The following is a 49,902-nucleotide window of genomic DNA, read 5'->3' as shown; positions in this document are numbered from 1 at the left end:
AGAAAAAACCCTGAGCCAAAAAAGCTTCTCCCCCCCCCCCCCTCCTCCGGCTTTTTCCCCCCAAAACCTGTTTTTTTCCTTGTCCTTTTCCCCCCCCCCCCCTCCCCCACCCCCCCCCCCCCCCCCCCCCCGGGCCGGGCCCCGATGGAGGAGCGGGGTTGGTGTACGCGCCACGGACCGCCGTACGCTCGACCGCATGACTTTGCGCCTGAGCACTGTGATCCTGCCGGTACGCCCGTGGCACGAGGGAGGCCGTGACCAGTGGGAGCGGGCCGAGCGCCTCGGGTTCCACACCGCCTACACCTACGACCACCTGACCTGGCGGACCTTCCGCGACGGTCCCTGGTTCGGCGCGGTCCCCACCCTGACCGCCGCTGCCGCCGTCACCGAGCGAATCCGCCTCGGCACCCTGGTCACGTCGCCGAACTTCCGCCACCCGGTGACCCTGGCCAAGGACCTGATGTCCCTGGACGACATCTCGGGCGGGCGTATCACGCTCGGGATCGGCGCGGGCGGCAACGGCTTCGACGCGAGCGCGCTGGGCCAGGAGGAGTGGAGCCCTCGCGAGCGTGCGGACCGGTTCGCCGAGTTCGTACCGCTGCTGGACCGGCTGCTGACCGAGAAGTCCCTCACCCACCACGGCACGTTCTATTCCGCCCAGGACGCCCGCAGCATCCCCGGCTGCGTCCAGCGTCCGCGCCTGCCCTTCGCCGTCGCGGCGACCGGCCCGCGCGGTGTGAAGCTCGCCGCGAGCCACGGCCAGGCCTGGGTCACCGCCGGTGACCCGAAGGTCTTCGAGGGGACGCCCGAGCAGTCGCTTGAGGCCCTGCGCGCCCAGCACGGGCGCCTGGAGAAGGCCCTGGCGGAGATCGGCCGGGAGTCCGGCTCCATCGAGAAGGTGCTCCTGACCGGCTTCACCCCGGAGCGAGGCTCCATGCTGGAGTCCGTGGACGCGTTCGTCGACTTCGCGGGCCTTCACCGCGAGCTGGGCTTCACCGAGATCGTCATCCACGCGCCGATCCCGGACTCCGACTTCGCCGCCGACGAGGCCGTTTTCGAGCGGATCGCCACCGAGGCCCTCGCCCAGCTGGAGGGCTGAGGATCCGCCGCCGCCCGGGCCGGGTCCCCTGTCACAGGACGGGGACCCGGCCCGGGCGGCCGGTGCTCAGGCCGTCAGATCGGCGATGATCCGCCGCGCCTGCGGGGCCGCCCACTCCGGGGCCATGCCCTCGGGCAGCGACTCGACCTCCTCCAGCAGGGCCGAGATCCTGGCGGCACCCACCTCGGGCCGGCCCAGTTCGTGGTAGGTCCAGGCGGCGTTGTTCAGGCACTGGAAGCGGTCCCGGAGGTTCTCCAGCCCGAGCTTGGCGTACAGCTCCGCCGCGTCCTCCCACAACCGGATCTCCTCCAGCCGCAGGGCCTCGACGGCGGCCGGGCTCAGGGCATCCGCGGCCGGCGTCTCCTCTTCCGCGTCCGGCGCCAGGGCGCTCACCAGCCGGTCCAGCACCTGCGCCAGCTGGTGCCAGGTCTGCGCCAGCTCCGAGAGCAGTTCCGGGTCCTGGGCGGCCGGGGCGGCCAGGGCGCCCTCCAGTACTCCGGCGGCTTCCTCCATCAGGGCCCGGGCGGCTGCCACGGTCTCCTCGGTGACCTCCTCGCGCATGCCCAGCCAGGCCAGCGAGCGCAGGATCCGGACCTCGGCGACCACCGCGTCCCCGGTCAGCCGGCGCAGTTCCAGAGCGCGCCGGTACGCGGCGACGGCTTCCCCGGTCAGACCCGCGTCGGAGAGGCTGTCGGCGGCCGCCTGCGCGAGGCCCGCCTGCGGCCGGGGGTCCTCCCAGTCCTTGACCAGGTCGGCGGCCAGCAGGAACTGCTCCGCGGCACCCCGGGACTCGCGCAGGTCCCGCAGCAGGTTCCCCAGGAACTCCCGCGCCGAGACCGCCTGTCCCTCACCGTGCTCCAGCAGGTCCGGCAGCGCCGACTGCAGCACCTCCGCCGCGTCGGCGGTCCGGCCCTCCCGGGCGTAGGCCTGGGCCAGCACCCTGCGGGCCTGGGCGCCGCCGTCGGCGGCCAGCCCCGCCTGGTCGAACCAGTGCGCCGCCGTAAGGGCGTGCCCGGCGGCCTCCGCGGCCTCGTCCCGCCCGCGCAACAGGACGTCCGCGAGGGTGAGGCGGACGATCCCCTGCTGCTCGGGGTCGGCCACCTCGGCGGAGTGCGCCAGGCCGGACCGTGCCGCCTCCTCGGCCTCCTCGGGCCGTCCCAGGGACAGCAGCACCCCGGCCCGCAGGACGAGGGGGTCCGCCGCCTGCCACGGCCGGCCCGCCTCGACGGACCGTGCGGCCGAGGAGGCGAGCAGTTCCAGGGCCCGGTCGGTGTCGCCCTGCGAGAGGGCCAGCCGGCCGAGCATCTCCTCGGCCTCGGCGGCGAGGTCCGGGACGGTCGGCCCGTAGGCGGAGACGAAGGAGGCGAGTCCGGCCATCAGCAGCTCGTGGCCGTGGTCGTGGTCCTCCTCGTGGTGGTGGCCGTGCTCCTCCTCCTGCTGGTGGCCCTGCTGCTCGTGGTGGCGCTCCCGCGCCGCCTCGGCCGAGCGCAGGTACGGCTCCATGCGCAGCGCGGACAGCTCCGCGAGGGCGATCCGGCGGTCCCGCAGCGGTTCCGCCGCGTCCAGCGCCTCGGCCGCCCGCAGGCCCGCCGCCAGCAGCTCCCTGACCTCCTCCGGCGCGGCCCCGGCCTGGGCGGCGGCGCTCGCCAGCCGCAGCTCGGCCAGCGCGGCGCGCTCGGCCCGGCCCAGCGCGAGGTAGCCGTCGCGAACGGCCGCCAGCAGCCGGACCGCGTCCGGTGCTCCGGCCCGCGCGGCCGTCAGGGCCCGGTGGTCGGCCAGTTCGGCGCGCAGCAGCGGGTGCGTTTCGGATTCCGGCAGCGCGGAGACCCGTACGCCCACCTCGGTCCACAGCCGGTCGGTGTCCGGGTGGCCCCCGTCGCGCGCCGTACGGGCCTGCTCCACGAGCTGCGCGAACTCGACGCCGCTCACGGGCACGGGCACGGGCACCGGTGCCGCCGGGGCGGCCCCTGCCGGCCGGGGCAGCGCGGCGCTGCGTACGCCCAGCGGCAGCGAGTCGGCCAGCGGGGCCTGCCCGAGCCGTCGCAGCAGCCGGTCGGAGACGCGGGTGGTGCCGTTGCGCACGTCGAACCGCCGGGCGATGGCCACGGCCTCCGCGCGCAGGATGCCGTGCAGCTCCTCGACGGTGTGCGCGGAGCCTTCGTACGACACCGTCGGGTCGGCGCCGTGGCCGAGTTCGACGAGCCGGCGCAGCAGAACGGCGACCCCGGCGTAGAAGTCCATCTGCGTCCTGACGTCCACGAGCGGCCGCAGGTGGGCGGCGTGTTCGGCCAGGATCTCCACACCACGCGCCTCGTTGCCGGTGAGGGCGCAGAACTCGATGTGCTGGCCGATCGCGCGCAGCAGGCTCTCCTTGCCCCGCGTCATGCGGTAGCCGCGCAGGTGGTGCGAGCGGGCCTCGTCGGTGCGGCCGAGGCGCAGCAGGGGGGTCAGCGACCGGGCGAGCACCCGGTGCGGTTCCTCCATGCAGGTCTGCTCGCCCTTCAGCACGGGCTCCCACACCTCGATGGCCTTGGCGTGCTCGCCCTTGGTCGCCCAGAACACGCCCTGCGAGTTGGTCTCGCAGGCGTGGCAGTCACTCATGGAGTCGCGGTCGGCGGCGCGCCACTGGGCCATGGCCCGCTCGGCGCGTTCGTCGTCGCCGATGGCGTCGGCGAGGAAGTACTCGGACTGCCGCACCGCCCGCTCGCTGTACCCGGCGATCCGGTAGCGCTTCTCCATGTCGTCGAGGTAGCCCGTGACGGAGGAGATCGGGACGTCGGGGGAGCTGATGATCTGCCCCGAGACCCACTTGAAGCGCCAGAAGAGGGAGTGGGCGTCGCTCGCGTCGAACGCCGACGGGTCGCGGTCGTACTCCTGGAGCAGCCGGGCGAAGGGGACCACCATGCGGCTCCGCTCGGCGCTGTACTCGTAGGCGTCGATCTGGTTGATCAGCGCCATGCGGTACACCTCGGCGTCGCCGCAGACCTCGGCGGCGGCGGCCAGGGCCTCGGCCTGGGCGTTGCGCGCGGCGCCGTGCGGCAGGCTGCGGTTGTCGTAGAGGGCGCGCCGGATCTCCTCGGCCGTCAGGGTGCTCACTTGTCGTCCTCCTGGGACTGGGCGGTCGGGGTGCCGGCGGAGTGGGTGGCCCATTCCAGGAGCCCGATGAAGGCCCGGTTGAGCAGGGCCGAATCGGCCGGGCGCAGCGGTCGCTGGGACATCAGCAGCGCCTGTCCGTAGAGCGATTCGACGGCGGTGCCGGCGAGCGTCGGGTCCGCAAGCCCCGCGATGCGCCGGATCAGCGGGTTGTTGTGGTTGAGGACGAGGCGGGCGCGCGGGCCGGAGCCGCGCAGGGAGCCGAGGATGCCGCTCCACAGGGAGTCGGCGGACTCGAGTGCGGCGGTGCGGTCGCGCTCTTGGCGGGCCTGGCGGTCGTCGAGGTAGAGCGCGGGGACGGCGACGGGCTGGAAGGCACGCAGCACCACGTCGCAGCTCTGGGGCTCCAGGCGGGTGCGGGCGGTGGACAGGAAGGGGGCGAGGGACAGCTCGACGGACGTGGGGACCGGGTCGAGGCGCTCGGTGACGGCCCCCGCGTCCAGTTCGGTGACCTTCAGGTCGGGGCGTACGGAGGGCAGCAGCGCCAGCAGGTCGGCGTCGTAGGTGTAGCCGGCGTTGACGACGCCGAGTCCGTGGGCCGCCGCGATGGGGGCGATCTGGCGGAACTCCTCGACGGTGCGCGTGAAGTGGATCTCGGCGTGGGCGGCCGTGAACTCCTCCAGGTTCATCGATCCGTCGCTGGTCTCGAAGGGCAGCCACGGCAGCATCAGGCCGAGGAGTTCGGCGTCGTGCCGGGCGAGGGACTTCACCCCGAGGTGGTGGACGCTCAGGAAGGCGGCCAGGCGGTCCGGTTCTGTCGCGGCGAGCTCGGCCAGCCAGGCCCGGATACGGGCGCCGAGGGCTTCGCGTACGGCGGCGAGGGTCTCGTCGTCGTAGAGGTTCTCGCGGGAGGCCGTGGGCCGCAGGGTGTCGGTGTCGAGGACGGCGCGGACGAAGAAGGCCCAGTCGGGCAGCAGGTTGTCGGCCTGGTCGGTCAGCAGCATGCCCTTGAGGTGGACTCGGTGTCCGGCCCGGTGGGCGGGGCTGGTCGGTTCGGGGAGTACGTACGCGACCCCGCGCACCCCGGCCACCGGCAGGTCGAGGTCGATGCTGTCGAGCGGGGTGAACCCGAAGAGCTGCGCGCAGTGCCCGGCGAGCGCGACGCGTCGGGCCGCCGGGGTGGGGAAGGCACGGTCCCACACGGCGGGGCGGTCGGTGACGGGCCGGGGGGCGCCGCCGAGGCCGTCGTCGAAGGTGACGGGGTGGGGGAGCAGCGAGCCGTAGTCGCGGGCGAGGCGCTCGACCCGGGCGGGCTCGGTCCACTCCTCGGCGCCCGGGCGGGCCTCCAGGTGGACGGTGGTGCCGGGCTCGGGACGGGCCTCGTGGGGCAGTTCGCGCACGGTGTAGGAGCCGTCGTCCGTGGCCAGCCACTCGACGGGCGCGGCCTGGGGGTCGCGGGCGGAGCGAGTGACGACCCGGATCTGGCGGGCGACGACGAAGCAGGCGAGGAGGCCGATGCCGAACTGGCCCAGGAACTGCTGGCGGGTGGTCTCCAGACCCTGGAGTCCGTCGGCGGAGGTGTCGTCACCGCCGCGCTTGGAGCTGCGGCCGATGGTGGCCAGGAGGGAATGGGCCTCGGCGGCGGTCAGGCCGATACCGGAGTCCTCGATGGTGACGCGGCCGGCGGAGGCGGAGAGGTGGATGCGGACTTCCGCGCCGGGCTCGTGCGCGTGACGCGCGGTCACGGCGTCCACGGCGTTCTGGAGGAGTTCGCGCACGTACACGCGGGGGCTGGAATAGAGGTGGTGGGAGAGCAGGTCGACCAGACCGCGCAGGTCGACCTGGAAGTTGTTGACCTCGCCCTCGGCCGGGGAACCGGTGGGGAATTCGGACGGGGAAGGGGACACGGATGTCATGAGGCATCAGCTCGCTTGCTCGCGTGGTCGGTCGGCGATCGCGAGGTACCCCCCTCACTGATGCCGGAACGAGGAACAGAGTAGGTGGATGATCCGACAATCACTCCGTGAATTCCGCCTCGTCCGGCGGGCCGCGGCCCGCTACTGGAAGCAGAGGAATTCCGGCGGTACGGCGTCCGCCAGCCATACGCCGTTGGCGCTGACCCGGAACACGTGCCCGGCGGCGTGCATCGCGACGGCGTCCACGGCGAGGACCACCGGCCGGCCCCGGCGCGCGCCCACCCGGGTCGCCGTCTCGCGGTCGGGCGACAGGTGCACGTGGTGACGGGCCATGGGGCGCAGGCCCTCGGCGCGGATCGATTCCAGAGCGGCGGCGACGGTGCCGTGGTAGAGGTACGCGGGCGGTACGGCCGCCGGCAGGCCCAGGTCCACCGCGACGGTGTGCCCCTGGCTGGCCCGGATGCGGGTGCCGTCGACGGCGAAGCGCTGCTTGTCGTTGGCCGCGACCACGTGGTCGAGCTCGGCCCGGCTGAAGGGGAATCCGTGGTCGGCCGCGGCCCGCAGGAGGTCGTCGATCTCCACCCAGCCCTGGGGGTCGAGCACCAGTCCGATCCGATCCGGCTGGTGCCGCAGGTGTTTCGAGACGTATTTGGACACCTTCACGGTGCGTCGGTCATCCATGTGCCCAGCTTGACGGCTCGCGGGCGTCGCGGGCAGTGATTTTCCACCGCTCGGACGGGGTGACCTCCCTCTATCGCTTTTCCAAGATACGGAATACATTTTCCGCATCACGACTTATCCAGAGGGAGAAACTATGACAAATAAGGCCTCACTGCTTCGGCGTGTGGCTGCCGAGCTCATCGGTACCGCAGGCCTGCTCGTGGTGGTGATCGGCTCGGGCATTCAGGCGGCGAACCTCAGTCGCGACACAGGGGTCGCCCTCGTCGCCAATTCGCTCGCCTCGGCGATCGGCCTCGGCCTGATCATCACCCTCTTCGGCCCCCTCTCCGGTGCCCACCTCAACCCGGTCGTCACCCTCACCGCCTGGTGGGCGCGGCGCACCGGAGGCGAGGGGCTCGACGCGCGGGAGGCCTTCGCCTACATCGCCGCCCAGACCACGGGCGCCATCGGCGGCGCCGTCCTGGCGGAGACCATGTTCGGCCGTACCCCCGGGACCTTCTCCACCCAGGTCCGGGACGGCGGCCACCTGCTCATCGGCGAGATCGTCGCCACCGCCGGACTGGTCCTGGTCATCCAGGGGCTCGGCCGGATCGGCCGGCCCAGGCTGATCCCCGCCGCGGTCGCCGCGTACATCGCCGCCGCGATCTGGTTCACCTCGTCGGGGTCCTTCGCCAACCCGGCGGGCACCATCGGGCGCGCCTTCAGTGACTCCTTCACCGGCATCGCCCCGCAGTCGCTGCCCGGATTCGTCGGCGCGCAGCTGCTCGGCGGCGTACTGGGCCTCGCCCTGGCCGTACTCCTCTACGGCCGCCAGCACCACGACCGCACCACCACTGCTGCCTCGGGCTCCGGGCAGCCGGAGGCGGAGGCCGGGGTGGCCGATAACCCCCGTACGGGCACGGCGTTCGAGGCAGTCGTCTAGCCGGACACCCCTGTTGCCCACAGGCGGACGGGAGTTGTCCACAGCCGTTTCGGAGGGTTTCGGCGACGTCTGAGCGATTCGCCCTGGGGACCCCCTGTGGACTACCGATCGAGCATTACCGGCCGCCGCGGCTCGCCAGATCGTTCATCGTCCGGGCCTGGAGCTCCCGCTCCGTCGCGGCCCGGACGAACTCCGCCACGTGCTCCGGCCCCACCAGCTCCTGTACCGCCCGCACCGTACCGGCGGGCAGGGACACCGGGGCCGGGCCCGCCGGCTGCGCCGCGCCGGGGGCGCCCAGGTGGCGCTGGAGGTGCCGGGTCGCGAAGAGCCGCATCGCCCGCGCCAGCTCGGCGTCCACCGTCTGCTGGGCCAGGGGCCGCAGCCTGCGCACCATCGTCGCCGCCTCCGCCGCGTCCGCGTCCGTAGGCGGCACCTGCCCGAGGTAGCGGGCGAAGACGTGCTCGGTGGTGAACTCCAGGAAACGCGAGGCGATGTGCTCCACCTGCCCGCGCAGTTCGCGCAGGTGACCGGTGATCGCCCCCAGCGGCACCCCGGCCGCGTACAGCTCGGCCGCGACCGCCAACTCCTGCGGCGAGGGCACGAGGAACTCGTCCGGACGCCCGGGGATCCGCTCCAGCACCCCCAGCTCGCAGGCCTCGTCCACAGCGTCGTCGTCGGGCAGGCCGCCGAACCGCGCGTTGAGGTCCTCCCGGCTGATCCGGTCGGCCTCCTCGTCGGTCCAGGGCCCGTGCACTTCCGCGACCAGGCCCAGTACGCCGCCCAGCCCGCGCCCCGCGTCCCAGGCCTCCAGCAGTTCCTTGATCGAGGCCAGGGTGTAGCCGCGGTCCAGCAGGTCCGCGATCTGGCGCAGCCGCGCCAGATGCGTGTCCCGGTAGACGTTGGACCGGCCCCGGCGCTCCGGCTTCGGCAGCAGGCCGCGGTCCTGGTACGCCCGGATCGTGCGCACCGTCGCCCCGCTGTGATGGGCCAGATCCTCGATCCGGTACTCGGCTACCGCCTGATCGGACAATCCCGGCTCCCTACGACATGGCGGCTCGGCCGACCGCGCCCGCCGCGGTCCGGGCGGCAGGAGACGCCGCCAGGTACTCGTCCGCCTTGAGCAGCGAGCCCTCCTGCCAGGGATGGTACGACCGCGCGCAGGAGCCGGGTATGGCCGTGCCGGGCACACCGCGGGCCGGGCTCACAGCCGGGGCTCCAGCCGCGCGATCCGGCGCAGGGTGTTCGGCGCGAAGCGGGACATCCACAGGGCGGCCTTGGACTCAGGGGTCACCGGGACCACGGCCCTGTTCTTCACCACGGCGAGCAGGATGGCGTCCGCGACCTTCTCCGGCGGGAAGTTGCGCAGTCCGTACAGCCGGGAGGAGCGCTCCTGGCGGCGCTTCTCCTCGGCGGCGTCCACACCCGCGAACCTGGAGGTGGCGGTGATGTTGGTGTTGACGATGCCCGGGCAGATCGCCGAGACCCCGATCGACCGGGACGCCAGCTCCGCGCGCAGGCACTCGCTCAGCATCAGGACCGCGGCCTTGGAGGTGCTGTACGCGGGCAGCGTCCTGGACGGGAGATAGGCGGCGGCGGAGGCGGTGTTGACGATGTGGCCGCCCTGTCCGCGCTCGGCCATCTGCTTCCCGAAGATCCGGCAGCCGTGGACGACCCCCCACAGGTTGACGTCCAGGACCTTCTTCCAGTCCTCGGAGCCGGTCTCCAGGAAGGGGCCCGACAGACCGATCCCGGCGTTGTTGACCAGCACGTCGACGATCCCGTACTCGGCGGCCACCTTCGCCGCGAGCTTCTCCATCGCCTGCTCGTCGCTGACGTCGACGCACTCGCCCCAGGCCTCCTGCGCGCCCACCAGTCGCGCCATCTCGGCCGTACGGGCCGCGCCCTCGCCGTCCCGGTCCACGGCCACGACCCGGGCCCCGGCCTCGGCGAACGCGAACGCGGTGGCCCGCCCGATCCCGCTCGCGGCGCCCGTGACCAGCACCAGCTGACCGCCGAACCGGTCCGCGTACCGGCCCGGGGCCCGCTGCTCCGGGGCCCGCGGGGCCGGCTCCTCCCGGGCCGTGACGAAGTCCGCGATCCACGCCGCCACCTGGTCCGGCCGGGTCCTGGGGATCCAGTGCTTCGCCGGCAGGGTCCGCCGCACCAGGTCCGGGGCCCAGCGCTCCAGGCCGTCGTAGAGCCTCTCGGAGAGGAAGGCGTCCCCGGTCGGGACGATCAGCTGCACCGGTACGTGCGCGTACGCGTCTGCGCGGGGCCGGCTCATCCGGGCCCGTACGTTGTCGCGGTAGAGCCAGGCGCCGTGCGCCGCGTCGGAGGGCAGCGAGGCGGTCGGGTACGCGCCGGCCGGGACGCCCTCGTGCCGGGCGAGGATCCCCGGCCAGCGCTTGCCGAGCGGCCCGCGCCAGGCCAGCTCCGGCAGCACCGGGGTGTGCAGCATGCCGACGTACCAGGACTTGGCGCCCTGGCCCAGCAGCTGGGCGGTCCGGCGCGGCGTGGGCCGCGCCATCCGCTGCTTGATCCAGTGCCCGAAGTGGTCGAGGGAGGGCCCGGACATGGAGGTGAAGGAGGCGATCCGGCCCTCGGTGCGGGCGACCGTCGCGAACTCCCAACCCTGGACGGATCCCCAGTCGTGGCCGACCAGGTGCACCGGACGGTCCGGACTGACCGCGTCCGCCACGGCCAGGAAGTCGTCGGTCAGCTTCTCCAGGGTGAACCCCCCGCGCAGCGGCACCGGAGCCGAGGAGCGCCCGTGGCCGCGTACGTCGTACAGCACCACGTGGAAGCGGTCCGCGAGCCTCTCGGCGACCTCCGACCAGACCTCCTTGCTGTCCGGGTAGCCGTGCACCAGGAGCACGGTCGGCCGGTCCGCGTCACCCAGCTCGACGACGCACAGCTCGATCCCGCCGGTGCTCACCCGGCGCTCGCGCGCACCCTCCAGAGCCGTCCCGCTGATCCCGCTCATGCCGCCCTCTCCTCAGCCCAGCGCCGCACGTGCGGCAGGTCGTCGTCCAGCCAGAACGCGCTCTCCTCGGGATCCCGGGAATCGGTGACGACCAGGATCTCCTCGAACTTCGCGCCAGTGCCCCGGAAACCCAGGTGCGGTTCCACCGCCCACAGGCCGGGCCGCGGCGGGTGGTCGGAGAAGTGGTACGGACTCCACAGCGGTGACCAGCCCTCCCGGTGCCCGTGCAGGGCGTCGGAGGCCAGCCCCTTGAGGGACTGGGTTCCGAAGCCGAACGCCGTCGGGGACCAGCGGCGTTCCTTGACCCGGTCTATCTTGTGCGCGATGACGCCGAAGGGGTAGGCGCGGTGCCGGTTCGCGTACCCCTGGCGGGTCATCAGCCGCTCGACGTTCTCGTAGATCTCCCGCAGCGGCCGCCGCTCGCGCACCTGCTCCAGGATCAGGTCCCGGTGCGGGCGCAGGTCGGACATCAGCCGGTCCTGCACCGGGTTCAGGCCGAGGCTGCCGGAGTAGCCGATGTCGGCCGCGTATCCCCGGTACACCGGCGCCATGTCGAGGATGAACGGCATCCCCGGCTCCAGCCGCCGCGAGGTCGGGAAGAACTGGAGGGGGATCTTGAAGTTCGTGAAGGCCGTGCGGTCCCCGAACCAGGCGAAGGGCAGGTGGAACCAGTCCCGCACCCCGCGCTCGCGCAGCCAGTCGCGCTGCATCCGGGCCGCCTCGCGCTCGGTCACGCCCGGGCGCAGCTGTGCCGCCACGGTCTCGGCGCACTCGTACGCGAGCCGCTGGACCTCTCTGAAGCCGCGCAGCGCGGCGGAGAGCTGCCCGGAGTCGTGCGCGGTGCGCTGCTTGGTGTCCCCAGTCATGCCGGCCGTCCGTCCCTGTAGCCAAACGCTCCCGAAACCTGCCACTGATGAATGTGACAATGACCGGAGATGGCGTCAAGGCCCGTGCACGGACCTGTGGACAAACTTCGCCGAGACTCGCGGCGACCGCGCCGCGTCCCTCTCTGCGTTCCTCTCCGCGACCGCGCCGGGTCCCTCTCCGCGAGCTCGCCGCGTCCCTGCCGCGGCCCCCGCCGCACCGTGCCGCATCAGCCTCCCGTCAGGGTCCGTAGTCCTCAAGGCTGATATTCGATCCCGCTCCAGGTCTGACGATCGGCGGCCCCCGCGGTACTAACGTCGAAGCCGTGACTGTCATCGCGACCGAAAGCCTGAGCAAGCGGTACCCCCGAGTGACCGCCCTCGACCGGCTCTCCCTGGACATCGGGCCCGGCGTGACCGGCCTCGTGGGCGCCAACGGAGCCGGCAAGTCCACGCTGATCAAGATCCTGCTCGGACTGTCCCCCGCCACCGAGGGCAGCGCCGCCGTGCTCGGGCTGGACGTCGCCACGCATGGCAGCGCCATCCGTGAGCGGGTCGGCTACATGCCCGAGCACGACGCCCTGCCGCCCGACGTCTCGGCCACCGAGTTCGTCGTCCACATGGCGCGCATGTCCGGGCTCCCGCCGACCGCCGCCCGCGAGCGGACCGCCGACACGCTGCGCCACGTCGGGCTCTACGAGGAGCGCTACCGCCCCATCGGCGGCTACTCCACCGGCATGAAGCAGCGCGTCAAGCTCGCCCAGGCGCTGGTCCACGACCCGCAGCTGGTCCTCCTGGACGAGCCGACCAACGGCCTCGACCCGGTCGGCCGCGACGAGATGCTCGGCCTGATCCGCCGTGTCTACACCGACTTCGGCATCTCGGTCCTGGTCACCTCCCACCTCCTCGGCGAGCTGGAGCGGACCTGCGACCACGTGGTGGTCGTCGACGGCGGCAAGCTGCTGCGCTCCAGCTCGACGAGCGACTTCACGCAGACCACGGCCACCCTGGCCGTCGAGGTCACCGACTCCGACGCGTACCCGGACGGCACGGCCGCCCTGCGCAAGGCGCTCACCGCGGCGGGCATCACCCTCCACGCGGCCGAGGAACAGGGCCTGCCCGGCGCCGGCCACATCCTCCTCGTCGAGGCCACCGGCGAGGACACGTACGACACCGTCCGCGACACCGTCGCCGACCTCGGTCTCGGCCTGGTCCGCATGGAACAGCGCCGCCACCACATCGCCGAGGTCTTCCGTGACAACGGCCGGCCCTCGCCCACCGCCCACCCGAAGGGAGCCGGCCCCGATGGCGCCTGAGACCTCGACCCAGATCCACAACATCGGCTACCGGTCCTACGACGGACCCCGGCTCGGCCGCGGCTACGCCCGTACCTCGCTCTTCTCGCAGTCCCTGCGGGGTGCGTACGGGCTCGGCCGCTCCGCCAAGTCCAAGGTGCTGCCGATGATCCTCTTCGCGGTGATGTGCGTCCCCGCGCTGATCATCGTCGCGGTGGCCATCGCCGTCCCCGGCTCCAGCGACCTGCCGATCAAGTACACGACGTACGCCCTCACCACCCAGGTGATCATCGGTCTCTACCTCGCCTCGCAGGCGCCCCAGTCGGTCTCGCGCGACCTGCGCTTCAAGACGGTGCCGCTGTACTTCTCGCGGCCCATCGAGCGGGTCGACTACGTCGTGGCCAAGTACGCGGCCATGGCCTCCGCGCTCTTCATCCTCACCGCCACCCCGCTGCTGATCATGTGGATCGGCTCGCTGCTGGCGAAGTTCGACTTCGGTCACCAGACAAAGGGATTCGGGCAGGGACTGGTGTCGGTACTTCTGCTGTCGCTGCTCTTCGCCGGCCTCGGCCTGGTGATGGCCGCCCTCACCCCGCGCCGCGGGTTCGGCGTGGCCGCCGTCATCGCCATGCTGCTCATCCCCTACGGCGCCGTCTCCACCATCCAGGCCGTCGCCTACTCCACCGGGAACACCGGCGCCATCGAGTGGATGGGCCTCTTCTCCCCGATCTCCCTGATCGACGGAGTCCAGACCGCCTTCCTCGGCGCCACCTCCGCCTTCCCGGGCGGCGATGGTCCCTCCGCCGCCACCGGCGTGGTGTACCTGCTCGTCGTACTCGGCCTCATCGTCGGCTCCTACGCCGCCCTGATGGCCCGCTACCGGAAGGCCGGGCTGTGACCTCCCACCCGTCGCCCACCACCACCCCTCTAAGGAATGGGCCGCGCCCATGACCATCATCGACATCGACCACACCTCCCGCTGGTTCGGGAACGTCGTCGCCGTCAACGACGTGACCATGCGCATCGGTCCCGGCGTCACGGGACTCCTCGGCCCCAACGGCGCCGGCAAGTCCACCCTCATCAACATGATGGGCGGCTTCCTCGCCCCCTCCACGGGCACCGTCACCCTCGACGGAGCGCCGATCTGGCGCAACGAGCAGGTCTACAAGCAGATCGGCGTGGTCCCCGAGCGCGAGGCCATGTACGACTTCCTCACCGGCCGGGAGTTCGTCGTCGCCAACGCCGAACTGCACGGGCTCGACGACGCGGCGGCCCAGCGGGCCCTCGCCACCGTCGAGATGGAGTACGCCCAGGACCGCAAGATCGCCACCTACTCCAAGGGCATGCGCCAGCGAGTGAAGATGGCCTCCGCCCTGGTCCACGAGCCGTCCGTGCTCCTCCTCGACGAGCCGTTCAACGGCATGGACCCGCGCCAGCGCATGCAGCTCATGGACCTGCTGCGGCGGATGGGCGACGAGGGCCGCACCGTCCTCTTCTCCTCCCACATCCTGGAGGAGGTCGAGCAGCTCGCCTCCCACATCGAGGTGGTCGTCGCCGGCCGGCACGCCGCCTCCGGCGACTTCCGCAAGATCCGCCGCCTGATGACGGACCGCCCGCACCGCTACCTCGTCCGCTCCTCCGACGACCGGGCCCTCGCCGCGGCCTTGATCGCCGACCCGTCCACCGCCGGGATCGAGGTCGACCTCAAGGAAGGCGCGCTGCGCATCCAGGCCGTCGACTTCGGGCGCTTCACCGAGCTGCTGCCGCGCGTCGCCCGCGCGCACGGCATCCGGCTGCTGACGGTCTCCCCCTCCGACGAGTCCCTCGAGTCGGTCTTCTCCTACCTCGTCGCGGCCTGAAGGAGCTGGCACCCATGTACAACCCCACCGTCGCCCGGCTCACCTACCGGGCCCTGCTCGGCCGGCGCCGCGCGCTGATCCTCTTCGCGCTCCCCGCGCTGCTGATCGTCATCGCCCTCGCCGTCCGCTTCTTCACAGGTGTGGACGACAAGGTGGCCGCCGACCTCCTCGGCGGCTTCGCCCTGGCGACGATGGTCCCGCTGATCGGCGTCATCGCCGGCACCGGCGCCATCGGACCCGAGATCGACGACGGCTCGATCGTCTACCTGCTCTCGAAGCCGGTGAAGCGCCCGACGATCATCATGACCAAGCTGATCGTCGCGATCGCGGTCACGATGGCCTTCTCCGCGATCCCCACCCTGATCGCGGGATTCATCCTCAACGGCAACGGCCAGCAGATCGCCACGGCCTACACCGTCGCCGCCCTCGTCGCCTCGGTCGCCTACAGCGCCCTGTTCCTGCTGCTGGGCACCGTCAGCCGGCACGCGGTCGTCTTCGGTCTCGTCTACGCCCTGATCTGGGAGTCCCTCTTCGGCAGCCTCGTCTCCGGAGCCAAGACCCTCAGCGTCCAGCAGTGGGCCCTGGCCCTGGCCGAGAAGATCGCCGGAGAGGGATACGTCGACTCCAGCGTCGGCCTGCCCACCGCGGTGGCCCTGCTCCTCGTGGTCACCGTCGGCGCGACCGTGTACGCCGGCCAGAAGCTGCGCCGGCTCACCCTCGCCGGCGAGGAGTAGGAGCCCCGACCAGCGCGTCGGCCCCCGTGCCCCGCCCGGCCCACCGGCCGGGCGGGGCACTGCCGTGCGCGGCATCATCGGGTGCATGATCGAGCATTCCGAGCCCGAGCCGTCCAGGCCGCTGAGGTCCTGGATACGCTCCGCGCCCGGCACGCACATATGGCTGCTGATCGTCGCCGTGACCAGCATCGTCGTCGCGATCGCCCCGGACCGGCTCGATCACCTGCTGCTCCACCGCAACAGCAGCAACATCCACCAGCTGGACAGGTATCCCGTCCGGGCACTCCTGAGCAGCGCCTTCTGGATCGAGAACCCGGCCTCCCTCGCCCTCTACGCGGTGCTCTTCGAGTTCTTCCACGCTCCCGTCGAGCGCTGGCTCGGCACCGTCCGCTGGCTGCTGATCGTCGCGACCGCCCATGTCGTCGCCACCCTTGTCAGCCAGAAGGTCCTGCTGATGGCCATCGAGGACAACCGCGCACCGCACAGCATGACCCACGTCGTCGACATCGGCGTCAGCTACGGACTCGCGGCCTCCATGGGCGTGCTGACCTACCGGCTCCCCGGGCCCTGGAGATGGTTCTACCTTGCCGGAGTGGTCTGCTTCTTCGGCCTCCCGCTCCTCACCGGGGGCAGTTTCACCGACCTCGGCCACGCGATCTCCCTCGCCGTCGGACTCCTCGCCTGGCCGCTGACCCTGCACCCGGACCCGCATGGCCACCGGCGGGCGGCCGATGTTTCACGTGAAACACGAGCCTGACGGACCGGCCCGGGAGCTGGACCCCGTCTCCTGCAACCGGGCCTGATACCGAGTTACTCGGGGCCGGCCACGCCGTGCTCCCAGGCCCACGCCGCGATCCCCACCCGGTTCCGGGCCCCCACCTTGGCCCGCACGTTCGCGATGTGCGTCTTGGCCGTGCCGGCGGTGATGAACAGCTCCGCCCCGATCTCGGCGTACGTACAGCCCCGGGCCACCAGCCGCACGATCTCCAGCTCGCGTCCCGTCAGCGCCTGTCCCGCGACAGCGCGACCGGCCCCGGTCCTCGACGTCCAGCACCCTGCCCTGCTGGCGGCGCCGCCGGATCCACGGCTGAGGGCGGAAAATCGCTGGTAAGGCCCGTGCGGCCGGGGCACAGTGAGTGGTGCGGGGAGTAACAAAAGGTCCGGGACGGCCACTTCGAGCGCGCCTCGCGGCGCGGGCCGTCCCGGACCTCTCGTACGTCCGGTCCCGATGTACTACGCGGCGCCGAGCAGGCGCTCCAGCACCACCGCGATGCCGTCCTCCTGGTTGGAGGTCGTCACCTCGTCCGCGACCGCCTTCAGCTCCGCGTGGGCGTTGGCCATGGCGACGCCGTGCGCGGCCCAGCCGAACATGGGGATGTCGTTCGGCATGTCGCCGAAGGCGATCGTCTCGGCCGCCTTGACCTTCAGCCGCCGGGCGGCGAGCGAGAGGCCGGTGGCCTTGCTCAGGCCCAGCGGAAGGATCTCCACTATCCCGGGGCCCGCCATGACGATGTCGACGAGGTTGCCGACGAGCGCCCGCGCCACCTTGACGAGCTCGTCCTCACCCATCCCCGGGTGCTGGATGTACAGCTTGTTCAGCGGCGCCGTCCAGACCTCGGCGGTGTCCTCCAGGTAGAGCGCCGGCAGGCCCTCCTGCACCTGGTAGCCGGGGCCGAAGAGGACCTCGCCATCCACCCCGTCCCGGCTGGCGGCCAGCGCCAGCGGGCCCACCTCGGCTTCGAGCTTCGACAGCGCCAGGCCGGCGAGCTGCCGGTCCAGCGTCACCGAGGTCAGAAGCCGGTGCGCCCCCGCGTCGTAGACCTGGGCACCCTGCCCGCACACGGCGATCCCGCGGTAGCCGAGGTCGTCCAGCACGTGCCGGGTCCAGGGCACGGCACGGCCGGTGACGACGATGTGCGCCGCGCCCGCCGCGGTGGCCGCGGCGAGCGCTTCGCGGGTGCGCTCCGAGACGGTGTCGTCGGCACGCAGCAGGGTGCCGTCGAGGTCCGTCGCGACGAGCTTGTACGGGAACGGAGCGGGGCTCACTTGGCGATCGGCTCCAGGACCTCGCGGCCGCCCAGGTAGGGGCGGAGCACCGGGGGCACCCGCACCGAGCCGTCGGCCTGCTGGTGGTTCTCCAGGATGGCGACGATGGTGCGCGGGACGGCGCACAGGGTGCCGTTCAGCGTGGACAGAGGAGCGGTCTTCTTGCCGTCGCGGTAGCGGATCGCCAGGCGGCGGGCCTGGAAGCCGTCACAGTTCGAGGCGGAGGTCAGCTCGCGGTACTTGCCCTGGGTCGGGATCCAGGCCTCGCAGTCGAACTTGCGGGAGGCGGAGGCGCCCAGGTCGCCGGTCGCGACGTCGATGACCTGGAACGGCAGCTCCAGGCTGGTCAGCCACTGCTTCTCCCATTCCAGGAGCCGCTTGTGCTCGGCCTCGGCGTCCTCCGGAGCGACGTACGAGAACATCTCGACCTTGTCGAACTGGTGGACGCGGAAGATGCCGCGGGTGTCCTTGCCGTACGTGCCGGCCTCACGGCGGAAGCACGGGGAGAAGCCGGCGTACCGCAGGGGCAGCTTCTCGCCGTCGATGATCTCGTCCATGTGGTACGCGGCGAGCGGGACCTCGGAGGTGCCGACCAGGTAGTAGTCGTCCTTCTCCAGGTGGTAGACGTTCTCCGCGGCCTGGCCCAGGAAGCCGGTGCCCTCCATGGCGCGTGGGCGGACCAGCGCGGGGGTCAGCATCGGGATGAAGCCGGCCTCGGTGGCCTGCGCGATCGCCGCGTTCACCAGGGCGAGTTCGAGCAGGGCGCCGACACCGGTGAGGTAGTAGAAGCGCGAGCCCGACACCTTGGCGCCGCGCTCGACGTCGATGGCGCCCAGCAGCTCGCCGAGCTCCAGGTGGTCCTTGGGCTCGAAGCCCTCGGCGCCGAAGTCGCGGATCGTGCCGTGCGTCTCGAGGACGGTGAAGTCCTCCTCGCCGCCGACCGGGACGTCCTCGTGGACGATGTTGCCGAGCTTGAGCAGGAGCTCCTTGGCGGCCTCGTCGGCCGCGTTCTGCTCGGCTTCGGCGGCCTTGACGTCCTGCTTGAGCTGCTCGGCCTTGGCGAGCAGCTCGGCCCGCTCCTCCGGGGAAGCCTTGGGGATGAGCTTGCCGAGCGACTTCTGCTCGTTGCGCAGTTCGTCGAAGCGCATGCCGGAGGACCTGCGGCGCTCGTCGGCGGAGAGCAGTGCGTCGACGAGCTCGACGTCCTCTCCACGGGCGCGCTGCGAGGCGCGGACACGGTCAGGGTCTTCACGGAGCAGCCGAAGGTCAATCACCCCTCCAGGCTACCGGGCTGGGCTTCCTGGGCTCACACCGATATCACGCTGCGTGTCGCTATGTCCCAATTGGGGTGAATGCAAAACACTTGCCCGGTGCTTGTCGCGCGCTTGTCCGGCGGCTGGATCCGGCCTGTGCGGACCGGCCGATAAAACCGCCCGCTTTCTCCGAAAAGGGGCACAGCGGCGGGCGGTGCGCAGGTCCTGATCAGGGCCGGAGGGTGGCGCGAGGGCAGTCCTTGTCCACAGGAATTCGTCGGGGCGCATGCTTATCCACAGGCTGTGTGCCGGATCTGTGGACATCGAATTAGATCAATAGGGGTCGGGGACCGCTCTGGGCCGATCAGGGTTCAAACCACCCTCACACACTCATTCGGGTGGGAATGGCTCGCTCCAAAGAGTTGATCGGCGATACGGGGGTGACGCCGTTCACCTGCTGCTCCCCAGCGCGAAACCTGGGCCACCGGGCCGATATGTCGACCTTGTCGTGCCGCCCTGTCGACTTGTCCCCAGGTCCCCATCTCGCCCTGTGGATAACTCTGTGGACAGTGGACGGAGGACTACGCCCGGCCGTCGAGGCAGCGCGTCAGCCAGTCGGAGGCCTCGGTGAAGTCCCCGTCGGAGGTTCCCGGCCGCGCGGCCCGTACCTCACTCAGCGCGACACCCGCCCTCGGGTAGGAGCCGAGGAAGCGGACCTGGGGGCAGGTGCGCTTCAGCCCCATCAGGGCCTCACTGACGCGGCGGTCGGAGATGTGGCCCTCGGCGTCCACGGCGAAGCAGTAGTTGCCGATTCCCTCGCCCGTCGGGCGGGACTGGATCAGCATCAGGTTCACCCCGCGGACGGCGAACTCCTGGAGGAGCTCCAGCAGGGCGCCGGGATGGTCGTCGCCGAGCCACAGGACCACGGAGGTCTTGTCGGCGCCGGTGGGCGCGGCCGGCCGGGCGGGCCGCCCGACGAGCACGAAGCGGGTCTCGGCGTTCTGCGCGTCGTGGATCTCGGTGACCAGCGCCTCCAGCCCGTAGGTGGCGGCGGCGAACTCACCCGCGAAGGCGGCGTCGAACCGGCCCTCCTGCACCAGCCGGGCACCGTCGGCGTTCGAGGCCGCCGACTCCCACACGGCGTCGGGCAGGTGCGTCCGCAGCCAGTTGCGCACCTGCGGCTGGGCGACGGGATGCCCGGTGACGGTCTTGATGTCGGACAGCTTGGTCCCTGGCCGCACCAGCAGCGCGAACGCGATGGGCAGCAGCACCTCGCGGTAGATCATCAGCGGCTCGCCGGAGGCCAGCTCGTCGAGCGTGGCGGTGACACCGCCCTCCACCGAGTTCTCGATCGGCACCAGCGCCGCCGCCGCCTCGCCGTTGCGCACGGCGTCCAGGGCGGCCGGGACCGAGACCATCGGGACGAGTTCCCGGGTGGCGGCCTCCGGCAGCGTGCGCAGGGCGGCTTCGGTGAAAGTGCCCTCGGGACCGAGATACGTGAAGCGGGTGGCCGACATGCGGTCAGCCTAACGCCGGGCCACCCGCCGCCGTGGCGCTGTTCACCCTTCGAGCAGGCGCTGCCCGACGTACTCCCCGTCGCGCGGCCCGGGCGGGACGGCGTACAGGCCGCTCGCCTCGTGCCGGATGAACTCCGACAGGGCGTCGCCGCGGTCGAGCTTGCGCTGGACCGGGACGAACCCGCGCAGCGGGTCGGCCTGCCAGCAGATGAAGAGGAGGCCGGCGTCGGGCGTGCCGTCGGGGCCGATCCCGTCGTGGTAGGAGAAGGGCCTGCGGAGCATGGCGGCCCCGCCGTTCTGCGCGGGGGCCGAGATCCGGGCGTGGGCATTGGACGGGATGACCGGCTTCCCGTCGGGGCCGAGCTTGTCCAGGGCCATCGCGGTCTTCTCGTCGCCGCCCGTCAGCGGTGCCCCGGTGGCCTTCGTCCGGCCGATGACCTGCTCCTGCCGGGCGAGGGACTGCTTGTCCCAGTCGTCGAGCAGCATGCGGATCCGGCGGACGACGGCGTACGAGCCGCCGCCCATCCAAGCGTGCTCGGCGGGCCCGGGCCCGGTGGCCGGAACGAAGATCCGCTTGTCGAAGTCCGGGTCCTTGGGCCGGGGGTTCCCGGTGCCGTCGACCTGGCCCATCAGGTTGCGGGCGGTCATGGGCGAGGCCGTCGCACCGGGGGACCGGTTGAAGCCGTTCATCTGCCAGCGCACGCGGGCGGCCTCCCCCGCGTCCTTCTGCACGGCGCGCAGGGCGTGGAAGGCGACGAGCGCGTCGTCGGCCCCGATCTGGACCCACAGGTCACCGTTGCCGCGCTGCGGGTCGAGCCGGTCCGAGGAGAAGTCGGGCAGCGGGTCGAGGGCCACCGGGCGCCGGGCGGTGAGGCCCGTGCGTTCGAAGAAGGAGTGCCCGAAGCCGAAGGTGAGGGTGAGCGACGACGGTCCCGCGTCCAGGGCGATCCCGCTGTCGGCGGTCGGCGCGGTCTCGCCCGCCATGAGCCGACGGGCGGTGTCGGACCAGCGGCGGAGCAGGGCGGCGGCCTCCTTGCGCCCGGCGCCGGGCGCGAGGTCGAAGGCGAGGACGTGCCCCTTGGCCTGGAGCGGTTGGGTGATTCCGGCCTGGTGGTCCCCGTGGAAGGCGACCTGGGTGGCGCCGAGGGAGGCGAGGGACCCGGCGGCTCCGGGGGAGCCGGCCGGGGAGTCGGAGACCGCTGACTGCACGAGTGCGCCGCCGGTGGCGCCGAGTGCGAGCCCGGCGGCGCCCGCGGCGCCGACGGTGCCCAGCAGGTGGCGCCGGGAGATCTCGATGTCGGGGTTGCTCCCGGTGCTGTCGGTCACGCTGTTCAGCCGATCTTCACGTTCTTCTGGACGGTCGTCTGGTCGATGTCGGAGGTGCGCACGGTCACGTCGATGCGCCATTCGCCCGCGAGCGGCAGCTGGACCCCGGACGCGGTCCAGTGTCCGGCAGAGGCCCGGTCCGGGGCGAGCGGCAGCGGGCCGATCTCCTTGGCCGGGAGGGTGAAGGAGATCTTCACCTCGGGGAGGTCGAGGGGCTTGCCGTCGGGGCCGTCCGCCCACAGGTGGAGCGTGTTGGCGCCGACCCGGCCCGGGTCGAGCTCCAGCCGGACGTTGCCCTTGCCGTTCTGGCCGCCGGTGTCGAAGGGCAGGGTGATCTTGACGGGCCGGTTGGGTACGGCGGTGGCCGCCGCTCCGCCCCGGCCGGCCTCCTGCTCCACGGCCCGCCCGGGCTCGGTACTGGTCAGGACGGTGGTGACGGCCAGCAGGACCACGGCCACACCGGCCTCGGCGAGTACGGAGCGGCGCAGCCCGGCACGGCCCGGATCGGCGTCGCGGACACGGGTCTCGCGGGCCTTCTCGCGGGCCGCGCGCTGCCGGGCGAGCTGGGCGGCACGCTTGGCGTCGGCGGGCTCGTCGGCCGCCTCGGCCTCGGTGGTCTCGTCGTCGGCCGCCTCGGCCTCGGTGGTCTCGTCGTCGGCGGATCCGGGGGCAGCGGTCTCCGTGGAGGTGGCTTCCGTGGAGGTGGCCTTCGTGGAGGTGGCCTTCGTGGAGGTGGCCGAGTCTGGCTCCGCCGAACCGGCCTCCGTCGATGTTTCACGTGAAACATCGGCTCCCGCGAGCACCTTCGCAGGCTCCTCGGCCCGGACCTCCCCGAGCCGGGCGGTCCACTTCCGGGAGAGGTAGGCAATGCCGACGAGGACGGCGACGAGGGCGACCTTGATGAGCAGCAGCCTGCCGTAGCTGGTGCCGGTGAGGGCCGACCAGCTGCCGACCTGGCGCCAGGACTGGTAGATGCCGGTGACGGTCAGGACGAGGACGCTGACGAAGGCGACGCGGGAGAAACGCCGGACCGCTTCCCGCTCGATGTCCGGCACCTTGTGCAGGGCGACCAGCAGCGCGGTGAGCCCGCCGAGCCAGGTGGCCACGGCCAGCAGGTGCAGGATGTCGGCCGGCATCGCGATCGCGGGCTGGATGCCGGTGGAGGCGTGCTCGGACAGGGCCCAGGTGGCGGCGATGCCACCCGCCACCACGGTGCCGCCGATACCGAGGCCGAAGGCCAGGTCGCTCGTCTCCTTCTTGTTCTCCGTGAGCTCCTCGGAGTCTTCGGCCCCGTCCGCCGGATCGGTCGCGGCCTTCTGGCGGCGTGCGTAGGCGCCGAAGAGCACGGCGATGAAGAGCGCGGCCGCACCGAGCAGGAGCAGCCGGGAGAGGAAGGAGGCGCCGGTCTTGGTGTCCAGGACGGCCTGGAGCCCGTCGAGGTCGAAGGCGTCGGCGAACTTCCCCGAGCCGGTGTACGGGGTGCGCAGCACCAGCATCGCCAGGGTCGCCGCGGTGAGGGTCACCCAGCCGCGCACGACCAGCTTCTGCAGCGGGCGCTCGGCGGAGCCGCGGCGCCAGCAGATCAGGATGAAGGCGGCACCGCCGACGAGGACGGTGAACCCGGCGTAGGCGGCGTAGCGGGCGATGCCGTACGCGATGCCGACGGGGCCGCCGCCCACCTGCTGGTCGGGAAGGGCGACGGTGGTCGCCGAGGGGGCGCCGACGGAGAAGGTGAAGGCGCCGGAGATGGGGTGGCTGTCGGCGGAGACGGCCTGCCAGGCGACGGTGTAGGTGCCGTTGGGCAGGCCCGGGTGCAGGGCGGTGCCGTAGCGGATGGTCGATCCGCTGCACATGTCCCGCAGCTCGCCGGTGTCGACGCGGTTGCCCTGGGGGTCCATCACGCGGATGGAGTCGTCACCCATGGCGACCTGCTCCGAGAAGGAGAGGGTGACCTGGGCGGGCGCCGTGGCGACCACCGCCCCTTCCTGGGGGTCGCTCGCCGTGAGTGCCGCGTGTGCCGTGGCCGGGGCGGCCGCGGTGAACAGGGTCGCGAGCAGGGCTGCGAGAACCAGCGCGAGGCGCGGCAGCAGTGCCGTGGCGCGGGCGCGGTCCGGAGAAGGAGCGGGGGCGGTGGCCGTCATGGCGTGTCAGTTCCTCGGTCCGTCAGTGGGAGGTGGAGTTCTGCGCGTTGTACGTCCGTTCCTTGACGTCCAGCTCGACCTTGACCGGATCGGCCTTCTCGAAGCGCAGCTCGATGGTGACCTTGTCGCCGACCTTCGGCTGGTTCTTGAGCCCCATGAACATGATGTGGTTGCCGCCGCGCTCGAGCTTGAGTTCTCCATTGGCGGGCACGTCCATCGACTGGACCTGCTGCATCTTCTGGTCCTTGGTCTCGTGGATCTGGAGGTCGTCCGAGAGCGCGCTGGTGACGGAGAGCAGCTTGTCTGCGGTCTTCGAGTCGTTCTTGATGACCATGAAAGCGCCGGCCATCTTGTCGTTGACCGGCTGGGGCATGAAGGCCCCGCTGACGGTCATCTTCGGCGTGGACGACTCGTCGGAGGAGCAGCCGGATATGGCGAGCGCTGCCGTCAGGGAGAGGGCGGCGGCGATGGTGCGGGTGGTGCGGGCGTTCACGGGTTCTCTCCCTTGATGATCTTCGGCAGGTCCTTGGTGTAGTCGTCGACGGTCGTGCCCTCGCCGTAGAGGACGTAGCCCTCGTCGGTCTTGGGCGAGAACGCGATGACCTGGGCCCCGTGCATGGAGACGACGGTGCCGTCGGCCTCCTTCTTGGGGGCCTCGATACCGATGCCGAGAGATCGGGCTGCGGCCTGGATGGTGGCGAAGTCCCCGGTCAGTCCGGTGAAGGACGGGTCCTGGGCCCTGAGCCACGCGCCGAGGGAGTCGGGGGTGTCACGTTCCGGATCGGTCGTGACGAAGACGACCTGGAGCTTGTCCTGGTCTTCCTTGGGGAGCGCCTTCTTGGCGACGGCGATGTTGCTCATCGTCAGGGGGCACACGTCGGGGCAGTTGGTGTAGCCGAAGTAGATGAGCGTCGGCCGGCCCTTGGTCTGCTCCCGCAGGTTCCACGGCTTGCCGGTGGTGTCCGTGAGGACGAGCTCCGGCTTGTCGAAGGGGCGGTCGAGGACGGTCGCGGTTCCGGCCTTCTTCTGGCCGGTGATCTGGGTGACCGAACCGGTGTTCTTCTCGGTCTCACCGCCACAGGCGGTGAGGGCGAGCGCGGTCGCCACCGCGAGGGCGGCGACCGTCACACGTGTGGTGCGCATGAGGAAATGTCCCTGGGATCGGGGATGGTGCGGATGTCGTGGATCGACGGTGCGGCGACGGGCCCGGGGCCCGCCGTGTCAGGAGGCGCGGCGGCGCGAGGCGATGCCGAAGGCGACGCCGGCGAGGCCGACGACGATGCCCACGATGCCGAGCGTGCGGGCGGTCGTGTCGGAGGCGCTCTTGGCGGCCTCGTCGTGGCCGCCCTTCTCGGCGTCCTTGTCGCCGCTCTTGGCCGCGTCGGCGGCGGGCTTGGCGGCGCTGTCGTTGTGGCCGTCGTTCTTGGCGGCGGTCAGCTTCAGTACGGGCGCCGGCGTCTGCGGCTCCGCGGCGCCTTCCTTGGCCTCTTCGATCCAGCGGACGACCTCGTTGTTGTCGTACGTCTGGATCGCCTTGAAGACCATCTTGTCGGCGTTGTCGGGAAGCTTGCCGACGGCGACCGGGAACTGCTGGAACTTGCCGGGCTCGATCTTGCCGCCGGTCCAGGTCACCTTGGTGACGACCTCGTTGATCTGCTTGCCGTGCACGGTCAGCGGCTTGTCGAGCTTGGTCTTCTCGACGGTGGACGTCCAGCCGGGCAGTTCCTGCGGCATGACGGACGTGAGCGGCTGGTCGGCCGGGAAGTTGACCTCGAGCTGGGTGGTCGAGGCGTTGTCCCGCTCGTTGGGGACCTTGAAGTTGATCGTCGCGTAGCCGCCCTTGGGGGCCTCGCCGGGCTGCACGCTGACGTGCGCGAAGGCGGTACCGGACAGGGCGAGCACGGTGCCGGCGGCGAGGGCGGCGGCGAAGGAGACGCGCGAGGTCTTCATGGCAGAAACACTCCACGGAAGCAGGGGTGACAGTGGCTCCGCACACGGGCGCGCGCGGAGGTCGCGGCACCGGTGCTCCCGCCGGGTGTTCCGGGGAGTGGGGGTGCCGCGTCAGGCTGCGAGGACGAGCGAGGACGCCGGCGGACCACGCCGGATCACGGAGTGCAGCAGCGAGTCCCGGCCGGTCGGGGCGACGGGCGCGGCAGTGCTCCGGCGGGCCCGGGGGCCGCGCGCGGGAGCGCCGGGGAGTCCGGCCGCGAGGGCCCGTACGAAGGCCAGCGCGGTACGCAGCGGTCGTACGGGGTCGGCTTCGGAGGAGAGCCGGGACAGTTCGACGAGCCGGAACAGCGCGGCGTCGCCCCGGGCCAGCAGCCAGCCCGCCGCCAGCGCGGCCAGCAGGTGGCCGATCAGCATGGCCGGGGTGAACAGGCCGGTCGCCGGTGCCGCGGTGCCCCCCGCCAGGTGGGCGTGGGCCGAGTGGCCCTGCGCGGCGGCCTGCGCGGCCAGGGCGGCCGGGTCCAGTCCGGCGGCCTCCAGGACCTGTCGGGCGTCGGCCGCGCTCAGCGGCACGGAGTTGCCCCCGCAGACCAGCTGGGCGGCGAGTGCCGCGAGCGAGGCCTCGGCGCCTCCGTCGGGTGCCTGGGCGGCGTCGGCGCCGTGCTGGCCGAGACCGAACAGCGTGTGCAGCCCGAGCTGTCCGGCGGCGAGTCCGGCGGCGATGCCGGGCAGCGGGCGCCGGCGCCCCGCGAGGGGGGCGGCGACCGCGAAGACGGCGACGAAGGCCAGCGCCAGGGCCCACCACGGCACGGTCGCGCAGGAGGCCACGGCGTGGCCGGCTGCGGACAGCACGACACAGACCGCGGTGAACACCGCGGCCCGGGTCATCCGGAGACCTGCTCCGGCGCGTGTCGTGTGGGTGGCAGTCATGGCCGGGCCATCATCGCACTGCGCTTAGGCCCTGCCTACGGCAGGTGCTGGAGGGACCCTTGGGTTCCGGTCGCCGGTCCGGGCCCGGTCGGTGTCCGGTTCGCGCCGTATCGGTGCGCGCCGTATCGGTGCGCGGTCAGCTCCGCACCGCCCGCGGGCCGTGCGCTGACGGCGGACCGGCGGGCCGCTGAGCAGGTCCTGACCGGGCGGGTCCGTCCGTCGGGGGCGTCCGGGCGGATGCCGCCGGGAGCGGTCGGCGGGTCCCGGCGGCCTGCGTACACCTGCGGGCGCGCACCGCACATCGGCCGAATGAGGGCTGTGCCGGCCGTCGGGGGCTTACGGCTCGGTGCGGGCGGCAATAGGTATCCGTATGAGCATCTGGTGGTCTCTCCACTTGAGGCGCGAAGCCGCGAGCGTGCCGCTCGCCAGGCGGCTGCTGCTGGGGACGATGGAGACCGCGGGGGTGGACCCGGACATCTGCCACGACCTGTCGGTGGCGCTGAGCGAGGCCTGCGCGAACGCGGTCGAGCACGGCGGACGCGGCGTCCGGCCCGCCTCCGACGCCGGCACGGGCCTCCGCGGGGCCTCCGCCGGAGGTGACGCCGACGGCACCGAGGAGTACTACGTCACGGCCTATCTGGACGGGGACCACTGCCGCATCGAGGTGGCCGATTCGGGCCCGGGTTTCCCGCCCTCGACGGTCGCCCGCCCCAGATCCGCCGGATCCTGCCTGGCCGAGAGCGGCCGGGGCCTGCACCTGATCGAGCAGCTCTCCGACCACGTCCGCTTCCGCAACCGGCCCGGCCGCGGGGCGGTGGTGAGCTTCGACAAGACCCTGAAGTGGCGTGATGACGCCCTGCTCAAGGTCTCGTAGGGCGACGGGTGGCCACGGAGAACGACGGAGGGCGGGAACCGCATCCGGTTCCCGCCCTCCCGTGCGCTCACGGCGCCGGCGTCGCCCGCCGGGCCGCGCACCGGCGTCGCCCGCCGGCCCGCGCGCCGGCGTCAGCCCTTGAGCCCGGCCATCCACGCCTCGACCTCGACCGAGGTGCGGGGCAGCCCGGCCGACAGGTTCCGGTTGCCGTCCTCCGTGACGAGGATGTCGTCCTCGATCCGCACGCCGATGCCGCGGTACTCCTCCGGCACGGTCAGGTCGTCGGCCTGGAAGTACAGACCGGGCTCGACCGTCAGGCACATGCCCGGCTCCAGCGTGCCGTCGACGTACGCCTCGGTGCGCGCCGCGGCGCAGTCGTGGACGTCCATGCCGAGCATGTGGCCGGTGCCGTGCAGGGTCCAGCGGCGCTGGAGCCCGAGCTCCAGGACCCGCTCGACAGGCCCCTCCACCAGGCCCCACTCGACGAGCTTCTCGGCCAGGACGTGCTGGGCGGCGTCGTGGAAGTCGCGGAACTTGGCGCCGGGCTTGACGGCGGCGATGCCGGCTTCCTGGGCCTCGTACACCGCGTCGTAGACCTTGCGCTGGACATCGGTGTACGTGCCGTTGATCGGCAGCGTGCGCGTGACGTCGGCGGTGTAGAGGGAGTGGGTCTCCACACCGGCGTCGAGCAGCAGCAGGTCCCCGGAGCGGACGGCGCCGTCGTTGCGGACCCAGTGCAGGGTGCAGGCGTGCGCGCCGGCGGCGGCGATGGTGCCGTAGCCGACGTCGTTGCCCTCGACGCGGGCGCGCAGGAAGAAGGTGCCCTCGATGTAGCGCTCCGAGGTGGCCTCGGCCTTGTCGAGGACCTTCACGACGTCCTCGAAGCCGCGGACGGTGGAGTCGACGGCCTTCTGCAGCTCGCCGATCTCGAAGGCGTCCTTCACGGCGCGGGCCTCGGAGAGGTACACCCGCAGCTCCTCGTCGCGCTCCTTGGTCACCTTGTCGGTGAGGGCGGACTCGACGACGGAGTCGTGGCCGCGGACGACGCGCACCGGACCGGTGGCCTCCGTCAGGGCCTCGGGGAGCTCGCGCACGTCCTTGGCGGGGATGCCCAGGAGCTGCTGGGCCTCGCCGAGCGAGTGCCGGCGGCCGACCCACAGTTCGCCCTGGCCGGACAGCCAGAACTCGCCGTTCTCCCGGTCGGAGCGGGGCAGCAGGTAGATGGTGGCCTCGTGGCCGCTCTCCCCGGCGGGCTCCAGGACCAGGACGCCGTTCTCGGTCTGGTCGCCCGTGAGGTACGCGTACTCGGTCGAGGCGCGGAAGGGGTACTCGGTGTCGTTCGAGCGGGTCTTCAGGCGGCCCGCCGGGACGACGATCCGCTCGCCGGGGAAGCGCGCGGACAGCGCGGCCCGGCGGTCGGCGGTGTGGCCGGCCTGGGCGAGGGGCTCCAGGCCGTGCAGCTCGGTGTCCGCCCACCCGGTGCGCATGTTCTCCGCGAGCTCATCGCTGACGCCCGGGTACAGCCCGTTCTTGCGCTGCTTGTGCTTCTTCTGGGGCTGCTCTTCTTCCGGGGTCTCCGGGGTGAGCTCGTCAGCCACGTCTTCTCCTCAGCTGCTACGACATGCAAGGACCGGGTGCGGACCCCATCCATCGTATGTGCGAGGAGAAGCCCCCCGGCTCGACTTGTGACATATCAGTCAAACCGGGCGCAGGCCTCCGTGATGCCGGTGAACGGGCCTCAGTCGAACCGGGCGGCGAGCAGTACGACGTCCTCCGGTTCTCCGTCCGGGGCGGAGCCGTCGTCGGGCAGCACCGTCTTCAGGATGTGATCGCAGATCGCCGCCGGGTCCTCCCGGGCGCCGCGCGGAACCCCCGCGGCCGCCGCGTGCAGCCGGGCGTAGGCCCGGTCCATGGGGTCGCCGGTACGCCGGAGCAGCCCGTCGGTGTAGAGAAGCACCGTTTCTCCGGATGCGGGCTCGATCTCCACGCTCGGCGCTTCCCAGCACGCCAGCATCCCCAGCGGCGCGGAGAGTGAGGTCTCCACGTACTCGGTCCGGCGCTCGCCGATGAGCAGCGGCGGGGTGTGCCCCGCCCCGGCCAGGACGATCTTGCGGGCGGCCGGCTCGCAGTACGCGAAGAGCGCGGTCGCCGAGCGCGCGGGCTCGGTCAGGCGCAGCAGCAGCTCCAGGTCGGACAGGACCGCGACGGGGTCCTCGCCCTCCATCACCGCGTACGCGCGCAGCGAGGCCCGCAGCCTGCCCATCGCGGCGACGGCGCTCGGACCGGAGCCGGTGACGGATCCGACGGCCAGCCCCATGGCGCCCTCGGGCAGCGGCAGCGCGTCGTACCAGTCGCCGCCGCCGTGCGGCCCCGTGCGGTGCCGGGCGGCGAGCTGGACCCCGGGGATCCGCGGCAGCCGGCTGGGCAGGAGTTCCCCGGAGATGGTGGCCAGCCGTTCGCGCGCACGCGTGACCTCGACCATCCGCGCCAGGTGCTCGGCGGCGTGCCGGACGTACAGCCCGACCAGGTCGCGCTGCCGGTCGCTCGGCTCGGCCTGCTCGTCGTACAGCCAGACGGCGGCGCCGAGCCGGCCGGTGTCGGCGGTCACCGGGAGCGCGTAGCTCGCGGCGTAGCCGAGCCGGGCCGCGACCTCGCGGTGCCGGGGGTCGACGGGGGCCTCGTACCCGCCGGAACCGGGGACCGCCGCCGCGCCCGGCTCGGGGAGCACCTCGGAGCCGCCGTGGGCGTCGGGGAGTCCGTCCAGGATGCGGCCGTACGAGGTGGCGCTGCGCGGCACCGTCTCGATGTGGCCGAGGTCCGCGCGGCCGAGGCCCAGGCCGATGGTGGCGGCGGGGCCGAGGCCGTCGGCGGGCTCCAGGACGACCAGTCCGCGGCGCGCGCCGACGAGGGCGGCTCCGGCACGCAGGAACTCCCGGAGGGAGGAGTCGAGGTCGTCGGCGCGGGCCAGGCGCTCGGTGAGTTCGTGGAGGGTGGTGAGGTCGGAGACCATGCCCGCCAGCCGGTCCTGGATGACGCTGCTCGCCGCGGGCGCGGTGCCGTGGGCCGGGGAGGTGCGGGCGGAGGCGGATCCGGCGGTTGGTCCCGGCGTGGCCGTGGACGCGGATGTTGCGGGAGTGGAACCGGGCGAGGGCGCCCCAGTGTGCGCTGACGCTGTAACTGCTGGATCGATTCCAGCCACTTTCGGCAGATGCGGGGCGCTCATGGCGTCCGCCTTTCCACCTGGTGCGATTCGCCATATAGCATCGCAAACCCCCAGATCGTGCTGCGCCGCCATCAATGGATCCACATCTACACGCACACGAGGATCTATGTCCAGCATTGCCCAGGCGGGAATACTGGTGTCCGTGAGGCGGCAACTCACTGTCCAGCCGAGGCTAAAACTTGGCCGGAAAAAGCGGGAAGCAGGCGGTTTTTGCGATCGACTGGACAGGCGCTCCAGGGGCCCCGGGTACGTAATCGAAGGTGCCCGCGGTCAGTTGACGCCCGCTCGGCACCGCTGACGCCCGCTCGGCACCACCGGGAACCGCCCGGCGCGGGCAGCCGTCCTAAGCGGCGGCAGCCGGTTTCGACACCGGTGCGGGTCGCCCGGACCGCTCGCTCCGGGTCCCCGCCGGACGTTTGACGGACCCGTAAGAAAACTGCACGAACCGTGTGAACCTGCTTCTGGCGGACAGTGACGCGAAACGTGTACGTGTGGTGAGACACCGGTTACATGGTGTGATGTGGCCCTTCGGCGTTCAACGGAAAGGAACGAGCGCTCATGCGCGAGATCCTCGGAAGGCGTCTCCAGCGGCTCCGCGATCGCTTGAAACTCCCGCGGGCCGCCTCCCGCCCGGCCGCGGCGGGCCCGGACGGCGCGGCGGCCTCCTCCCTGCTCGACGGGGCGCTGACCTGTGCCACCGTCTGGAACTGGCCCGTGCTGCCGGGCGTCGGCCGGGCCGGCGCCGACAGCGCTCGGTGCGCCTGTCCCGACCCCGACTGCGTGGTGCCCGGCGCGCACCCCTTCGACCCCGGGCTGCTCGCCGCCACGACCGACGCCCGGATGGTGGCCTGGTGGTGGACCCGGCGGCCCTCGGCCCCGGTGCTGCTGGCCACCGGCGGGAGCGCGCCGTGCGCGGTGAGCCTGCCGGCCGGGGCGGCCGCACGTGCCGTCGTACGGCTGGACGCGCAGGGCATGCGGCTCGGTCCGATCGTCGCCACGCCCACCCGGTGGTCCCTGCTGGTGGCGCCGTACTCGCTGGAGCGGCTCGGCGAACTCCTCTACGCGAAGGACCACGTGCCCTCGTCGCTGCGCTTCCACGGCGAGGGTGGCTACCTGCTGCTGCCGCCCTCGGGGGCCAGCGGCGGCGGGCAGGTCCGCTGGGAGCGGGCGCCCGGCCGCGACGGGCCGTGGCTGCCGGAGGTCGAGGCCGTCGTGGACGCGCTCGTCGAGGCGAGCAGCGGTGCGCCCGGCGGCGGCAGCCGGCTCGCGTACTGAGCGGCTCGCCTACGGGCGGCCCGTCCGGCCGCCCGGTTCCCGGGAGGCCTCCGCATCACTCGTACGGGTGCCAGCATGACGAGTTTCCAAGGGAATTGGGCGCGGGGATCTCCGCGCCCCTTTCCCGCGTCGCTATCTTCGGCGAATGAATCTCCGCCTGATCGGTATCGGCGCCGGTGTGCTGATCATCTTGTCGCTCCCCCTGGCCGGAGCGATCGCCGGGCCGGATTTCGCCGGTCAGGCTGACGGAAAAGGCGGGGGACTGCTCTCCTCGCTCGGCCTTTCCCCCTCCTCCCGTACGCCGGACGCGGCGCGGCCCGCCACGGCGTCGGCGCAGCCGGGCCCCGTCGAGCAGCCGCGCACCGACTCCCGGTGCGGACCCGAACTCTCCGCTCCCCAGGGGCTGGAGGCGCAGACATGCGTCCTGGAGAGCGCGGGGCAGACCTGGGGCCGCAGCTACTACCGCAACACCAGCGGGCGCGCGCTGGACGCCGTACTGACCGTGATGGGGCCGGCGGGGCGGACGGTGCAGATCCGCTGTGCGGTGGGCGCGGGGGACGAGCCGGGGCTGTGCGAGACGCCGAGGGGTGATTCGGCGGGGGCGCCGGAGGACTACTCGGCCGTAGCGGAGTTTGCAGTTCCGGATGATGAAGGGCGCCTGCTGCTGCGGTCCGGGAGCAACTCACCGGGCCCGGGCGAAGGTTGAGCGCCACCGGAAAGACAAGGGCCCGGTCGCTGGCGACGGGGGATGCACCAGCGACCGGGCTACAAGAACGGTAACAAGAGATCGCCTGTTCGCAAATTCGATCTCTGATATTCAGACATCGATTTGCAGGCGATTAGCGGGAGTTGTGACCCCAGTCACCGGACCTGTGCGTGTCCGTCCGTCAGCTGAGCGTGACCTGGCGGTTGGTGAGCCCGCCGCGCGCCCGGCGCTCTTCGGGGGTCAGCGGAGACTCCACGGCCAGGGCTGCGGCCAGCCGCTCCGCGAGCTCGGCGGCCGGCTTCTCCACGTCCTCCGCGGAGACCCCGGTGGGCAGGTCCCAGACGGGCACCATGAGGCCGTGGGCGCGGAAGGAACCGACCAGCTTCGTGCCTTCACCAAGGGAGGACGTGCCCGCCGCGTGCAGCCGCGCGAGGGCGTCGAGCAGCTTCTCCTCGGGGTGCGGCATGACCCAGCGCAGGTGGTTCTTGTCCGGGGTCTCGCACCAGTAGGCGGCGTCCACGCCCGTCAGCTTGACGGTCGGGATGGCGGCGGCGTTGGCGCGCTCCAGCGAGGCGGCGATCTCCGGGGAGGCGTTCTGGGCGCCTTCCGCCTCCGGAATCCAGAATTCGAAGCCCGTGTGTACAACCGGCTCGAAAACGCCGTCCAGGTCGAGGAGATCCTGAAGTCGGGGGCCCTCGGCCGGAACCCGCCGGGCCGGGACCGGGGTGCCGGGCTCGGCGACGAGCGCGCGCTCCAGGGTGTCGGCCATGTCGCGGGCCAGGTCGCCGGTGGTCGAGTCGTTCTGGAGGCCGAGCAGGACCGAGCCGTCCTCGCGCCGCAGGGCCGGCCAGGCCATGGGCAGTACGGTCACCAGCGTGACGGAGGGGACGCCCTCGGGCAGACCGCCCTTGAGGGCCAGCGGGATGGTGGCCGCGGGGACGAGCTCGCGCAGCGCCACCCAGTCGCACTCGCCCGGCAGCCCCTCGAAGGGGCGCTGGACGTGCTCGGTCGCGGCGTGCGAGGCGGCCGCGCCGTGGCAGGCCTTGTAGCGGCGCCCGGAGCCGCAGGGGCAGGGCTCGCGCGCACCGACGACCGGGATCTCCCCGTTCTCGAGCTGGGGCTTCGCGGTCTTCGCGGCGGGGCGCTTCTTGGCCATCGTGGGTGTCTCCCGGTTGCGGCGGTACGGCGGTGTCTCTGGGCGCGAGCCTAGCCGTTCGTACCGCCGGAACCGGTGGGGTGCGGCCGGGAGCACGGTCGGCGTGCGCTCCCGGACGGCCGCCTGTTCGGATGACCGGTGCCGCGGGTGGTGCGGTGCGGATCCGCTTCACGGATCCAGATCGTCGAAGGCCGATGCGAAGTCCATCGCCGGGGCGGTGACGCGCGTAGCGAAATCGTCGTGCCGGGGCCCCCGGGCGACGATCACCCAGACGGTGACCTCACCCGCCGCTCCGTCCCGGACACCCCAGTCCTGGGCCAGGGCGCTGATGATGTTCAGCCCCCGGCCGCCGTGCGCGGTGACCGAAGGCGTGGCCGGAACCGGACGGGTGGGGCCGCCGCCGTCCGTTACCTCGACCGTCAGCCGTCCCGCGGCGTCGACGCGCCACGCGGCGCGTATCTCCCCGTCTCCGATCTCGCGCCGGCCCAGCGGTCTGCCGTGCCGGCAGGCGTTGCTGAGCAGTTCGGAAAGGATCAGCACGGCATCGTCCACTACCGATTCGGACAGGCCGCTCATGCGCAGCTGTTCACGCATCCGGTGTCTCGCCTCGCCCACGCCCGCAGGACCATGGCGTATGTCCATGCACGACGACGTGGGCACTTCCTGTGCCATCACCAACGCCACCCCCGGAACCTCCTTAGCCCCACGCCAAGGTCTGGATGCCCCAATGGCCTGGACCGGAAACCGCCGTGACGAGGCCCTCTGACGCTGTCCTGACGCATTCATGACCGTCGGATGCGGAGCGGATGCGCCGGTGCACTCCCTGTCACGCACGAGGTGGGTGTGACGGGTGGGCAAATGGGGACGTCAGCGACCGAGTTGTGACAGAACCTGTCGTGGCCTGTTCGTGATGATCGCTTCTACACCCAGATCAGCGCATAGCTGAACATCTTCGGGACTGTTCACCGTCCATACGTGTACGGAGTGCCCGGCGGTCTGGAGCTTGCGGATGAAGCCCGGGTGGTTGCGCACGATCCGCATCGCCGGGCCGGCGATGCGTACCCCGGCGGGGAGCCGGCCGTCGCGCATCCGGGGGGAGATGAACTGCATCAGGTACACGGTCGGGACCGTAGGGGCGGCCGCGCGGACCCGGTGCAGGGAGCGGGCGGAGAAGCTCATGACCCGGATCGGGTGCGGGCCGGCCGAGGGCGGGGCGTCCAGGCCGAAGCGCTTGAGGAGGAAGAGGAGGCGCTCCTCCACCTGTCCGGCCCAGCGGGTGGGGTGCTTCGTCTCGATCGCGAGCTGGACGGGCCGGCCGGCGTCGGACACCAGCTCCAGCAGCCGCTCCAGCGTGAGCACGGAGGTGCGCTCGGGGTCCGCGTCCCAGTCCGGAGACTCCTCACGGTCCTTCCAGGAGCCGAAGTCGAGGGCCGCGAGCTCGGACAGTTCCAGGGCGGAGACGGCGCCGCGGCCGTTCGAGGTGCGGTTCACGCGGCGGTCGTGGACGAGGACCAGGTGCCCGTCGGCGGTCAGCCGGATGTCACATTCGAGGGCGTCGGCGCCGTCCTCGATGGCTTTCCGGTACGCGGCCAGGGTGTGCTCGGGGGCGTCCTCCGAGGCGCCGCGGTGGGCGACGACCTGGATGGGGCGCGGCGATGCGTGGGTCACCCGGTCATGGTGCCACCCGGGAAGCCCTGCGCGTCGGGGTGAGTCCGGTGAGTGCGTCTGATATGTCGGATATAAAGAATAGGGGGACATGCACAGGTCCGGCTTACAGTGCCCTGACGGGGCATGGGAAAGGCTTTGCCCTGGAACTTGTACGGCACCTCGAACGTTCAGTCGGACCGATGCCAGGTGGGTGTCGGGCCGGTTTCGCCTGATATGCCCAGAACCTGATATGGCCAGAGCCTGTGCAGCCGTGTAAGCCTGTAAGCCGTGCGTGACGAGGAGAGAGCGCTGTGAGCACCGAGAACGAGGGCACCGCGGCCCCGACGCCCCCCGCGGCCCCGTCCGTACCCCCCGCGCCGGCCGCCTCCACCCCCGACCTGGCGAAGGCTCCGGCCGCGCCCGCCGCAGCGCCGGCGGATCAGGGGCACGCGCCCGGCGGGCCGGAAGCCCCGGCCCCGGCCGCGCCGGCCCCGGCCGCGCCGGCCCCGGCCGCGCCGGCCCCGGCCGCGCCGGCCGCGCCCGCGCCGGCCCCTGCCCAGGCGCCGGCGCCCGCGCAGGGTGCCGAGCAGCCCCAGCAGCTGCCGCCCGCCCCGGTGGCGCCGCCCGCCGCGGCCCCGGCGTACGGCTACGGCCATCCCCAGCAGCCGCAGCCCCAGCAGCCGCACCAGCCGCAGCAGCCCCCCGCCGGGCAGCCGGCATACGGCGCCGAAGCCTGGCCCCCGCCGCCCCCGCCGGCCGTCCCGGCGTACGGCGCGGCCAGCGGCCACGGCGGCGGTGCCTGGGGTGTCCCGCTGACCACCGACGGCACCCCGCCGCCCAAGCCGAAGGGCAAGGGCGGCCTCGTCGCGGCCGTTCTCGTGGCGGCCCTCCTCGCGGGTGGCGTGGGCGGCGGCGTCGGCTACTGGGCGGCCGAGCAGAACCGCAGCGGCGGCTTCGGATCCACCACCATCACCGCGGGCAACACCCCCAAGGACCTCAAGCGCGACGCAGGCTCCGTCGCGGGTCTCGCCGCGACCGCGCTGCCCAGCGTCGTCACCATCGAGGCCTCGGCCGGCGATGGGGAGGGCGGTACGGGTACCGGCTTCGTCTACGACCAGGAAGGCCACATCCTCACCAACAACCACGTGGTGGCCTCCGCCGCGAACGGCGGCAAGCTCTCCGCGACCTTCTCCGACGGCAAGAAGTTCGAGGCCGAGGTGCTCGGCCGGGCCCAGGGCTACGACGTGGCCGTGCTCAAGCTGAAGAACCCGCCCGCGGGGCTCAAGCCGCTGCCGCTGGGAGACTCCGACAAGGTCGCGGTCGGCGACCCCACCATCGCGATCGGCGCCCCCTTCGGCCTGTCGAACACCGTCACCACCGGCATCGTCAGCGCCAAGAACCGCCCGGTGGCCTCGGGCGACGGCTCCGGCGGCAAGAATTCGTACATGAGCGCCCTGCAGACGGACGCCTCCATCAACCCGGGCAACTCCGGCGGCCCGCTGCTCGACGGACGCGGCGCGGTCATCGGCATCAACTCGGCCATCCAGTCCGCCGGCAACGGCGGCTTCGGCGGCGGCCAGGCGGGCTCCATCGGCCTCGGCTTCGCCATCCCGATCAACCAGGCCAAGAACGTCGCCGCGTCCTTGATCAAGACGGGCAAGCCGGTCTACCCGGTCATCTCCGTCTCGGTCGACCTCCAGGCCAAGGCGGACGGCGCCAAGATCTCCGAGCAGGGGGCGCCCGCCAACGAGCTCGTCGACCCCAACGGTCCGGCCGGCAAGGCGGGCCTGAAGCCCGGAGACATCATCACCGAGTTCGGCGGCAAGCAGGTCGACAGCGGCCCGACCCTGATCAGCCTGATCTGGACGTACAAGCCGGGCGACACGGTGAAGCTGACCTACCTGCGCGCCGGCAAGCCGACCACGGTCGACATCACGCTCGGCTCGCGCGTCGGCGACAAGTAGCCGCCGTCCGGGCCCGGACGCGCGAGCGGCAAGTGGCCGCCGTACGGCGGCACGTGCCGCAAGAACGGCGCCGTCCGGGCCGGGAGAGCGGGAAAAGTCACTCGACGGTGGCTTGATGGAAGGGGCCGTGGCCGGGAATCCGCCTACGGCCCCTCCCAACATCTGCTTATGCTTCGCTCGTGTTCGATTCACGGCACATACGGACATTCCACGAAGTCGTGGCCGCCGGCTCGTATTCGGCCGCCGCGCGCGTCCTGGGCTACACCCAGCCCGCGATCACGCAGCAGATGAAGGCGCTCGAACGGGCGGTCGGCACACCGCTGTTCACCCGTGTCGGCCGGAAGATGAGACTCACCGAGGCCGGCGAGTCCCTGGCCAGGCACGCGGAGTCCATCCTGGGCAGCCTCTCCGCCGCCGAGGCCCAGCTGAAGGCGTACACGCGGCTGCGCACCGGGAGGGTACGCGTCTGCGGGTTCCCCAGCGCCAACGTCACCCTCGTCCCGGAGGCCCTCAGCGGCCTCGCCAAGGATCACCCCGGGGTGCAGGTCGAGCTGCTCGAAGGGGAGCCCCCGGAGTCCCTGCGCAGGCTCCAGCGCGGGGAGTGCGACATCACCCTGGCCTTCACCTACCCCGGGCTGCACGAGGAGATCCCCGAGGAGGTCGCCGAGGTCAGGCTGCTGGAGGACCAGCTGACCGTGCTGCTGCCGAACGGCCACCCGCTCGCCCGCCGCCGTGCCGTGCACCTGGCCGACCTGGCCGAGGAACAGTGGATCGCCGGCTGTCCGCGCTGCCGGGCGAACCTGCTGCACGAGTGCGCCGAGCTGGGCTTCGTGCCCGACATCCGGTTCGCCACCGACGACAACCTGGTGGTCCAGAGCCTGGTCGGGCAGGGGCTGGGCGTGGCGATGATGCCCGCGCTGGTGCTGCCGTCGCTCTCGCTGAACCGGGTCTGCGGCCGGGTGCTGGAGCCCGCCGCCCGGCGCCACATCGCCGCGTACGTCTACCGCGACCACCTGCGGATCCCGGCGACTGCCGTGGTGCTGGACGAGCTGAAGCGGGTCGCCTCCAACCGCGTCGGCTGCTGACCCGGCAGCGGCCGGCCTTCCCCCAATCCATAAGCGTTGTTTGGGATTTCAGGTCATAACTGTCGTTGGACGTGATGGATCCACCGGCGGACGCTGCTTGTATGACCACCACCACGCCGGCCCGTACGACCACGAGGATGGCCGCCCTCATCAGTGAGATACGCACGGTCGTCGACCGGGGCCTGGCCCCCGACCTGACCGCCTACCTCGTCGGTGAGCGGCTCGCCCCGCACCTGGGCGTGGCCGACCTGCTGACCGCCGAGCAGCAGGAGGGTGACCCGGAGCGCTACCGGCAGCACATCCTGCACGCCGAGCCCGACGGCAGCTTCTCGGTCGTGGCCCTGGTCTGGATGCCCGGCCAGGAGACCTGTATCCACGACCACGTGTCGTGGTGCGTGGCCGGTGTGCACCAGGGCGAGGAGAGCGAGCGTCGCTACCGGCTGGTGCCGGGCGCGGACGCCGCCCGGCTGGTGGCCACCGAGGACGTGGTGAACGCCCAGGGGGAGGTCTGCGGCTTCGCCCCGCCCGGAGACATCCACAAGGTGCGCAACTCCTGTACCGGCACGGCGATATCGATCCACGTCTACGGGGCCGACGTCTCCCGCCTGGGCAGCAGCATCCGCCGCGTCTACACGCTCCCCGTCGACTGATGGCCCTCCTTCACCGTCCGCAGAGCGCGGCGGTTCATGTTTCACGTGAAACACCCACCCCGTGGCCGGGGTTGGGGATGGCGGCCGCCGGTGCACTTGTGGCGTGGGGCGTGCACCAGCTGCTTCCCGCCGTGCCGATGCTGACCGCCTCGGTGGTCCTCGGGATCGCCGTGGCCCACCTCCCCGGTGTACGCACCGTCGTGCGCGGCGCGGCTCGCCCCGGCCTGTCCCTGGCCGGGCGGCGGCTGATGCGGATCGGCATCGTCCTGCTGGGTCTCGGCCTGGGCCTGGACCAGGTGCTCCGGCTGGGCTGGGGAACGGTCGTCATGGTGTCCGCTGTGGTCGCGGCCACCTTCTTCGGGACGATCTGGCTCGGCCGCCGCCTGGGGCTCCCGGGTGACCAGCCGCTGCTGATCGCCACCGGGTACTCGATCTGCGGGGCCTCGGCGATCGGAGCGGTGAGCGAGGTCTCCGGCAGCGATGAGGAGGACGTGGCCGCCTCGGTCGCACTGGTCACCCTGTGCGGAACGCTGGCCATAGCGGTACTCCCGCTGCTCCAGGACCCGTTGGGGCTCTCGGCGTCGGAGTTCGGGCGGTGGGTGGGTGCCAGCGTCCACGATGTCGGCCAGGTGGTGGCCACGGCCCAGACGGCGGGCCCGGGGGCGCTCGGTGAGGCGGTCCTGGTCAAGCTGATGCGGGTCGCGCTGCTGGCCCCGCTGGTGGCGGCGGTGGCCTTCTCGATGAGGGCCCGGCGGCGCGGCGTCCGCACCGCCTCGGGGAAGCGCCCGGCCCCGGTGCCGCTATTCGTCGTCGGCTTCCTGGCGGCGGCCGCGCTGCGGGCCACCGGCCTGCTGCCCCACGTGGCCCTGGAGTGGGCGCACACCGCGCAGGAGGCCCTGTTGGCCGCGGCGCTCTTCGGCCTGGGCAGTGCGGTCCACCTGCCGACGCTGGCCCGCACGGGCGGGAGGGCGGCTGCCCTGGGGCTCAGCTCCTGGGTCGTGGTGGCGGGCGTTTCCTACGCCGGCGTCCTCATGACCGTATGACGCTCACGACCCGACGCCGGCCATGACCCGACGCCGGCCATGACCCGACGCCGGCCATGACCCCACGGTGGCCGGGACACTCGACGGTCACGGCCACATGACGGTTAGACACAAGGGGAGTTGGCCAATTCCTGGCCGGAACCGACCGAACGTCCGGGCTGCCCCCTGACATCTCATGGCCCTCGTGCGACTCTGCCCGCGCAAGTCGAACAGCCGATCCGCACCGACAGCTCTTCACCCCCACCCCTGCCCGGGTCCCTCAGGCACGGGCACGGCAGAAGGAGTCCTGCGTGAATCGTCATCGCACGGCGGCATCCGTCCTCCTGGCCGCGGGCGCCCTGCTCGCGGGAGCCCTGACGGCGGCCTCCCCTTCGGCGGCCGCGGAGTCGTCGTCCTCCTCGTTCCGGCCCCAGCAGACCGCCGGCTTCTGGACCGCCGAGCGGATGCGCCAGGCCACCCCGCTCGATCTCACGGCGGCCCCGGGAGGGGCGGCCATCCGTACGGCCCCCGTGTCGACCGCTCTGCCGACCCGGGTGCCTCCGACCTCCCCCACGGCGTTCCCGCAGGCCGGCGGAGCGTGGACGGCCGGTGGGGCCGTGGTGAAGACCTCCGGCCGGGTGTTCTTCACTTTCCAGGGCCGTACGGCCTCCTGCTCGGGAGACTCGGTCACCAGCCAGAACGGCAGCACCGTCATGACCGCCGGCCACTGCGTGAAGTACCAGGGCGCCTGGCACACCAACTGGATCTTCGTGCCCGCGTACGACAACGGCAACGCCCCGTACGGCCAGTGGCCGGCGACCAAGACCTTCGCCACCGACCAGTGGGCGGCGAGCGAGGACATGAACATGGACGTGGGCCTCGCCGTCGTCGCCCCGCAGAACGGCCAGAAGCTCAGCCAGGTCGTGGGCGCCCAGGGACTCCTGTTCAACGGCGGCTACAACAAGCGGATGTACTCCTTCGGCTTCCCCGCGGCCGCGCCTTACGACGGCACCAAGCTCGTCTACTGCAGCGCGAACACGGGCAGGGACTTCCTGCTGACCAAGGACCACAGCATGGCCTGCAACATGACGGGCGGCTCCAGCGGCGGCCCCTGGTTCCAGGACTTCAACGAGTCCACGGGCCTGGGCACCCAGGTCTCGGTGAACAGCTTCGGCTACACCTTCCTGCCGAACACGATGTTCGGCCCCTACTTCGGCAACGAGGCCAAGGCGGCCTACGACAAGGCCCAGACCTCCTGACCCGGCGACCGGAACACCAACCCCACCCACCCCCACATCCCGGTACTCTGTACCGGCCAGGTGGGTTGCCCGAGCGGCCTAAGGGAACGGTCTTGAAAACCGTCGTGGCGCGAGTCACCGTGGGTTCAAATCCCACACCCACCGCCACACCTCAGCGCCTGCGCTGACCAGAGGGGGCGTCCCGTTCGCGGGGCGCCCCTTCGGCGTGTGTACGGCGGTGTGTGCACCGGGGGCCCTGGGTGGGCCCGGTGGGCCGTGGGGAGGGGCTGGGCCTTCCGGGTGGTGTTTGTCGGAAGATCGGCGCGCGTGGTGGGGGCCGTGCGGTTGCGGCCACATCATGACGAATGTATGCAGATCCGCCCGTCGGAACATCGCGAAATGAGGGGCCCGTCATGACCCACCGCAGCATCACCTCGATCTGGACTACCCTCCTCGCCGCGCTCGTGGCGCTCCTGGCCGCCCTCGGCCTCGGTGGGAAGGCGACCCCGGTCGCCGCTGCGGAGACGGTCGGCTCCCCTGCGGCTCCGGAGATGCGCCGGCGGCCCGCCGTGGTGGCGCGGCGGACGTGGCGGGCGATGATGCGGGGCGGTTCGCTGCCTCCGACGATCAAGCAGCGCATCCGGGCCGAGGCCCACGGCAAGGCGCCCTCCGTGCGCCGCTCGACCACCGCCGCGGCCCTCGCACCCGCCGCGGACCCGGGCCGGCTCGCCCTCGTCCCCGATGCCGACCGGAGCCGCCTCGGCCTCGCCGCCTAGTGATAACGGCGGTATCGGGAAGGGCGTGAACGGCAGAGGCATTACGAGCAGAAGAACCGGCAGGAAGCGGCGCAGGCGCGCCGCGCAGTGTCCCCGGGAGCGGGGCACAGGGGGTCGCACCGGCGTTCGCCGGGGGCGTGCGGGGGGCGTGAAGCCTGGTACGGCAGGGCCGCAGGGCCGGGAGACGGTGGGGTTCCCGGACGGCGCGGCCCTTTTCGGCATGTCCCGGGCGGGTCGATCTGCCGGAACGATTCACCTCTTGTGAGGGAAGGCCTCCGCGCGATGCGCGTGCGCCGCGTGGGGCCGCCGGGGCGCAAACGGTGTTTATCCGCAGTTGGTCATGCTTGCGGGGGAATAGCAGGCTGCGGGGTGGTTCGCCGGGGATTCGGTGGGCAACTCTGGACTCGCGACGTCGTCAGCACCACGAACGACCGAGGCGGTCGGCCAACTGCCTTGGAGTACATCCGACTTCGGTTTCCTGGAGGAAAATCAGACATGGCAAGCATCCGTACCGCCCGCGTCATCGCCGCCGTCGCCTCGCTCCCCCTCGCCGTCGCCCTCTTCGGCGGGGTCGCCTCGGCCGACAACGGCTCGTTCGCGAACGACGGATCGAATGCGAGCGTCGCGAGCATCGTGGGCAGCGGTGTGGGCGGCACCAACAGCGGCAACTCCTCCACCTCGCAGCAGGTGGCCACCGGCTCCGGAGCGTCGAACCAGAACAACACCGCACAGGTCAACGGCTCCGCGTTCACGGCGATCAACCAGGCCAACCCGAACGTCGCGGTGAACTTCTTCCCCTGGTGGTAGGCGACGCCGCCAGGACCTCCTGAACGACGAGGGCGCCCGTACGACCGGACCGGCTGGGGTCCGGTAGTGCGGGCGCCCTCCCGCGTGTCCGGCCCCCGCCGTCCCGACCTTGACATCCGCAGCAAATCTGACGGACAGTCAGTTCCACTCGTCCGATGCGACGCCGGGAGGCCAGCGCCGTGCACCTCGCTCCGTCCGAAGGCCAGGCGCGACTGCGCGCCGAACTGCGCGCGTACTTCAGCGGCCTGCTCCCCGAAGGGGCCCCCGAGGACCCGGCCGCCCAGCGCGCCCTGCTGCGCCGCATCGGCGCCGACGGCCTGCTCGGCCTCGGCTGGCCCGTCGAGTACGGGGGCCAGGGCCGCGGCCCCGACGAACAGTTCGTCTTCTTCGACGAGGCCTACCGGGCCGGCGCCCCCGTCTCCATGGTCACCCTCAACACCGTCGGCCCCACCCTCATGAAGTACGGGACCCAGCGGCAGAAGGACTACTTCCTGCCCCGGATCCTCGCCGGCGAGCTCGTCTTCGCCATCGGCTACTCGGAGCCCGAAGCCGGCACCGACCTGGCCTCACTGCGCACCCGAGCCGTGCGCGACGGCGGGCACTGGGTGATCGACGGACAGAAGATCTTCACCTCGAACGCCCAGAACGCCGACTGGATCTGGCTGGCCTGCCGCACCGACCCGCAGGCCCCCAAGCACAAGGGAATCTCGATCATCCTGGTGCCCACCGACAGCCCCGGCTTCGCCTGGACCCCCATCGACACGGTCGGCGGCCTCACCACCACGGCCACCTACTACGACGGCATCCGCGTACCCGAGGACAACCTCGTCGGCCCCGAACACGGCGGCTGGGGGCTGATCACCAACCAGCTCAACCACGAACGGGTCGCCCTCGCCGCCATCGGCATGCAGGCCGAGGACTTCTACGAGCAGGCCCTCCGCCACGCCCGCACCCCCGACCCCACCACCGGCGAGCGCCCGGCCGACCGCCCCTGGGTGCGGTCCCGCCTCGCCGAGGCGCACGCCCGGCTGGCCGCCGTACGCCTCCTCAACTGGCGCCTCGTCCAGGACGTGGGCGCGGGCGCCCTGGCCCCAGGCGACGCCAGCGGGGTGAAGTTCCTCGGCACCGAGTCCGCCGTCGAGGTGTACCGGATCTGCCAGGAGGCGGTGGGCGAGGAGGCCCTCGTCCGCGGCCCGGACGCCTTCGCGGGCGGTGAGCTGGAGCGGATGAACCGGGCCGCCCAGATCAACACCTTCGGCGGCGGGGTCAGCGAGGTCCAGCGGGAGATCGTCGCGATGATGCGGCTCGGAATGAAGGGGAGGAAGCGATGACCGCCGGGGAGAACGACCGGTTCCACGAGCGGCTCAAGGCCTTCGAGGGGCGGCCCGCCGCCACCGGGGGCCGGGCCAAGGATGCGGTCAACGCGCCGATGATCCGCCACTGGTGCGAGGCGATGGGCGACACCAACCCCGCCTACACCGGACCGGACGCCATCGCCCCGCCCACCATGCTCCAGGCCTGGACGATGGGCGGACTCTCGGGCCACACCGACCGCTCCTCCGCCTACGACCAGCTCTTCGCGCTCCTCGACGAGGCCGGCTGCACCTCCGTGGTCGCCACCGACTGCGAACAGGAGTACCTGCGCCCGCTGCGCCCGGGTGACGAGGTCACCTTCGACGCCGTGATCGAGTCGGTCTCCCCGCGCAAGACCACCAAGCTGGGCACCGGGCACTTCGTGACGACCCGGATGGACGTCCGCGCGAACGGAGAACCCGCCGGCACCCACCGCTTCCGCATCCTCAAGTACGCCCCGGCCGCCCGGCCCGAACGTGCCCCGCAGGCTCCGCCCCGGCCGCGCCCCGTGATCAACCGCGACAACCAGGGCTTCTGGGACGGGGTACGCGAGCACAGACTGCTGATCCAGCGCTGCACCGCCTGTGCGACCCTGCGCTTCCCCTGGCTGCCCGGATGCAACGCCTGCTCCTCCCCTGGCTGGGACACCGTCGAGGCGAGCGGGGCCGGCACGGTCTTCTCGTACGTCGTCATGCACCATCCGCCCTTCCCCGCCTTCGACCCTCCCTACGCGGTGGCCCTGGTCGAGCTGGCCGAAGGCGTCCGCATGATCACCAACATCACCGGCGTCCCCTACGACAAGGTGCGCATCGGCCTGCCCGTCCAGCTGGAGTTCCTGCGCGTCGACGACACGCTCGAACTCCCCGTCTTCCGGGCGGAGGCGGGCTGACGTGGACTTCCGCCCTACCGAGGAACAGGCCGCCGCGGCCGGTCTGGCCGCGCGGATCTTCCGCGACCTGGCCACGCACGAACGCCTCGTCGCCACGGGCACCGGCAGCGACGCCGAGCTCTGGAAGGCCCTCACCTCCGCCGGACTGACCGCCGCCGTCGAGGACGTCGGCCTGCTCGGCCTGGTCCTGCTGCTGGAGGAGCAGGGCCGCACCACCGCCCAGGTCCCGTACGCCGCCACCTGCGCGTACGGCGTCCTGCCGGTGGCCGCGCACGGCAGCCCCGAGCAGCGCGCCCGGCTGCTGCCCGCCCTCGGCTCCGGCGCGGCCGTGGCCACCGGCGCCTTCCCGGAGCGCGGCCGGTTCACCGCCACCCCCGACGGCCGGCTCACCGGTACCGCGCCCGTCGTGCCCTGGCTGCGCGATGCCACGCACGTCCTGGTTCCCGACACGGCCCGGGCCCTGTGGCTCGTACGGACGGACGACCCCGGAGCCACTGTGCGGCCGGTGGAGACGACCGCGCCCTGGTCGGCGGGGAGCCTCACGCTGGACGGGGCGCGGGCGGAGCGGCTCGGCGGCCCGGACGCCCACGACCAGGTGCTCGGCGCCGCCCGCACCGCCTTCGCCGGACTCCAGGCGGGGGTCTGCGCCGGATCGCTGGCCCGTGCCGTGGAGTACACCTCCACCCGCGAGCAGTTCGGCCGGCCGCTGTCCACGAACCAGGGGGTCATGCTCCGAGCGGCCGACGCCCACATGGACACGGAGGCGATCCGGGTCACCGCGTACGAGGCGGCCTGGCGGATCGACCAGGGTCTCCCGGCCCGCGAGCACGCCCTCACGGCGGCCTGGTGGGCTTCCGAGGCGGGAAAACGCGTCGTCCACGCCGGGCAGCACCTGCACGGCGGGATGGGCGCGGACCTCGACCACCCGGTGCACCGGCACTTCCTGTGGGGCCGCCAGCTCGACGCCTACCTGGGCTGCGGCAGCGAGCTGCTGTCCGAACTGGGCGACCTCGTGTCCGACGGCGACTTCGTGTCCGAAGGCGGCTCCACGTCCGAAGGCGCCTCCACGGCCGACGGCGACTTCGTGTCCGAGCGGGAGAAAGAGGGGGAACACGCATGAACGTCGGCGACGCGCTGCCACCGCTGGAGATCCCGGTGACCCGCACCCTGATCGTGGCGGGGGCGATCGCCTCCCGCGACTACCAGGACGTGCACCACGACGCGGAGCTCGCCCGCGCCAAGGGCTCCCCGGACATCTTCATGAACATCCTGACCACCAACGGCCTGGTCGGCCGGTACGTCACCGATCACCTCGGCCCGCACGCGGTCCTGCGCAAGGTCGCCATCCGGCTGGGCGCCCCCAACTACCCGGGCGACACGATGACCCTCACGGGCACGGTCACCGCCGTCGACGGGGACACCGCCGAGATCCGGGTCGTCGGTGCCAACCGCATCGGCCACCACGTCACGGGCACCGTGACCGTCACCCTGGGGGCCGCCGCATGAGCGTCCGCATCCGCGACGGCCTCGGCGGCCGGGCGGCCATCGCCGGCATCGGCGCGACCGAGTTCTCCAAGGACTCCGGCCGCAGCGAGCTCAAGCTCGCCGTCGAGGCGGTGCACGCGGCCCTCGACGACGCCGGGCTCGCCCCCGCAGACGTCGACGGCATGGTCACCTTCACCATGGACACCAGCCCCGAGATCACCGTGGCCCAGGCGGCCGGCATCGGGGAGCTCTCCTTCTTCTCCCGCATCCACTACGGCGGCGGCGCGGCCTGCGCCACCGTCCAGCAGGCCGCTCTCGCCGTCGCGACCGGGGTGGCCGAGGTGGTCGTCTGCTACCGCGCCTTCAACGAACGCTCCGGCCGCCGGTTCGGCTCCGGGGTGCAGCAGCGCGAGCCCTCGGCGGAAGGAGCCGCCCTCGGCTGGTCCCTGCCCTGGGGTCTGCTCACCCCGGCGTCCTGGGTGGCCATGGCCGCCCAGCGCTACCTGCACCGCCACAACCTGACCCCGGAAGCCTTCGGCCACGTGGCCGTCACCGGCCGGAAGTACGCCGCGAACAACCCCGCCGCGTACTTCCACGGCAAACCCATCACCCTCGCCGACCACGCCGCCTCGCGCTGGATCGTCGAGCCGCTGCGGCTGCTGGACTGCTGCCAGGAGACCGACGGCGGCCAGGCCCTCGTCGTCACCACGGCCGAGCGGGCCCGGGACCTGCGCCAGAAGCCGGCCGTGATCACCGCGGCCGCCCAGGGCGCCGGCCGTCGCCAGGAAGGGATGACCTCCTTCTACCGCGACGACCTCACCGGCCTCCCGGAGATGGACGTGGTCGCCCGCCAGCTGTGGCGCACCAGCGGACTGCGGCCCTCGGACATCGACGTGGGCATCCTCTACGACCACTTCACCCCCTTCGTGCTCATGCAGCTTGAGGCGTTCGGCTTCTGCGGCCCGGGGGAGGCCGCCGACTTCACCGCGGCCGGAGCCCTCCCCCTCAACACCCACGGCGGGCAGCTCGGGGAGGCCTACCTGCACGGCATGAACGGCATCGCCGAAGCCGTCCGCCAACTGCGCGGCACCTCCGTCAACCAGATCGCGGGGGCGGAGCACGTCCTGGTCACGGCCGGTACGGGGGTTCCGACCTCCGGCCTGGTCCTGGGGGCCGGGGTCTGACTCCGGTCCCGGTCACGGGCCGCGCCCTCCACCTTCAGGAGGTGGGGCGCGGCCCGGCCGTACAACCTGAGACGGATCCGCCTTCGGCACCTGGGGCCGATCCCAGGGGCGCGCTGCGCTCCTAGCGTTGAGTCATGACCACGCCTGTGTGCACGCTCGCCTCGAATCCGACGCCGTACCCGTCGTTCTCGGCGTACGTCCGGACCCGCGGCACGGTCCTCCTGCGCACCGCGCGCTCCCTCACCGCCAATCCCTGCGACGCCGAGGACCTGCTCCAGACGGCCCTGGCCAAGACGTACGTCGCCTGGGACCGCATCGAGGACCACCGGGCCCTGGACGGCTACGTCCGGCGGGCCCTGGTCAACACCCGCACCTCCCAGTGGCGCAAGCGCAAGGTCGACGAGTTCGTCTGCGACGAGATCCCGGAGAGCGAGGCGCCGGCGGGCACCGACCCGGCGGAGGCGCAGGCGTTGCGCGACGCCATGTGGCGTGCGGTGACCCGGCTGCCCGACCGGCAGCGGGCCATGGTCGTCCTGCGCTACTACGAGGACATGAGCGAGGCCCAGACCGCCGAACTGCTCGGGGTTTCGGTCGGGACGGTCAAGAGCGCCGTCTCCCGGGCGCTCGTGAAGCTGCGCGAGGACCCGGAGCTCACCCCCGTGTGCTGAGCGCGATCGATGTTTCACGTGAAACGACGTGCCCTCCGGCCTCGTGTTTCACGTGAAACATCCGCCAGGGCACGGCTGCGACAGTGATTGGCCAGCCTGTTTGTACTCCCGGGTAGTGACATGCCGACCGGTACGTGCGCAGAATCGGCAGCATCCGACAGCCGCCGCAGCGCCGCAGCGCTCACCGGGAGGACGCTTTGCTGAGCACCATGCAGGATGTACCGCTGCTGATCTCGCGGATCCTGGCCCACGGGTCGACGATTCACGGCAAGTCCCAGGTCACGACCTGGACCGGTGAGGCCGAGCCGCACCGGCGCACCTTCGCCGAGATCGGCGTCCGTGCCGCGCGCCTCGCGCACGCACTGAGTGATGAGCTCGGGGTCCAGCAGGACGAGCGTGTCGCGACCCTCATGTGGAACAACTCGGAACACGTTGAGGCGTACTTCGCGATCCCCTCCATGGGCGCGGTCCTGCACACGCTCAACCTGCGTTTGCCTCCCGAGCAGCTGGTCTTCATCGTCAACCACGCGGCGGACCGGGTCGTCCTGGTGAACGGCACCCTGCTGCCGCTGCTGGCGCCGCTCCTGCCGCACCTGCCGACGGTCGAGCACGTCGTCGTGGCGGGCATCGGCGACCGCTCCGTCCTCGAAGGCCTGAGCGTACGGGTCCACGAGTACGAGGAACTCCTCGAAGGCCGCGCCGACCACTACGACTGGCCCGAGCTGGACGAGCGCCAGGCCGCGGCCATGTGCTACACCTCCGGCACCACGGGCGACCCCAAGGGCGTCGTCTACTCCCACCGCTCGATCTACCTGCACTCCATGCAGGTCAACATGACCGAGTCCATGGGCCTCACCGACCACGACACCAGCCTGGTCGTCGTGCCGCAGTTCCACGTGAACGCCTGGGGCCTGCCGCACGCCACCTTCATGACCGGCATCAACATGCTGATGCCCGACCGCTTCCTCCAGCCGGCCCCGCTCGCCGAGATGATCGAGCGGGAGAAGCCCACGCACGCCGCCGCCGTACCCACCATCTGGCAGGGGCTGCTCGCCGAGGTCACCGCGAACCCGCGCGACCTGACCTCGATGAAGCAGGTCACCATCGGCGGCGCGGCCTGTCCGCCCTCCCTGATGGAGGCCTACGACAAGCTCGGGGTCCGGCTCTGCCACGCGTGGGGCATGACGGAGACCTCTCCTCTGGGCACCATGGCGCACCCGCCGGCCGGGCTGAGCGCCGAGGAGCAGTGGCCGTACCGCGTCACCCAGGGCCGCTTCCCGGCGGGCGTCGAGGCC

Annotated in this window: 45 protein-coding genes, 1 tRNA gene and 1 pseudogene (1 of these 47 running past the window's edge); 25 read left to right on the top strand and 22 right to left on the bottom strand. The window is 72.1% G+C overall.

The window, feature by feature from the left end; translation table 11 throughout:
* The first annotated feature begins 196 nt into the window (after nt 1–196).
* On the top strand, nt 197–1,099 hold the full coding sequence (locus AC069X_RS09145; RefSeq protein ID WP_478726658.1) for an LLM class flavin-dependent oxidoreductase: 903 nt from the start codon (nt 197–199) through the stop codon (nt 1,097–1,099).
* A gap of 66 nt (nt 1,100–1,165) precedes the next feature.
* Here AC069X_RS09145 and AC069X_RS09140 read toward each other — a convergent pair whose 3' ends face one another.
* From AC069X_RS09140 to AC069X_RS09130, 3 genes are all read right to left on the bottom strand, one after another.
* Complete coding sequence (locus AC069X_RS09140; protein ID WP_478726656.1) at nt 1,166–4,195, bottom strand: tetratricopeptide repeat protein; 3,030 nt, start codon at nt 4,193–4,195, stop codon at nt 1,166–1,168.
* Nucleotides 4,192–6,108 carry an HSP90 family protein gene (locus AC069X_RS09135; RefSeq protein WP_478726654.1) on the bottom strand — a complete coding sequence of 639 codons (1,917 nt, stop codon included), beginning with the start codon at nt 6,106–6,108 and terminating at the stop codon, nt 4,192–4,194. The genes AC069X_RS09140 and AC069X_RS09135 overlap by 4 nt, the downstream gene beginning before the upstream one ends.
* 141 nt (nt 6,109–6,249) lie before the next feature.
* Nucleotides 6,250–6,789, bottom strand: coding sequence for an RNA 2'-phosphotransferase (locus tag AC069X_RS09130; RefSeq protein ID WP_478726652.1), 540 nt, complete (start codon nt 6,787–6,789; stop codon nt 6,250–6,252).
* 133 nt (nt 6,790–6,922) lie between these two features.
* On the opposite strand from AC069X_RS09130, the gene AC069X_RS09125 reads away from it, so the two are divergent.
* The gene (locus AC069X_RS09125) at nt 6,923–7,711 is read left to right on the top strand and encodes an aquaporin (protein WP_478726650.1); all 789 of its coding nucleotides are present in this window, start codon (nt 6,923–6,925) and stop codon (nt 7,709–7,711) included.
* Between the two features lie 115 nt (nt 7,712–7,826).
* Here the strand turns inward: AC069X_RS09125 and AC069X_RS09120 are convergent, their stop codons facing one another.
* The 4 genes from AC069X_RS09120 to AC069X_RS09105 are packed head-to-tail and all read right to left on the bottom strand — an operon-like array spanning nt 7,827 to nt 11,560.
* Nucleotides 7,827–8,741 carry a MerR family transcriptional regulator gene (locus tag AC069X_RS09120; RefSeq protein ID WP_478726648.1) on the bottom strand — a complete coding sequence of 305 codons (915 nt, stop codon included), beginning with the start codon at nt 8,739–8,741 and terminating at the stop codon, nt 7,827–7,829.
* A gap of 10 nt (nt 8,742–8,751) precedes the next feature.
* Nucleotides 8,752–8,916: a hypothetical protein gene (locus AC069X_RS09115; protein WP_478726646.1), complete on the bottom strand. Its 165-nt coding sequence runs from the start codon at nt 8,914–8,916 to the stop codon at nt 8,752–8,754.
* Entirely contained in the window at nt 8,913–10,694 is a 1,782-nt protein-coding gene (locus AC069X_RS09110) for an SDR family oxidoreductase (protein ID WP_478726644.1), read from the bottom strand. The genes AC069X_RS09115 and AC069X_RS09110 overlap by 4 nt, the downstream gene beginning before the upstream one ends.
* A complete protein-coding gene (locus AC069X_RS09105) occupies nt 10,691–11,560 on the bottom strand; it encodes a M24 family metallopeptidase (RefSeq protein ID WP_478726642.1) in 870 nt (289 codons plus the stop codon). The genes AC069X_RS09110 and AC069X_RS09105 overlap by 4 nt, the downstream gene beginning before the upstream one ends.
* 323 nt (nt 11,561–11,883) lie before the next feature.
* Between AC069X_RS09105 and AC069X_RS09100 the strand changes: the two genes are divergently transcribed.
* From AC069X_RS09100 to AC069X_RS09080, 5 genes are all read left to right on the top strand, one after another.
* Complete coding sequence (locus AC069X_RS09100) at nt 11,884–12,873, top strand: ABC transporter ATP-binding protein (RefSeq protein ID WP_478726640.1); 990 nt, start codon at nt 11,884–11,886, stop codon at nt 12,871–12,873.
* The gene (locus AC069X_RS09095) at nt 12,863–13,750 is read left to right on the top strand and encodes an ABC transporter permease subunit (protein WP_478726638.1); all 888 of its coding nucleotides are present in this window, start codon (nt 12,863–12,865) and stop codon (nt 13,748–13,750) included. The genes AC069X_RS09100 and AC069X_RS09095 overlap by 11 nt, the downstream gene beginning before the upstream one ends.
* Before the next feature lie 49 nt (nt 13,751–13,799).
* The gene (locus tag AC069X_RS09090; protein WP_478726636.1) at nt 13,800–14,711 is read left to right on the top strand and encodes an ABC transporter ATP-binding protein; all 912 of its coding nucleotides are present in this window, start codon (nt 13,800–13,802) and stop codon (nt 14,709–14,711) included.
* A gap of 14 nt (nt 14,712–14,725) precedes the next feature.
* Entirely contained in the window at nt 14,726–15,445 is a 720-nt protein-coding gene (locus AC069X_RS09085; protein WP_478726634.1) for an ABC transporter permease, read from the top strand.
* Nucleotides 15,446–15,530: 85 nt separating this feature from the next.
* Nucleotides 15,531–16,202, top strand: coding sequence for a rhomboid-like protein (locus tag AC069X_RS09080; protein ID WP_478726632.1), 672 nt, complete (start codon nt 15,531–15,533; stop codon nt 16,200–16,202).
* Nucleotides 16,203–16,255: 53 nt separating this feature from the next.
* Here the strand turns inward: AC069X_RS09080 and AC069X_RS09075 are convergent.
* From AC069X_RS09075 to AC069X_RS09030, 10 genes and pseudogenes are all read right to left on the bottom strand, one after another.
* Nucleotides 16,256–16,450 (bottom strand): annotated as a pseudogene (locus AC069X_RS09075) (response regulator transcription factor); the annotation flags it as partial.
* Nucleotides 16,451–16,678: 228 nt separating this feature from the next.
* Nucleotides 16,679–17,491 (bottom strand): HAD family hydrolase, encoded by an 813-nt coding sequence (locus AC069X_RS09070; RefSeq protein ID WP_478726630.1) that lies wholly within the window; start codon nt 17,489–17,491, stop codon nt 16,679–16,681.
* Entirely contained in the window at nt 17,488–18,765 is a 1,278-nt protein-coding gene (serS, locus tag AC069X_RS09065) for a serine--tRNA ligase (RefSeq protein ID WP_478726628.1), read from the bottom strand. The genes AC069X_RS09070 and serS overlap by 4 nt, the downstream gene beginning before the upstream one ends.
* A gap of 560 nt (nt 18,766–19,325) precedes the next feature.
* The gene (pheA, locus tag AC069X_RS09060) at nt 19,326–20,261 is read right to left on the bottom strand and encodes a prephenate dehydratase (protein WP_478726626.1); all 936 of its coding nucleotides are present in this window, start codon (nt 20,259–20,261) and stop codon (nt 19,326–19,328) included.
* A 42-nt stretch (nt 20,262–20,303) separates the two neighbouring features.
* On the bottom strand, nt 20,304–21,587 hold the full coding sequence (gene efeB / locus AC069X_RS09055; protein WP_478726624.1) for an iron uptake transporter deferrochelatase/peroxidase subunit: 1,284 nt from the start codon (nt 21,585–21,587) through the stop codon (nt 20,304–20,306).
* 5 nt (nt 21,588–21,592) lie between these two features.
* Complete coding sequence (locus AC069X_RS09050; RefSeq protein ID WP_478726622.1) at nt 21,593–23,728, bottom strand: copper resistance CopC/CopD family protein; 2,136 nt, start codon at nt 23,726–23,728, stop codon at nt 21,593–21,595.
* Nucleotides 23,729–23,750: 22 nt separating this feature from the next.
* Nucleotides 23,751–24,221: a copper chaperone PCu(A)C gene (locus tag AC069X_RS09045; RefSeq protein WP_478726620.1), complete on the bottom strand. Its 471-nt coding sequence runs from the start codon at nt 24,219–24,221 to the stop codon at nt 23,751–23,753.
* The gene (locus tag AC069X_RS09040) at nt 24,218–24,871 is read right to left on the bottom strand and encodes an SCO family protein (RefSeq protein WP_478726618.1); all 654 of its coding nucleotides are present in this window, start codon (nt 24,869–24,871) and stop codon (nt 24,218–24,220) included. The genes AC069X_RS09045 and AC069X_RS09040 overlap by 4 nt, the downstream gene beginning before the upstream one ends.
* Nucleotides 24,872–24,949: 78 nt before the next feature.
* Nucleotides 24,950–25,678: a YcnI family copper-binding membrane protein gene (locus tag AC069X_RS09035; protein WP_478726616.1), complete on the bottom strand. Its 729-nt coding sequence runs from the start codon at nt 25,676–25,678 to the stop codon at nt 24,950–24,952.
* A gap of 111 nt (nt 25,679–25,789) precedes the next feature.
* Nucleotides 25,790–26,605 carry a hypothetical protein gene (locus tag AC069X_RS09030; RefSeq protein WP_478726614.1) on the bottom strand — a complete coding sequence of 272 codons (816 nt, stop codon included), beginning with the start codon at nt 26,603–26,605 and terminating at the stop codon, nt 25,790–25,792.
* Between the two features lie 370 nt (nt 26,606–26,975).
* Between AC069X_RS09030 and AC069X_RS09025 the strand changes: the two genes are divergently transcribed.
* Nucleotides 26,976–27,479 (top strand): ATP-binding protein, encoded by a 504-nt coding sequence (locus tag AC069X_RS09025; protein ID WP_478726612.1) that lies wholly within the window; start codon nt 26,976–26,978, stop codon nt 27,477–27,479.
* Between the two features lie 131 nt (nt 27,480–27,610).
* Here the strand turns inward: AC069X_RS09025 and AC069X_RS09020 are convergent, their stop codons facing one another.
* Both AC069X_RS09020 and AC069X_RS09015 read right to left on the bottom strand, forming a co-directional pair.
* Nucleotides 27,611–29,077 carry an aminopeptidase P family protein gene (locus AC069X_RS09020; RefSeq protein ID WP_478726610.1) on the bottom strand — a complete coding sequence of 489 codons (1,467 nt, stop codon included), beginning with the start codon at nt 29,075–29,077 and terminating at the stop codon, nt 27,611–27,613.
* Between the two features lie 140 nt (nt 29,078–29,217).
* Nucleotides 29,218–30,819, bottom strand: a complete 1,602-nt coding sequence (locus AC069X_RS09015) for a PP2C family protein-serine/threonine phosphatase (protein ID WP_478726608.1) — start codon at nt 30,817–30,819, stop codon at nt 29,218–29,220.
* A 441-nt stretch (nt 30,820–31,260) separates the two neighbouring features.
* Between AC069X_RS09015 and AC069X_RS09010 the strand changes: the two genes are divergently transcribed.
* Both AC069X_RS09010 and AC069X_RS09005 read left to right on the top strand, forming a co-directional pair.
* Entirely contained in the window at nt 31,261–31,977 is a 717-nt protein-coding gene (locus AC069X_RS09010; RefSeq protein ID WP_478726606.1) for a bifunctional DNA primase/polymerase, read from the top strand.
* A 145-nt stretch (nt 31,978–32,122) separates the two neighbouring features.
* Nucleotides 32,123–32,683 carry a hypothetical protein gene (locus AC069X_RS09005; RefSeq protein ID WP_478726604.1) on the top strand — a complete coding sequence of 187 codons (561 nt, stop codon included), beginning with the start codon at nt 32,123–32,125 and terminating at the stop codon, nt 32,681–32,683.
* A 181-nt stretch (nt 32,684–32,864) separates the two neighbouring features.
* Here the strand turns inward: AC069X_RS09005 and AC069X_RS09000 are convergent, their stop codons facing one another.
* From AC069X_RS09000 to AC069X_RS08990, 3 genes are all read right to left on the bottom strand, one after another.
* Complete coding sequence (locus AC069X_RS09000) at nt 32,865–33,839, bottom strand: DUF5926 family protein (RefSeq protein WP_478726602.1); 975 nt, start codon at nt 33,837–33,839, stop codon at nt 32,865–32,867.
* 168 nt (nt 33,840–34,007) lie between these two features.
* A complete protein-coding gene (locus tag AC069X_RS08995; protein WP_478727008.1) occupies nt 34,008–34,625 on the bottom strand; it encodes an ATP-binding protein in 618 nt (205 codons plus the stop codon).
* Nucleotides 34,626–34,706: 81 nt separating this feature from the next.
* Entirely contained in the window at nt 34,707–35,507 is an 801-nt protein-coding gene (locus AC069X_RS08990; protein WP_478726600.1) for a glycerophosphodiester phosphodiesterase, read from the bottom strand.
* Between the two features lie 290 nt (nt 35,508–35,797).
* On the opposite strand from AC069X_RS08990, the gene AC069X_RS08985 reads away from it, so the two are divergent.
* From AC069X_RS08985 to AC069X_RS08915, 15 genes are all read left to right on the top strand, one after another.
* The gene (locus AC069X_RS08985) at nt 35,798–37,450 is read left to right on the top strand and encodes a S1C family serine protease (protein ID WP_478726598.1); all 1,653 of its coding nucleotides are present in this window, start codon (nt 35,798–35,800) and stop codon (nt 37,448–37,450) included.
* Nucleotides 37,451–37,629: 179 nt separating this feature from the next.
* Nucleotides 37,630–38,535 (top strand): LysR family transcriptional regulator, encoded by a 906-nt coding sequence (locus AC069X_RS08980; protein ID WP_478726596.1) that lies wholly within the window; start codon nt 37,630–37,632, stop codon nt 38,533–38,535.
* Between the two features lie 101 nt (nt 38,536–38,636).
* Entirely contained in the window at nt 38,637–39,185 is a 549-nt protein-coding gene (locus AC069X_RS08975) for a cysteine dioxygenase family protein (RefSeq protein ID WP_478726594.1), read from the top strand.
* Nucleotides 39,185–40,228, top strand: a complete 1,044-nt coding sequence (locus tag AC069X_RS08970) for a YeiH family protein (RefSeq protein ID WP_478726592.1) — start codon at nt 39,185–39,187, stop codon at nt 40,226–40,228. The genes AC069X_RS08975 and AC069X_RS08970 overlap by 1 nt, the downstream gene beginning before the upstream one ends.
* A 290-nt stretch (nt 40,229–40,518) precedes the next feature.
* Entirely contained in the window at nt 40,519–41,466 is a 948-nt protein-coding gene (locus AC069X_RS08965) for a trypsin-like serine peptidase (RefSeq protein ID WP_478726590.1), read from the top strand.
* A 59-nt stretch (nt 41,467–41,525) separates the two neighbouring features.
* Nucleotides 41,526–41,613 (top strand) — tRNA-Ser (locus AC069X_RS08960).
* 245 nt (nt 41,614–41,858) lie between these two features.
* On the top strand, nt 41,859–42,221 hold the full coding sequence (locus tag AC069X_RS08955; protein WP_478726588.1) for a DUF6344 domain-containing protein: 363 nt from the start codon (nt 41,859–41,861) through the stop codon (nt 42,219–42,221).
* Between the two features lie 495 nt (nt 42,222–42,716).
* Nucleotides 42,717–43,028 carry a hypothetical protein gene (locus AC069X_RS08950; protein ID WP_478726586.1) on the top strand — a complete coding sequence of 104 codons (312 nt, stop codon included), beginning with the start codon at nt 42,717–42,719 and terminating at the stop codon, nt 43,026–43,028.
* Nucleotides 43,029–43,207: 179 nt separating this feature from the next.
* Nucleotides 43,208–44,359, top strand: a complete 1,152-nt coding sequence (locus AC069X_RS08945; protein WP_478727006.1) for an acyl-CoA dehydrogenase family protein — start codon at nt 43,208–43,210, stop codon at nt 44,357–44,359.
* A complete protein-coding gene (locus tag AC069X_RS08940; RefSeq protein WP_478726584.1) occupies nt 44,356–45,270 on the top strand; it encodes a bifunctional MaoC family dehydratase N-terminal/OB-fold nucleic acid binding domain-containing protein in 915 nt (304 codons plus the stop codon). Before AC069X_RS08945 ends, AC069X_RS08940 begins: the two co-directional genes overlap by 4 nt.
* Nucleotide 45,271: 1 nt before the next feature.
* On the top strand, nt 45,272–46,390 hold the full coding sequence (locus tag AC069X_RS08935) for an acyl-CoA dehydrogenase family protein (RefSeq protein WP_478726582.1): 1,119 nt from the start codon (nt 45,272–45,274) through the stop codon (nt 46,388–46,390).
* Complete coding sequence (locus AC069X_RS08930) at nt 46,387–46,776, top strand: MaoC family dehydratase (RefSeq protein ID WP_478726580.1); 390 nt, start codon at nt 46,387–46,389, stop codon at nt 46,774–46,776. The genes AC069X_RS08935 and AC069X_RS08930 overlap by 4 nt, the downstream gene beginning before the upstream one ends.
* Complete coding sequence (locus AC069X_RS08925) at nt 46,773–47,939, top strand: lipid-transfer protein (RefSeq protein WP_478726578.1); 1,167 nt, start codon at nt 46,773–46,775, stop codon at nt 47,937–47,939. The genes AC069X_RS08930 and AC069X_RS08925 overlap by 4 nt, the downstream gene beginning before the upstream one ends.
* 134 nt (nt 47,940–48,073) lie before the next feature.
* A complete protein-coding gene (locus AC069X_RS08920) occupies nt 48,074–48,607 on the top strand; it encodes a SigE family RNA polymerase sigma factor (RefSeq protein WP_478726576.1) in 534 nt (177 codons plus the stop codon).
* Between the two features lie 197 nt (nt 48,608–48,804).
* Nucleotides 48,805–49,902, top strand: the 5' portion of a protein-coding gene (locus AC069X_RS08915; protein ID WP_478726574.1) for a long-chain fatty acid--CoA ligase. 552 nt of this gene lie beyond the right edge of the window; the window shows 1,098 of its 1,650 coding nt (coding positions 1–1,098); the start codon lies at nt 48,805–48,807; the stop codon falls past the right edge of the window.

This window comes from Streptomyces sp. NPDC043896, from assembly GCF_056435605.1.
Note: the sequence above shows the minus strand (reverse complement) of the source record. Positions and strands in the feature narration are given on the sequence as shown.

Excerpts from the sequence above, each read along its gene's own strand:
- AC069X_RS09010 (WP_478726606.1), top strand. The coding sequence starts at position 31,261 with ATGCGCGAGATCCTCGGAAGGCGTCTCCAGCGGCTCCGCGATCGCTTG.
- AC069X_RS09130 (WP_478726652.1), bottom strand. The coding sequence starts at position 6,789 with ATGGATGACCGACGCACCGTGAAGGTGTCCAAATACGTCTCGAAACAC.
- AC069X_RS09090 (WP_478726636.1), top strand. The coding sequence starts at position 13,800 with ATGACCATCATCGACATCGACCACACCTCCCGCTGGTTCGGGAACGTC.
- AC069X_RS09110 (WP_478726644.1), bottom strand. The coding sequence starts at position 10,694 with ATGAGCGGGATCAGCGGGACGGCTCTGGAGGGTGCGCGCGAGCGCCGG.
- AC069X_RS09080 (WP_478726632.1), top strand. The coding sequence starts at position 15,531 with ATGATCGAGCATTCCGAGCCCGAGCCGTCCAGGCCGCTGAGGTCCTGG.
- AC069X_RS08995 (WP_478727008.1), bottom strand. The coding sequence starts at position 34,625 with ATGAATGCGTCAGGACAGCGTCAGAGGGCCTCGTCACGGCGGTTTCCG.
- AC069X_RS09135 (WP_478726654.1), bottom strand. The coding sequence starts at position 6,108 with ATGACATCCGTGTCCCCTTCCCCGTCCGAATTCCCCACCGGTTCCCCG.
- AC069X_RS09030 (WP_478726614.1), bottom strand. The coding sequence starts at position 26,605 with ATGACTGCCACCCACACGACACGCGCCGGAGCAGGTCTCCGGATGACC.
- AC069X_RS09000 (WP_478726602.1), bottom strand. The coding sequence starts at position 33,839 with ATGGCCAAGAAGCGCCCCGCCGCGAAGACCGCGAAGCCCCAGCTCGAG.
- AC069X_RS09005 (WP_478726604.1), top strand. The coding sequence starts at position 32,123 with ATGAATCTCCGCCTGATCGGTATCGGCGCCGGTGTGCTGATCATCTTG.
- AC069X_RS09035 (WP_478726616.1), bottom strand. The coding sequence starts at position 25,678 with ATGAAGACCTCGCGCGTCTCCTTCGCCGCCGCCCTCGCCGCCGGCACC.
- AC069X_RS08920 (WP_478726576.1), top strand. The coding sequence starts at position 48,074 with ATGACCACGCCTGTGTGCACGCTCGCCTCGAATCCGACGCCGTACCCG.
- AC069X_RS08975 (WP_478726594.1), top strand. The coding sequence starts at position 38,637 with ATGACCACCACCACGCCGGCCCGTACGACCACGAGGATGGCCGCCCTC.
- AC069X_RS09085 (WP_478726634.1), top strand. The coding sequence starts at position 14,726 with ATGTACAACCCCACCGTCGCCCGGCTCACCTACCGGGCCCTGCTCGGC.
- AC069X_RS09145 (WP_478726658.1), top strand. The coding sequence starts at position 197 with ATGACTTTGCGCCTGAGCACTGTGATCCTGCCGGTACGCCCGTGGCAC.
- AC069X_RS08925 (WP_478726578.1), top strand. The coding sequence starts at position 46,773 with ATGAGCGTCCGCATCCGCGACGGCCTCGGCGGCCGGGCGGCCATCGCC.
- AC069X_RS08950 (WP_478726586.1), top strand. The coding sequence starts at position 42,717 with ATGGCAAGCATCCGTACCGCCCGCGTCATCGCCGCCGTCGCCTCGCTC.
- AC069X_RS09025 (WP_478726612.1), top strand. The coding sequence starts at position 26,976 with ATGAGCATCTGGTGGTCTCTCCACTTGAGGCGCGAAGCCGCGAGCGTG.
- AC069X_RS09105 (WP_478726642.1), bottom strand. The coding sequence starts at position 11,560 with ATGACTGGGGACACCAAGCAGCGCACCGCGCACGACTCCGGGCAGCTC.
- pheA (WP_478726626.1), bottom strand. The coding sequence starts at position 20,261 with ATGTCGGCCACCCGCTTCACGTATCTCGGTCCCGAGGGCACTTTCACC.
- AC069X_RS09050 (WP_478726622.1), bottom strand. The coding sequence starts at position 23,728 with ATGACGGCCACCGCCCCCGCTCCTTCTCCGGACCGCGCCCGCGCCACG.
- AC069X_RS09095 (WP_478726638.1), top strand. The coding sequence starts at position 12,863 with ATGGCGCCTGAGACCTCGACCCAGATCCACAACATCGGCTACCGGTCC.
- AC069X_RS09040 (WP_478726618.1), bottom strand. The coding sequence starts at position 24,871 with ATGCGCACCACACGTGTGACGGTCGCCGCCCTCGCGGTGGCGACCGCG.
- AC069X_RS08940 (WP_478726584.1), top strand. The coding sequence starts at position 44,356 with ATGACCGCCGGGGAGAACGACCGGTTCCACGAGCGGCTCAAGGCCTTC.
- AC069X_RS08970 (WP_478726592.1), top strand. The coding sequence starts at position 39,185 with ATGGCCCTCCTTCACCGTCCGCAGAGCGCGGCGGTTCATGTTTCACGT.
- AC069X_RS08930 (WP_478726580.1), top strand. The coding sequence starts at position 46,387 with ATGAACGTCGGCGACGCGCTGCCACCGCTGGAGATCCCGGTGACCCGC.
- AC069X_RS09125 (WP_478726650.1), top strand. The coding sequence starts at position 6,923 with ATGACAAATAAGGCCTCACTGCTTCGGCGTGTGGCTGCCGAGCTCATC.
- AC069X_RS09015 (WP_478726608.1), bottom strand. The coding sequence starts at position 30,819 with ATGCTGGACATAGATCCTCGTGTGCGTGTAGATGTGGATCCATTGATG.
- AC069X_RS08955 (WP_478726588.1), top strand. The coding sequence starts at position 41,859 with ATGACCCACCGCAGCATCACCTCGATCTGGACTACCCTCCTCGCCGCG.